Source organism: Nonomuraea endophytica (genome assembly GCF_014203235.1).
GTDB classification, from domain to species: Bacteria; Actinomycetota; Actinomycetes; order Streptosporangiales; family Streptosporangiaceae; genus Nonomuraea; species Nonomuraea endophytica.
Window position 1 is genome coordinate 111,509 of record NZ_JACHIN010000021.1, and the last position, 55,450, is coordinate 166,958.

Annotated in this window: 50 protein-coding genes and 1 tRNA gene (2 of these 51 cut by a window edge); 26 read left to right on the plus strand and 25 right to left on the minus strand. The window is 71.9% G+C overall.

Features of this window, described 5'->3' with window-relative positions; translation table 11 throughout:
• Positions 1–218, minus strand: partial view of a TetR/AcrR family transcriptional regulator gene (locus tag HNR40_RS47855; RefSeq protein ID WP_184973903.1) — the start only. It extends 496 nt beyond the left edge of the window; 218 of the gene's 714 nt are visible here — the first part of the coding sequence; the start codon lies at positions 216–218; its stop codon lies off the left edge, out of view.
• A 125-nt stretch (positions 219–343) separates the two neighbouring features.
• On the opposite strand from HNR40_RS47855, the gene HNR40_RS47860 reads away from it, so the two are divergent.
• Positions 344–889 (plus strand): hypothetical protein, encoded by a 546-nt coding sequence (locus HNR40_RS47860; RefSeq protein WP_184973905.1) that lies wholly within the window; start codon positions 344–346, stop codon positions 887–889.
• A 31-nt stretch (positions 890–920) separates the two neighbouring features.
• Here HNR40_RS47860 and HNR40_RS47865 read toward each other — a convergent pair whose 3' ends face one another.
• Positions 921–2,117 carry a cytochrome P450 gene (locus HNR40_RS47865; protein WP_184973907.1) on the minus strand — a complete coding sequence of 399 codons (1,197 nt, stop codon included), beginning with the start codon at positions 2,115–2,117 and terminating at the stop codon, positions 921–923.
• On the minus strand, positions 2,114–4,018 hold the full coding sequence (locus HNR40_RS47870) for an ABC transporter ATP-binding protein (protein WP_184973909.1): 1,905 nt from the start codon (positions 4,016–4,018) through the stop codon (positions 2,114–2,116). The genes HNR40_RS47865 and HNR40_RS47870 overlap by 4 nt, the downstream gene beginning before the upstream one ends.
• A 308-nt stretch (positions 4,019–4,326) precedes the next feature.
• On the opposite strand from HNR40_RS47870, the gene HNR40_RS47875 reads away from it, so the two are divergent.
• From HNR40_RS47875 to HNR40_RS47905, 7 genes are all read left to right on the plus strand, one after another.
• On the plus strand, positions 4,327–5,841 hold the full coding sequence (locus tag HNR40_RS47875; protein WP_184973911.1) for a cytochrome P450: 1,515 nt from the start codon (positions 4,327–4,329) through the stop codon (positions 5,839–5,841).
• Between the two features lie 11 nt (positions 5,842–5,852).
• Positions 5,853–8,366, plus strand: a complete 2,514-nt coding sequence (gene lanKC / locus HNR40_RS47880; protein WP_184973913.1) for a class III lanthionine synthetase LanKC — start codon at positions 5,853–5,855, stop codon at positions 8,364–8,366.
• A gap of 164 nt (positions 8,367–8,530) precedes the next feature.
• A complete protein-coding gene (locus HNR40_RS55730; RefSeq protein ID WP_184973915.1) occupies positions 8,531–9,670 on the plus strand; it encodes a cytochrome P450 in 1,140 nt (379 codons plus the stop codon).
• Positions 9,667–10,674 (plus strand): radical SAM protein, encoded by a 1,008-nt coding sequence (locus HNR40_RS47890; RefSeq protein WP_184973917.1) that lies wholly within the window; start codon positions 9,667–9,669, stop codon positions 10,672–10,674. Before HNR40_RS55730 ends, HNR40_RS47890 begins: the two co-directional genes overlap by 4 nt.
• Before the next feature lie 67 nt (positions 10,675–10,741).
• Positions 10,742–11,872 (plus strand): sensor histidine kinase, encoded by a 1,131-nt coding sequence (locus HNR40_RS47895; RefSeq protein ID WP_184973919.1) that lies wholly within the window; start codon positions 10,742–10,744, stop codon positions 11,870–11,872.
• A complete protein-coding gene (locus tag HNR40_RS57685) occupies positions 11,847–13,373 on the plus strand; it encodes a BTAD domain-containing putative transcriptional regulator (protein ID WP_312896803.1) in 1,527 nt (508 codons plus the stop codon). Before HNR40_RS47895 ends, HNR40_RS57685 begins: the two co-directional genes overlap by 26 nt.
• The gene (locus HNR40_RS47905; RefSeq protein ID WP_184973921.1) at positions 13,370–15,316 is read left to right on the plus strand and encodes a sensor histidine kinase; all 1,947 of its coding nucleotides are present in this window, start codon (positions 13,370–13,372) and stop codon (positions 15,314–15,316) included. The genes HNR40_RS57685 and HNR40_RS47905 overlap by 4 nt, the downstream gene beginning before the upstream one ends.
• A 50-nt stretch (positions 15,317–15,366) precedes the next feature.
• Here HNR40_RS47905 and HNR40_RS47910 read toward each other — a convergent pair whose 3' ends face one another.
• On the minus strand, positions 15,367–15,870 hold the full coding sequence (locus tag HNR40_RS47910; RefSeq protein WP_184973923.1) for a DinB family protein: 504 nt from the start codon (positions 15,868–15,870) through the stop codon (positions 15,367–15,369).
• On the minus strand, positions 15,867–16,655 hold the full coding sequence (locus HNR40_RS47915; RefSeq protein WP_184973924.1) for a 1-aminocyclopropane-1-carboxylate deaminase/D-cysteine desulfhydrase: 789 nt from the start codon (positions 16,653–16,655) through the stop codon (positions 15,867–15,869). Before HNR40_RS47915 ends, HNR40_RS47910 begins: the two co-directional genes overlap by 4 nt.
• Before the next feature lie 43 nt (positions 16,656–16,698).
• On the opposite strand from HNR40_RS47915, the gene galK reads away from it, so the two are divergent.
• The 4 genes from galK (at position 16,699) to bla (ending at position 21,005) form a co-directional block, all read left to right on the plus strand.
• Positions 16,699–17,811 carry a galactokinase gene (galK, locus tag HNR40_RS47920; protein ID WP_184973926.1) on the plus strand — a complete coding sequence of 371 codons (1,113 nt, stop codon included), beginning with the start codon at positions 16,699–16,701 and terminating at the stop codon, positions 17,809–17,811.
• A 185-nt stretch (positions 17,812–17,996) separates the two neighbouring features.
• On the plus strand, positions 17,997–19,130 hold the full coding sequence (locus HNR40_RS47925; RefSeq protein ID WP_184973928.1) for a nitric oxide synthase oxygenase: 1,134 nt from the start codon (positions 17,997–17,999) through the stop codon (positions 19,128–19,130).
• 45 nt (positions 19,131–19,175) lie between these two features.
• On the plus strand, positions 19,176–19,949 hold the full coding sequence (locus tag HNR40_RS47930; protein WP_184973930.1) for an enoyl-CoA hydratase-related protein: 774 nt from the start codon (positions 19,176–19,178) through the stop codon (positions 19,947–19,949).
• A 165-nt stretch (positions 19,950–20,114) separates the two neighbouring features.
• On the plus strand, positions 20,115–21,005 hold the full coding sequence (gene bla, locus HNR40_RS47935; protein ID WP_184973932.1) for a class A beta-lactamase: 891 nt from the start codon (positions 20,115–20,117) through the stop codon (positions 21,003–21,005).
• A gap of 18 nt (positions 21,006–21,023) precedes the next feature.
• Here bla and HNR40_RS47940 read toward each other — a convergent pair whose 3' ends face one another.
• The 4 genes from HNR40_RS47940 to HNR40_RS47955 form a co-directional block, all read right to left on the minus strand.
• Positions 21,024–21,635 (minus strand): VOC family protein, encoded by a 612-nt coding sequence (locus tag HNR40_RS47940; RefSeq protein WP_184973934.1) that lies wholly within the window; start codon positions 21,633–21,635, stop codon positions 21,024–21,026.
• Positions 21,636–21,823: 188 nt separating this feature from the next.
• A complete protein-coding gene (locus tag HNR40_RS47945; RefSeq protein WP_184973935.1) occupies positions 21,824–22,237 on the minus strand; it encodes a type II toxin-antitoxin system VapC family toxin in 414 nt (137 codons plus the stop codon).
• Complete coding sequence (locus tag HNR40_RS47950) at positions 22,234–22,494, minus strand: CopG family transcriptional regulator (RefSeq protein WP_184973937.1); 261 nt, start codon at positions 22,492–22,494, stop codon at positions 22,234–22,236. Before HNR40_RS47950 ends, HNR40_RS47945 begins: the two co-directional genes overlap by 4 nt.
• Before the next feature lie 339 nt (positions 22,495–22,833).
• Positions 22,834–22,906, minus strand: a tRNA-Asn gene (locus tag HNR40_RS47955).
• Positions 22,907–23,031: 125 nt separating this feature from the next.
• Here HNR40_RS47955 and HNR40_RS47960 point away from each other — a divergent pair.
• Positions 23,032–23,325, plus strand: a complete 294-nt coding sequence (locus HNR40_RS47960; protein WP_184973939.1) for a YtxH domain-containing protein — start codon at positions 23,032–23,034, stop codon at positions 23,323–23,325.
• A gap of 64 nt (positions 23,326–23,389) precedes the next feature.
• On the opposite strand, the gene HNR40_RS47965 is transcribed toward HNR40_RS47960, so the two are convergent.
• From HNR40_RS47965 to HNR40_RS47975, 3 genes are all read right to left on the minus strand, one after another.
• The gene (locus HNR40_RS47965; protein ID WP_184973941.1) at positions 23,390–23,866 is read right to left on the minus strand and encodes a hypothetical protein; all 477 of its coding nucleotides are present in this window, start codon (positions 23,864–23,866) and stop codon (positions 23,390–23,392) included.
• The gene (locus HNR40_RS47970; protein WP_184973943.1) at positions 23,863–25,140 is read right to left on the minus strand and encodes an amylo-alpha-1,6-glucosidase; all 1,278 of its coding nucleotides are present in this window, start codon (positions 25,138–25,140) and stop codon (positions 23,863–23,865) included. Before HNR40_RS47970 ends, HNR40_RS47965 begins: the two co-directional genes overlap by 4 nt.
• A 302-nt stretch (positions 25,141–25,442) precedes the next feature.
• Entirely contained in the window at positions 25,443–25,598 is a 156-nt protein-coding gene (locus HNR40_RS47975) for a hypothetical protein (RefSeq protein ID WP_184973944.1), read from the minus strand.
• Positions 25,599–25,717: 119 nt separating this feature from the next.
• Here HNR40_RS47975 and HNR40_RS47980 point away from each other — a divergent pair, with 119 nt between their 5' ends.
• The 7 genes from HNR40_RS47980 to HNR40_RS48010 are packed head-to-tail and all read left to right on the plus strand — an operon-like array spanning position 25,718 to position 33,987.
• Entirely contained in the window at positions 25,718–26,890 is a 1,173-nt protein-coding gene (locus HNR40_RS47980; protein WP_184973946.1) for a hypothetical protein, read from the plus strand.
• Positions 26,887–29,016: a serine/threonine-protein kinase gene (locus tag HNR40_RS47985; protein WP_184973948.1), complete on the plus strand. Its 2,130-nt coding sequence runs from the start codon at positions 26,887–26,889 to the stop codon at positions 29,014–29,016. The genes HNR40_RS47980 and HNR40_RS47985 overlap by 4 nt, the downstream gene beginning before the upstream one ends.
• Positions 29,013–29,837 carry a PP2C family protein-serine/threonine phosphatase gene (locus HNR40_RS47990; RefSeq protein WP_184973950.1) on the plus strand — a complete coding sequence of 275 codons (825 nt, stop codon included), beginning with the start codon at positions 29,013–29,015 and terminating at the stop codon, positions 29,835–29,837. The genes HNR40_RS47985 and HNR40_RS47990 overlap by 4 nt, the downstream gene beginning before the upstream one ends.
• Entirely contained in the window at positions 29,830–31,104 is a 1,275-nt protein-coding gene (locus HNR40_RS47995; protein ID WP_184973952.1) for a VWA domain-containing protein, read from the plus strand. Before HNR40_RS47990 ends, HNR40_RS47995 begins: the two co-directional genes overlap by 8 nt.
• The gene (locus HNR40_RS48000; protein WP_184973954.1) at positions 31,104–31,778 is read left to right on the plus strand and encodes an FHA domain-containing protein; all 675 of its coding nucleotides are present in this window, start codon (positions 31,104–31,106) and stop codon (positions 31,776–31,778) included. Before HNR40_RS47995 ends, HNR40_RS48000 begins: the two co-directional genes overlap by 1 nt.
• A complete protein-coding gene (locus tag HNR40_RS48005; RefSeq protein WP_184973956.1) occupies positions 31,775–33,178 on the plus strand; it encodes a GlnX family signal transduction membrane protein in 1,404 nt (467 codons plus the stop codon). The genes HNR40_RS48000 and HNR40_RS48005 overlap by 4 nt, the downstream gene beginning before the upstream one ends.
• Positions 33,175–33,987 carry a transporter substrate-binding domain-containing protein gene (locus tag HNR40_RS48010; protein ID WP_184973958.1) on the plus strand — a complete coding sequence of 271 codons (813 nt, stop codon included), beginning with the start codon at positions 33,175–33,177 and terminating at the stop codon, positions 33,985–33,987. Before HNR40_RS48005 ends, HNR40_RS48010 begins: the two co-directional genes overlap by 4 nt.
• 51 nt (positions 33,988–34,038) lie before the next feature.
• Here HNR40_RS48010 and rpoD read toward each other — a convergent pair whose 3' ends face one another.
• Entirely contained in the window at positions 34,039–35,142 is a 1,104-nt protein-coding gene (gene rpoD / locus HNR40_RS48015; protein ID WP_312896804.1) for an RNA polymerase sigma factor RpoD, read from the minus strand.
• 268 nt (positions 35,143–35,410) lie between these two features.
• Positions 35,411–36,277 (minus strand): NmrA family NAD(P)-binding protein, encoded by an 867-nt coding sequence (locus HNR40_RS48020; RefSeq protein WP_184973961.1) that lies wholly within the window; start codon positions 36,275–36,277, stop codon positions 35,411–35,413.
• Positions 36,278–36,333: 56 nt separating this feature from the next.
• Between HNR40_RS48020 and HNR40_RS48025 the strand changes: the two genes are divergently transcribed.
• A complete protein-coding gene (locus HNR40_RS48025; protein WP_184973963.1) occupies positions 36,334–37,524 on the plus strand; it encodes a helix-turn-helix transcriptional regulator in 1,191 nt (396 codons plus the stop codon).
• A 15-nt stretch (positions 37,525–37,539) separates the two neighbouring features.
• Here HNR40_RS48025 and dnaG read toward each other — a convergent pair whose 3' ends face one another.
• The gene (dnaG, locus tag HNR40_RS48030) at positions 37,540–39,381 is read right to left on the minus strand and encodes a DNA primase (protein ID WP_184973965.1); all 1,842 of its coding nucleotides are present in this window, start codon (positions 39,379–39,381) and stop codon (positions 37,540–37,542) included.
• A 613-nt stretch (positions 39,382–39,994) separates the two neighbouring features.
• On the opposite strand from dnaG, the gene HNR40_RS48035 reads away from it, so the two are divergent.
• The gene (locus tag HNR40_RS48035) at positions 39,995–40,852 is read left to right on the plus strand and encodes a M23 family metallopeptidase (RefSeq protein WP_184974015.1); all 858 of its coding nucleotides are present in this window, start codon (positions 39,995–39,997) and stop codon (positions 40,850–40,852) included.
• On the opposite strand, the gene HNR40_RS48040 is transcribed toward HNR40_RS48035, so the two are convergent.
• The 3 genes from HNR40_RS48040 to ppdK form a co-directional block, all read right to left on the minus strand.
• Positions 40,812–41,975, minus strand: a complete 1,164-nt coding sequence (locus HNR40_RS48040; RefSeq protein WP_184973967.1) for an NAD(P)/FAD-dependent oxidoreductase — start codon at positions 41,973–41,975, stop codon at positions 40,812–40,814. The genes HNR40_RS48035 and HNR40_RS48040 overlap by 41 nt on opposite strands.
• 27 nt (positions 41,976–42,002) lie before the next feature.
• Entirely contained in the window at positions 42,003–43,220 is a 1,218-nt protein-coding gene (locus HNR40_RS48045) for a deoxyguanosinetriphosphate triphosphohydrolase (RefSeq protein WP_184973968.1), read from the minus strand.
• A gap of 118 nt (positions 43,221–43,338) precedes the next feature.
• Positions 43,339–45,972 (minus strand): pyruvate, phosphate dikinase, encoded by a 2,634-nt coding sequence (ppdK, locus tag HNR40_RS48050; RefSeq protein ID WP_184973970.1) that lies wholly within the window; start codon positions 45,970–45,972, stop codon positions 43,339–43,341.
• A gap of 231 nt (positions 45,973–46,203) precedes the next feature.
• Here ppdK and HNR40_RS48055 point away from each other — a divergent pair, with 231 nt between their 5' ends.
• Positions 46,204–47,529 carry a cytochrome b gene (locus tag HNR40_RS48055; protein ID WP_184973972.1) on the plus strand — a complete coding sequence of 442 codons (1,326 nt, stop codon included), beginning with the start codon at positions 46,204–46,206 and terminating at the stop codon, positions 47,527–47,529.
• A 13-nt stretch (positions 47,530–47,542) separates the two neighbouring features.
• A complete protein-coding gene (locus tag HNR40_RS48060) occupies positions 47,543–47,977 on the plus strand; it encodes a septum formation family protein (protein ID WP_184973974.1) in 435 nt (144 codons plus the stop codon).
• Here the strand turns inward: HNR40_RS48060 and HNR40_RS48065 are convergent.
• Genes HNR40_RS48065 through HNR40_RS48095 form a run of 7 tightly spaced genes read right to left on the minus strand, consistent with a single transcriptional unit; the run spans position 47,974 to position 53,793 of the window.
• Positions 47,974–49,143: a sensor histidine kinase gene (locus tag HNR40_RS48065; protein WP_184973976.1), complete on the minus strand. Its 1,170-nt coding sequence runs from the start codon at positions 49,141–49,143 to the stop codon at positions 47,974–47,976. The genes HNR40_RS48060 and HNR40_RS48065 overlap by 4 nt on opposite strands.
• Positions 49,140–49,802 carry a response regulator transcription factor gene (locus HNR40_RS48070; RefSeq protein ID WP_184973977.1) on the minus strand — a complete coding sequence of 221 codons (663 nt, stop codon included), beginning with the start codon at positions 49,800–49,802 and terminating at the stop codon, positions 49,140–49,142. The genes HNR40_RS48065 and HNR40_RS48070 overlap by 4 nt, the downstream gene beginning before the upstream one ends.
• A 5-nt stretch (positions 49,803–49,807) precedes the next feature.
• Complete coding sequence (locus HNR40_RS48075) at positions 49,808–50,647, minus strand: S1C family serine protease (protein ID WP_184973979.1); 840 nt, start codon at positions 50,645–50,647, stop codon at positions 49,808–49,810.
• Entirely contained in the window at positions 50,644–51,585 is a 942-nt protein-coding gene (locus HNR40_RS48080; RefSeq protein WP_184973981.1) for a VWA domain-containing protein, read from the minus strand. Before HNR40_RS48080 ends, HNR40_RS48075 begins: the two co-directional genes overlap by 4 nt.
• Positions 51,582–52,526, minus strand: coding sequence for a DUF58 domain-containing protein (locus HNR40_RS48085; protein ID WP_184973983.1), 945 nt, complete (start codon positions 52,524–52,526; stop codon positions 51,582–51,584). The genes HNR40_RS48080 and HNR40_RS48085 overlap by 4 nt, the downstream gene beginning before the upstream one ends.
• Positions 52,523–53,599 carry an AAA family ATPase gene (locus HNR40_RS48090; protein ID WP_312896805.1) on the minus strand — a complete coding sequence of 359 codons (1,077 nt, stop codon included), beginning with the start codon at positions 53,597–53,599 and terminating at the stop codon, positions 52,523–52,525. Before HNR40_RS48090 ends, HNR40_RS48085 begins: the two co-directional genes overlap by 4 nt.
• Positions 53,596–53,793, minus strand: a complete 198-nt coding sequence (locus tag HNR40_RS48095; RefSeq protein WP_184973985.1) for a hypothetical protein — start codon at positions 53,791–53,793, stop codon at positions 53,596–53,598. The genes HNR40_RS48090 and HNR40_RS48095 overlap by 4 nt, the downstream gene beginning before the upstream one ends.
• Before the next feature lie 397 nt (positions 53,794–54,190).
• Between HNR40_RS48095 and HNR40_RS48100 the strand changes: the two genes are divergently transcribed.
• Positions 54,191–55,123 carry a dienelactone hydrolase family protein gene (locus HNR40_RS48100; RefSeq protein ID WP_221341710.1) on the plus strand — a complete coding sequence of 311 codons (933 nt, stop codon included), beginning with the start codon at positions 54,191–54,193 and terminating at the stop codon, positions 55,121–55,123.
• 164 nt (positions 55,124–55,287) lie between these two features.
• A protein-coding gene (locus HNR40_RS48105; protein ID WP_184973987.1) for a methylated-DNA--[protein]-cysteine S-methyltransferase crosses the window boundary here: on the plus strand, positions 55,288–55,450 show its 5' portion. The gene runs 314 nt beyond the window's last position; 163 of the gene's 477 nt are visible here — the first part of the coding sequence; its start codon is at positions 55,288–55,290; its stop codon lies off the right edge, out of view.

A 55,450-nucleotide genomic window follows, 5' to 3' on the forward strand; every position in this document is an offset into this window, starting at 1 on the left:
AGGGTGGCGACGCGCTCGCGACGCAGCAGCGCGGCGAACAACAGCTCGCGCGTCTTCCAGTGCAGGTAGATCGTGCCCTTGGCGACGCCGGCGGCGCGCGCGACGTCCGCGATGGTGGTTTTGTCGTAGCCCCAGCGCAGGATCAGCTCGGCCGCCGCGTCCAGGACCCGGTGGGCGCGCTCACGCCGCCGGTCGGGATCGGCGGGCGGCCTGGCCATGCGCGGACTCCGTTCTTTGACCAAATAAGCGTATTCGGTCAAGAAACCCGGCACAAGGTACGGCCGAGCCCGGACATTCCCGGATCTTCAGCCCCGAGCCCGCCCCGCGCCGTACGGTAGATCCCATGGCCAAGGCCTTCTGGATCGATCAGGACTTCGACAGGGACCGCCACGGGCGCTACGCGGCGCACGTGGAGAAAAACCTGCCGGAGTTCGAATGGGGCGACATCGCTCCGGTGCGCTTCGCCTGTGCCGCCTGGAGGCTGGCCACGCCGCCGTCGCTCGACCCCGGCTACGTCCGCTGGGACCGGCGCGTGCTCGACGCCACCTGCGAGCGCAACACCTGGGACGGCACGCTGATCGCCCGCGTCCGGATCGTCTCGCCGCTGCCCGAGCCGCTGACCCGCTCGCGCGCCTGGTGGCGCGACCGCGGCTGGCAGGGCTGGCAGGAGCTGTTCGGCCAGTACGTCGAGCCGACCCAGCAGGACTTCGCCAGAAGCCCGTTCCTGCGCGCGACGCTCCTGGTGGAGGCGCCGGTGCCGCTGGCCGGGCTGCCACCGGAGCCGGAGGGCCCGCACGAGCGTGTCGAGGAGAGCGCCCAGCGGGCCGTCGCCGTGCTGGTGCGCGAGCTCAACGAACTGGTCTCGCCGATCCTCGACCAGCTCGGCTGACCGGGCTGGTCGAACTGGTCGACCAGCTCGGCTAGCCGGGCGGCGACAGCACCACGCGCAGCGTCCTCGGCTCGCGCAGGTCGCCCGAGCGGTAGTCGAGCTCCTCCTCCACCAGCCGCATCCGCGGGAAGCGGGCCAGCAGCGTCGTCAGCGCCAGCCCGATTTCGGCCCTGGCCAGCGCCGCGCCCAGGCAGAAGTGGTGTCCGTAGCCGAAGGCCAGATGGGCGTTGTCCGGCCGGGCCGGGTCGAAGGCGTCGGGCTCGGCGAAGCGCGCCGGGTCCCGGTTGGCGGCGCCCCACGCGCAGCGCACCACCGCCCGGTCGGGCACCTCGGCCCCGCACACCTCCACGGCGGCCGTGGCGTGCCGGGGCACGCTCAGCGCGATCGGCGTGACGTAGCGCAGCAGTTCCTCGACCGCGTCGCCGACCAGCTCGGGCCGCTCCAGCAACAGCCGCCATAATCCCGGCTCGCGCAGCAGCAGGGCCAGCCCGTTGGCCAGCAGCGCGGTGACCGCCCGGTGCCCGGCCACCAGCGTGAGCCTGACCCCGGCCACCAGATAGGCGTCCGGCAGCCCTTCCCGATCCGCCTGCCGGATCATGCCGCTGACCAGGTCGTCGGCCGGCTCGCGGCGCCGCTCGGCGATCAGCGCGCCGAGGTGGGCGACCATCGCGGCCGTCTCCGGCGAGGTCATGTCGGGCCCAGGCGTCACGGCCTCCGGCCGCTCGGGCAGCGTGGCGATCCGGCCGCTCACGTACGCCTGCACGTACGCCCGGTCGGCGTCCGGCACGCCGATCAGCGCGCAGAGCGTCATGATCGGCAGGGGGCGGGCGAAGGCGGCGATGAAGTCCACGCTCTCGGCGGGCGGGATCGCGTCCAGGAGTTCGCCGGTGATCCGCTCGATCCTGGGGAGCAGCGCGGCCACGCGGCGCGGGGTGAGCTGGCGGGAGATCATCCGGCGGACCCGCTGGTGGTCCTCGCCGGACAGGTCGACCAGGTCCTCCTCGAAGATGACCCGGCCCGCCTTGTCCGCCTCCTCGATCGGGTTGCCCGCCGCGCCGCCGCCCGCGAGGCGCTGGTCGGCGAAGCCGGTGACCGCCGCCTCGTAGCCGGTCAGCAGCCATTCGGCACCGCCCCGGCCCAGGTCGACGTGGTGGACGGGGGCGGCCTCGCGCAGGCGGCGCAGCGTGGGCACGTCGTTGAGCTGGGCGGGGGTCAGGCGGGTGGTCATGCGATCCGCTCCTCCAGGTAGCCGTCGGCCTGCAGGGTGAACAGCTCGGCGTAGCGGCCGTCCAGGGCCATCAGGTGGCCGTGGGTGCCCTCCTCGACGACGCGGCCGTGGTGCAGGACATAGATGCGGTCGGCGTGCCGTACGTTGGCCAGGCGGTGGGTGATCAGCACCGTGATCCGGCGTTCGGCGCCGGCGCGCAGGCTGGCGAACAGCGCGTGCTCCGCCTTCGGGTCGAGCGCGGCCGACGGCTCGTCGCAGATGAGCAGCGGCGCGTCGCGGTAGAAGGCACGGGCGCAGGTCAGCCGCTGCCACTGGCCGCCCGACAGGTCCTGGCCGCCGGCGAAGACCCGCGACAGCAGCGTGTCGTAGCCCTCGGGCAGCTTCTCGATCACCTGGTGCGCGCCGGCCTTGGCGGCTGCGGCGCGCATCCGGGCGCGGTCCTCGTGCTCGGTGCCCAGCGTGATGTTGCGGGCCGCGGTGAACGGCCAGCGCCAGAACTCCTGGCTGACCAGCCCCACGTGCCGCCACAGCTCGTGGCGTTCGACGGCGTCGAGCGGCAGGCCGTCCCAGGTGACCGCGCCCGAGGTGGGCCGGCGCAGCCCGGCCAGGAGCATGGCGAGGCTGGTCTTGCCGGAGCCGTTCTCGCCGACGAGCGCGATCGTCTGGCCGCGCCGGGCGGTCAGGCTGACGCCGTCGAGCGCCATGGGTCCGTCCTCGCCGTAGCTGAGCTCGGCCTGCTTCACCTCGATCGTCTCCGGCGGCGTGATCACGGCGGTGTCGGCGGGCGGCGGCAGGCGGCTCTCGCAGCGCTCGGCGAACTCGGTGAAGTCGCCGTAGTAGAGGCCCTCTTCGTAGATCTTGTTGACGTTCGTGAGGGCCAGCGTGAGCGACTGCCTGGCCGCCTGCAGGGCCAGCACCGCGGTGGCCGCGGCGGCCAGCGGCAACCCGCCGCCGATCAGCAGCATGCCGAGGACCGTGTAGAGCCCGGCGGTGGCGGCGCCGGACAGCAGGCCGCCCAGCACCCGCACGCGGGTCTGCCCAGCGACGACCTCCAGTTCGGCGTCGGTCTCGGCCGAGACCATCCGGTCGTACTCGCGCAGCAGGAAGTCGCGCATGGTGAACACGCGCACCTCGGCCGCGGTCAGCCGCTCGGCCATGAGCTCGCCGAGCATCCACATGCGGCGGCGGCGCGAGGTCCGGTTGCGCTCGCTCACGTACGACAGCCGTGCCACGCGCACCGCCGCCCACGCCCCCGGCAGGCTGGCCAGCACCAGCGCGGCCAGCAGCAGCGGGTGCACGACCAGCAGCGCCACCGCGGTGCCCGCCAGCCCGGCCAGGCCGGCGACCAGGTCGAGGGTGCCGCGCACCAGCGCCTGCAGGGCCATGCCGCCGCGGTTGCGCGCCCGTTTCATCTCGTCGCTGAAGCCCGGATCGTCGAACGCGGCCAGCTCCACCCGGGTGGTCAGCTCGAACAGCTCCCGCTCGACCAGCGTCAGCACCTTGGGCATGAGCCTGGCCTGCGCCCAGCCGGCGCCGATCGACAGCCCTGACCTGGCCGCGACGGCCGCCGCCACCACCACCAGCGAGGGAAGCGCGGCCTGGACCCGTCCGAGCGTCGGCCCGGCGGCGAACAGCGCCACGAGCACGTCGCGTGTGGCGAGCAGGCCGTAGGAGGTCGCGACGCCGCCGAGCATGCTCAGCGCGAGCGCGAACGCGGTGTCGCGGCGGTCGGCCCGCCAGGCGACGGTCACCGCGCGGGCGGTGGTGGCGGGCAGCCGGGCGGCGATCCGCAGGAAGCTCGTGCCGGCGAGCGCGGCCGTGTGGGCGTCCCACCAGGCCGTGGCCAGGGACGGCAGGGCCGCCGCGCTCCCCCGCGCGGTTGCCGCGCCTCGCCTTCGCATCCGCATGTTCCCTCCGGGTGTGGGCCGACGCCGCTGGCCAGCGTAGGGAGGCGGACTTGGAAGTGGCTTGACGACGGCGTCGCGGCCCGGCATCGGGCGGTTGACCTGCGGATTCACCTCGTCCGGACAGCGCCGGGCGGGGCCGCGCGTTCCGCCCGCCGGGACGCCGCGGGTCGCCGGCGGACTGCGGCATATGCGCTGACCTGGGCGAACACGGGTGCGGCCGGGCTTTGCAGCCGTCTCCCAGGGCGATCCAAGTCAGGCCGTCCATCCTCGGTCTGTCAGCTCGAAGACATGAGGGAGCGGTGATGACGGGGACCCTGGTGGTGTTCGGCGCGGGGGCGCCGCCGGTGCGCGAGGGCTGGCGGGTCTGCGTGCCCCCGATGCCGGACGGCGACTGGGCGGCGGCGGTCGAGGGCTTCCTCGCCGCACCCGGCAGCCCCGCCCGCGCGGTCCTCCTAGGCTACGGCGCGGCCGCCCCGGCCGTCGTGGCTTTCGCCGATCTCCACCCGGAGCGCGCGGCGGCGGTCGTGGCCGTGGGCGCGCCCGGCGACCTCGACCCGTCCGGCCTGTGCTGCCCGGCCCTGGTGCTGGCCGATGACGACGCCCGGAGCGTCGCCTCGTTCCTGGCCGCGCTCGACCCGGGCGAGGAGACCGGCTGCCCCGTCCGGCTGCCCGCGCTCACCCCGGTCCTGCTCAACGATCCCGACGTGATCCGGCAACTGCGCGTGCTGGGTCCGGTCCACCGGGTCAACGCCCCCGGGGTGTCGACCTCGTGGATCCTCACCGGCCACGCCGCGAGCACCGCCGCCCTCGCGGACCCGGCGCTGGCCGGTGAACTGGAGATCACCGCCGGCTTCCGCCTCCAGGGCGAGCTGGAGCACCGCGGCGAGCAGGACCTCATCACGATCGGCGGTGACGAGCACGCCCGGCTGCGCAAGCTGGTCGGCCAGCACCTGACGCCGCGCCGGATGGAGACGCTGACCCCGCGCGTGCGGGCCGCGTGCGAGCGGCTGCTGGACGCGCTGCCCGCGCACGAGCCGGTGGACCTGGTGCGCGGCTTCGCCCGCCCGCTGCCGATCATCGTCCTGTGCGAGCTGCTCGGCATCGCCGAGCACGACCGCGACGACATCGCCGACTGGCTGCTGGTGCGGATGAACACCGTGCCGCCGGTGGCCCACGCCGACATCGACGAACGCCTGCGCGCGCTCATCGCGGACCGGCGGGCGGCGCCCCGCGACGACCTGCTGAGCTGGGTGGCCGAGGCCGAAGGCGAGCGCCTGTCCGAGGACGACCTCGTGGCCGCCGCCCGCCTGCTGATGGTGGGCGGGCACCGCGCGCCGACGACCCTGCTGGCCAACGGCCTGGCCGCGCTGCTGCGCGAGCGTGAGCAGTGGAAGCGGCTGATCGCCGAGCCGGCGCTGGCCGAGAGCGCGGTCGAGGAGCTGCTGCGCTACGTCACGCCCTTCCCCGTCGGCCTGGCCAGGACCGTGTCCTGCCCGGCCGAGGTGGCCGGCCGCACGATCCCGCCCGGCGACCTCGTGGCCGCCTCCCTCGTGGCGGCCAACCGGGACCCGGCCTTCTTCGACGAGCCCGACGAACTGGACGTCGGCCGCGCCCGCAACCCGCACCTGGCCTTCGGCCACGGACACCACTTCTGCCTCGGCGCCGCCCTGGCCAGGATCCAGGCGCGCGTCGCCCTGGAGACGCTGGCCCGCCGCTTCCCCGGCATCGACCTCACGCACGACGCCCGTGACCTGCACTACCGGCAGAACCGCGTGCGCTACCTGCTGGAACTGCCCGTCGTCCTCAGCCCGCGCTAGGAGCCCGACCCATGGACGCGACCATTCCCCAGCTGCTCGCCTACTGCCAGGCCGACCCGCTGTTCTTCGAGCCGCCGTGGCGCATCGCCGACGGCCCCGGCCGCTTCGCCGCCGCCCGCCGCGACCTGCCGGAAGGCTGGCGGCGCGGCGAGAAGGAGCTGTGGGTCGTGCTGCGCCCGCCCGGCCCCGAACTGCCCGAGCAGGGGTGGAAGATCCACGTCTCGGCCACCGCCGGGGACGCCGAGCGGGTGTGCGACCTCGTCGTGGAGCACTGCCTGGCGCGCGGGATCGCGGTGAAGTTCCTGCGCGGCGCCGCCGCGGTGCGGCTGCTCAACAGCAAGTACGCCGAGCGCGGCAGCAGCGGCAAACTGCTCACGCTCTACCCGGCGGACGACGACGAGCTGAGCCGCGTACTGCCCGAACTGGAGGAGCTGCTGCGCGGGTTCGCCGGGCCGTATGTGCTGACCGATCTTCGCTACGGCGAGGCCCCCGTCTACGTGCGCTACGGCGCGTTCCGCCCGATGACCTACGTCGACGCGGACGGCGAGACCGTCTACGCGATCCGCGACCCGTCCGGCGCGCTGGTGCCCGACGACCGCAGCCCGGCCTTCACCGTGCCCGAGTGGGTACGCGTGCCCGAGGTGCTGGCCGGATCGCTGGCCCGTCGCGGCCAGGGCGGCGCGCAGGACTTCCCCTACCAGATCGAGCGCCCGCTGCACTTCTCCAACGGCGGCGGCGTGTACCTGGCCCGCGACAAGGAGTCCGGCGGGTACGTGGTGCTCTCCGAGGCGCGCCCGCACGCCGGTCTCGACCGCGACGGCACCGACGCGGTCGCCCGGCTGGCGCGCGAGCGCGAGGTGCTGAAGCGGCTGGACGGCCTCGACTGCGTGCCCCGGGTCCTGGACCACCTGGTGATCTGGGAGCACCACTTCATGGTCGAGGAGTACATCGAGGGCAAGACGCTGATGGAGGAGGTCTTCGACCGCTACCCGCTGGCCGGGCCGGACCCGACGCCGGAGGAGGCTGCTGCTTACACGCGGTGGGCGGTCGACGTGCTAGCCAAGGTCGACCAGGCGCTCATGGCCGTGCATTCCAGGGGCGTGCGCTTCACCGACCTGCACCCGGGCAACGTCATCGTGCGCACGGACGGGCGGGTGGCGCTGATCGACTTCGAGATCGCCTGCGACCTGGCCGACCCGCACCGGCCGGGGCTGGCGGCGCCCGGCTTCGCCGCCCCGGTGGGGCTGAGCGGGCGCGAGGCCGACCAATATGTGCTGAACTGCCTGCGCCAGTGGGTGTTCCTGCCGATCTCACCGCTGCAGGATCGCGACCGGGTCAAGCTCTCCAGCCTGACAAGCGTGATCACCGAGCACTTCCCGGTGCCGCCGGGGTTCGGGCCCCGGATGCTCAGGGGCTTCGGGCTGAGCGCCGGGATGGACGAGCGGGCCGGGATGTTCGACGACCCGTCCTGGCCGGAGATCAGCGACTCGATCACGGCCGGGATCCTGGCCAGTGCCACGCCCGACCGGCGTGACCGGCTCTATCCGGGCGATCCCCGGCAGTTCGTGTCGGGCGGGCACACCGTGGCCCACGGCGCGGCCGGGGTGCTCTGGGCGCTGCGTTCGGTGGGATCGCCGGTGCCGGAGGAGCACGTCGACTGGCTGGTGGCCGCCACCCGCGCGGCACCGGCCCGGCCCGGACTCCTCGACGGCCTGCACGGCGTCGCGGTGGTGCTGGACGAGCTCGGCCGCGGCGAGGAGGCCGCGCGGACGCTGGCCCGCGCCAGGGCCGCCGAGCCCGGCTGCGTGGCGCCGGGGCTGCACGGCGGGCTGGCCGGCGTCGGGCTGAGCCTGCTGCACTTCGGGCAGACCGAGGCGGCGGTCGCGGTGGGCGAGCGGGTCGCCGCGGCCGCCGGAAGCTGCGAACGCGGCGGGCTCCAGCACGGCCTTGCCGGGATCGCCCATTTCTTCCTGCGGCTGCACGAGACCACCGGCGACGAACGCCACCTCGACCAGGCGCTGCACGCCCTGCGCCGGGCCGTCGAGCGCGGCCAGGTCCTGCCGGACGGCGGCTTCCAGCTCCTGGAGGACAACCGCTACCACGCCTACCTCGGCACCGGCGGCAGCGGCCTCGCCCTCGTCCTGTCGCAATATCTGGCCCGGCGGGAGGAGCCCGGCTTCGCCGAGGTGATCGACGGAGCCCGCCGATCGTGCCGCGCGCCGTTCATCCGGCACCCGTTCCTGTTCATGGGACGGGCCGGCACCATCGCCGCCCTCCACCACCTCGGCCGGCCCGACGACCGGCCGGTGATCCACGACCACGTGCGCAGGCTCGCCTGGCACGCCCTGTCCTACCGAGGCCATCTGGCCTTCCCCGGCAACCAGCTGCTGCGCCTGTCCATGGATCTGGCCACGGGCACCGCCGGCGTGCTTGCCGCCCTAGGCGTCGCGTTCGACCTGAACGCGTCGGTCATCCCCGCCGTCGACCTGCGCGCACCCGCGGTCGAAGGCGCCGGAAGGAGGTGAAGGAAATGGCATTCGTCCTTGAGCTCCAGGCGCTCAACGCCCCCAAGGCTCTCACGGCGCACCCGTGCTACAGCCACGTCACGTCGTACGCAGGCACCTGCTGATCGACACCGGTGCCGGGGATCGGGCAGTGATCCCCGGCACCGGCCACGGAAGGGTTCCCCATGGACAGTAGTTTGCCCCTCGTCAGCGTCGAGACGCTTCGCGACATGGACGCGCTGCGCCGGATGCGGGAGGCCGGTCCGGTCCACCACGTCAACATGGGCGGCAGGGAGCCGGGCTGGATCCTGACCTGCCACGAGGCCGCCGCCAAGGCGCTGGTCGACCCCAGGCTGCGCGGCGACGCGCCGCAGGCGCAGGGACCGGAGAAGGAGCTCGCCGACGAGGAGGACCTGTTCTTCCTGCCCGGCGAGCAGCACGCCAGGCTGCGCCGGATGATCTCCCGTCAGCTCACCCCGCGCCGCGTGGCCGGGCTGCTGCCGCGCATCCAGCACGAGGCCGACCTCCTGCTGGACGCCATGCCGGCCGCCGAGCCGGCCGACTTCATCGCCGCCTTCTCCCGCCCGTTCCCCGTCGCGGTGCTGTGCGAGCTGCTGGGCGTGCCGCCCGACGGCCGCCGCCACATCCGCGACTACGTCTTCGGCTGGATCGCCGAGGCCGGCGTGGGCACCGTGGTCACCGAGAGCGCGGGCGTCGCCATGGCCGGCTACCTCAAGGAGCTCATCGCCCGCCGCCGGGCCGACCCGCGCGACGACCTCATCAGCGCGATGTCCGCCGCCGACCCGCGCGACGTCCTCTCCGCGGTACGGCTGCTGCTCGTCGCGGGCCACCGGCCCGTCACCCGCCTGCTGACCGAAGGCGTGGAGATCCTCCTGAGCCGCCGCCCCGGCCTGGTCGAGGACCCCGCGCGGCTCGACCCGACCGTGGAGGAACTGCTCAGGCTCATCACCCCGACCGCCCTTTCCTCCAGGTACGTCAAGGAGAGCCTGGAGATCGGCGGCGTGGAGCTGCCGGAGGGCGGCGGCGTCCACTGCGTGCTCGCCGCGGTCAACCGCGACCCGGACCGCTTCCCCGACCCCGACGCGTTCGCCCCGGACCGCCCGGCCAACCCGCACCTCGCCTTCGGCCTCGGCCACCGCCACTGCCTGGGCGCCGCCCTCGCCAGGGCGGAGGCCAAGGTCGCCGTCGGCACGCTGGCCCGGCGCTTCCCGCGCATGCGGCTCGCCGCCGACCAGGGCCCGGCTCCCACCCGGGCGGGCACCAGGAAGCTGCTCGTCGTCCTCGACCCTGGAGATCCCACGTGACCATCCCCGACCGCCCCCTAGAGATCATCTGGGACATCACCTACGCCTGCCCGTTGCGCTGCGTGCACTGCTACTCGGAGTCCGGCCGGCGGCCCAGCCGCCAGCTGCGCCGCGACGATCTGCTGCGCATGGCCGACGCCATCGTCGCGATGCGCCCCTACGGGATCTCGATCGCCGGCGGCGAGCCGCTGCTGGTGAAGGAGCTGTTCGAGGTCACCGAGCGGATGACGGCCGCGGGCATCCAGGTGGCGCTGTTCACCGGCGGCTGGACGCTGCGGCCCGAGATGGTCGGCGACCTGGCCCGCGCCTTCTTCCGGGTGAGCGTCAGCCTGGACGGGGCCACGGCCGAGGTGCACGACCGCGTCCGCGGCCGGCGCGGCTCCTTCGACCGGGCGCTGCGGGCGCTGGACATGCTGGCCGGGGCCGGGCCCGTCTTCGGCATCGACTGCGTCGTGGTGCGCAGCAACTTCGGGCAGATCGAGCAGGTGTGCACGGAGCTGGTGCCGCGCTTTCCCGGGCTCGGGTTCGTCTCCTTCGGGGCGGTGGTGCCGGAGGGGCTGGCCAGCCGTACCGGCTTCGCCGAGCACGAGCTGCTGACGGAGGAGCAGATGGCGGCGATGGGCGCGCCCGCCTTCCGCGAACGGCTGCGCGCGCTCGTCCCGCCGGGCGTGCACGTCACCGCCACCGACAACCTCGCCCTGCAGATGCACCCCGACCGGATCCGCGAGGGCCAGTTCTTCCCCGCGCTCCAGATCGAGCCCGACGGCGCCGTACGCGCGATGCCGGCCTACGAGGGCACCGTCGGCAACCTGCTGACCGACTCCCCCGCCGAGCTCTGGCGGCGCTCGGTCGAACGGTGGCACGACCCGTTCGTGGTCGCCACGCTCACCCCGGTCCGCACCGTGCGTGAGTGGGCCGAGGCCACCCGGCGGATCGACTACCACTTCGCCTCGGCGGCCGACCGCGAGCGCATCGACCGCCGCCCGGCGTTCGCCCAGCTGTGAGGCGGGTTCCGCGTTGAGCGGACGTTGATCCGACGTTGGCAGAGCGCGATTAACCTCCCCGGAAGAGATGGGGAGAAGCTACCGGGCCCGCAGCGTGGCGATCGGCGTCGCCACGCTCGCCGTCATGCTCGCGGCCGTGGGCGCTGCCTGCGTCGCCGGCCGGTGGGCGGGCCTCGGGGCGGCGCTGCTGGCCGGTGCGCTCTTCCAGCCCGTGCACCGGCTGGCCAGGCGCGCCGCCGACCGGCTGCTGGACGGCAGGACCGCCGACGTGCGCGCGCTGGCCGCTACCGCCAGGCAACGCCTCCAGCAGGGCGATCCGCACTCGGGGCTGCGCGCGATCCTGGCGCTGCTGTGCGCCGCGCTGCCGGTCACCGGGGCCGCCGTCGAACTCGACGACCACGTCGTACAGACCGGCACGCTGCCCGCCACCGCCACCTCGGTGAGCCTGGAACGACACGGCGAGCCGGTCGGCCGGCTGCTCCTCGGGGCCTACACCGGGCGGGGCGCGCCGGGCCGGGTCACCACGCGGGTGCTGGCCGCGCTGCTGCCCGCGCTGGCCGACGCCGCCCACGCCGTACGGCTGGCCGGAACGCTCCAACGCGAGCACGAGCGCGCCTCGGCACTGCGCGCCCAGGAGCGCCGGAGGCTCGGCCGGGACCTGCACGACGGGCTCGGCCAGTCGCTCAGCGGCCTCGCGATGTCCATCCACGCGGCCCGCCTGGCCGCCAGAACCGCCCCGGAACAGGCCGAAGCCCTGTTTATGCGGTTGCTCTCCGCGATGGAGGAGGTGACTATTGAGGTCGGCAGGCTGGTGGACGGCGCGCCCCCGCCCCAGCTGGCCGAGCTCGGCCTCCTCAAGGCGATCGAAGCACTCGTCGGTTCCCCGCTCTCGTCGGGGGGCGGTGACCTGGAAGGGCTGCCGCCCGCGGTGGAGCTTGCGGTCTACCGCATCGTCCAGGAGGCGGTGACGAACGCGCATCGGCACGCGGCGGCGACCTCGGTCACCGTCGCTGTAGAGCGATGCCAGGACCGGCTTCTGGTGCGGGTCCGCGACGACGGTCGCGGGCTGCCCGCCCAGCCGCCGGCCGGCATCGGTCTGCGGTCCATGCGCGAGCGGGCCGCCGAGCTCGGCGGCTGCTGCGTGATCCGGCACGCGGAGGGAGGCGGGACGATTGTCGAAGTCGATCTACCCCTGTGAGGTTCCCACGTCCACCCGGCTGAGCTTCCAGATCCTTGGACCGTTCCAGGCCCATCGCGACGGCGCCGCCCTCGACCTGGGCGGCCTGCGCCAGCTCGCGGTCCTGGCCCGGTTGCTGGTGGCGCGGGGGCGGGCCGTACCCGCGAGCCTGCTCGTGGACGAGATCTGGCCGGGACGCCCGCCCGCGCAGCCGCTGGCCAGCATCCAGGGGTACGTCTCCCGGCTGCGCCGCGCCCTCGAACCCGACCGCCCGCCGCGCCAGGAGGCCACCGTGCTGGTCAACGCGCCGCCCGGCTACGCCCTGCGGGCGGACGCCGAGCAGGTCGACGCCTGGCGCTTCGAGTCCGAGGTACGCCGCGCCTGCGACGAGCCGCGCCAGGTCTGGACGTACATGGAGGCGGCGCTGGCATTGTGGCGCGGCCCGGCGCTGGCCGAGCTGGCCAACCTCCCCTGGGCTGCCACCGAGGCGGCCCGGCTGGAGGAGCTGCGGCTGGTGGCCGTCGAGCGGCACGCCGACGCCGGGATCCGGCTGGGCATGGCCGCCGCGCTCGTACCCGATCTTGAGGCGCACGCGTGCGCCCACCCGCTGCGCGAGGAGGCCTGGCGGCTGCTGGCCTCCTCGCTCTACTCCAGCGGCCGCCTGGGCGACGCGCTCGGCGCGCTGCGCAGGGCCCGCGCCTTCTGGCGGGAGGAGCTGGGTCTCGACCTGTCGGCGGAGCTGCGCGCGCTGGAGGCCGACTTCCTCGCCCAGCGTCCCGCCGGACGGCCGTGGCTGCCCGAGCAGCGGCGCGCGCCCGAGCGTCCGGCGCCGAGGGTGCTGGTCGCCGACGACCAGGCGCTCGTGCGGGCGGGGCTGCGCGTGGTGCTGGACGCCGAGCCCGACGTGCGCTTCGCGGGTGAGGCCGCCGACGGGGAGGAGGCGGTGGCCGCGGTACGCGCGCTCAGGCCGGACGTGGTGCTGCTCGACATCCAGATGCCGCGCCTGGACGGCCTGGCCTCGGCCCGCCGCATCCTGGCCGGGCCACGACCGCCTAAGGTGATCATGCTGACCACGTTCGGCAGCGACGAGAACCTCTACGCGGCGCTGCGGGCCGGGGTGAGCGGGTTCATCCTCAAGACCTCGCCACCGGAGCAGCTCGTCGCGGCGGTGCGCGCGGCGGCGGCAGGCGACGCCCTCATCGACCCGGCCGTCACCACCCGCCTCATAGCCGCCTTCGCCTCCCACCCCACCACCGACTCCGCCTCCTTTGCCTCCTTTGCCGGTGCCCCGCTGGAGCCTGCGGGGCCGGTGGGCGGGCTCGACGGGTTGTCGCCGGGGCAGCTGACCGTGCTGCGCCTTGTCGCGCGGGGGCTGAGCGACCGGCAGATCGGCCAGGTGATGGGCTTCGCCGACGCGGGCGCGCTGGTCGGCGATCTGCTGTCCTGCCTGGGCCTGCTCGACCGCGCGCAGCTGGTCGTGCTCGCCTACGAGTCGGGCCTCGTCACACCGGGGGGCCGATGAGCGCATGGCTGTCCGCCGGGGTGCGCGGTGCCGGAGTGAGCGGGGCCGGGTGGTCGGTGAGCCGGTGGCTGGCTGTTGTTGCGGCGGGGTTGACGGTCGCGGCGCTGGTGATGCGGGCGTTGCTGCCCGGCGCGTGGTCGCCCGACGTGCCGTTGCTGCCCGACTACGCCGCCGGGCTGGCCTTCCCTGCGCTGGGGGCGTTCCTGTTGCGGCGCCGTCCCGGTCACCTGCTGGCCCGGCTGATGTGCGCGGGCGGGCTGGCCTGTGCCGTACGGATCGGCGCGGAGACGGGCATGCTCACCGCGGCCGCCGCCGGTGATCTCGAACTGGCCGCGCTGCTGCGCTATCCGGCCGCGATCGGCCGCGTGGTAGGCGGCATGCTGCTGGCCGGGCTGCTGCCCGCGTACTCGCCGGACGGCCGGCTGCCCTCGCCGCGCTGGCGGCCGGTGGTGGCCTTCGCGGTGCTGGTGACCGCCCTGGAGTGCGTACGTGCGGTGGTCCGGCCGACACCGCCGCCGCAGACGCTCCACTGGCCGGCGGTCATCCCGAACCCGCTCGCGATCGAGGCCCTGGCCCCGGTCGACGGCCTGCTGCGCGACGTCACCGAGGTCGGCACGCTGGCGGTGGTCGTGGCCGGGCTGTTCTCGCTGGCCCTGCGGGCGCGGGGGGCCGGCGCCGCGCTGCGCCGCCAGCTCGCCTGGCCGCTCGGGGCCTTCGCCCTGTATGTCATCTGCCTGCTGGCCGGACCGGCGTTCTGGGCGGCGTGCCTGGTCGCTACCGCGCTCGTGCCGATCGCGATCGTCGCCTCGGTGCTGCGCCACCAGCTGTTCGGCATCGAGGTGCTGCTCGGCAAGGCACTGGTCGGCGCGGGGGTGGCGGGCGTGGTCAGCGTCGCCTACCTGGCCGCCTCCGGTGCGGCCAGCCTCGTGGTCTCCGGCCGCGGCCAGCTCGCCGGGCTGGCCGCCGCACTCCTGGCCGGCGCCGCCTTCCAGCCTTTGCGCGTACGGCTGCGCCGCCTCGTCGACCACGCCATGTACGGCCCCCACGGCGACCCGCACCGCCTGGCCAGACGCCTGGCCGCCGAGGTGAGCCGCGCCGACCCCGACCAGGCACTCCGCGCGGCACTGCGGGTGACGGCCGACGGTCTCGCGGTCCGCGGCCTGGCCGTCCGCATCCGCCGCGGCGCCACGATCGCCATCGGCGACCCCATCCAGGTCGGCGACGCCGACCCCATCAGCCGCCACCCGGACAGCCAGACCACAACCGGCCAGACCACAGACAGCCGAACCACAGACAGCCGAACCACAGACAGCCGGACCACAGACAGCCGGACCACAGGCAGGCGGGCCAGGGCCGGAAAGAGCCGGGACGGACAGGTCTCAGACGAGCAGGCCAGGCAGGGGAAGGCCAGAGGCAGACGGGTCACAGGCAGTCAGGCCACCGGCGGGCAGGTGGCAGGCGGGCAGGTCACGGGTGGGCAGCTCGGGAGTGGGCAGGTCGCGGGTGGGGTGCGGGCGGCGGGTAGGGAGTTGCCGCTGGTCTGGTACGGCGAGCCCGTCGGCACCCTGGTCATCGGCCCACCGGGCACCAGGCAGTTCACCGCCGACTACGCGGAGGAACTGCTGTGGGCGGCGGCGCCGTACATCGCCGACTGCGCCCACGCCGTGCGGATGCGCGACGACCTGCGGCGCTCGCGCGAACGGCTGGCGGCGGCCAGGGAGGAGGAGCGGCGGCTGCGCGACGGCCTGCGCGCCGAGCTCGACCGGGCGCTCGAAGGCGTTCACCGGTCGTTGCGGGAGGCGGGCACGAGCCTGCGCAGTTCGCCGTCGGCGGCCGACCGGCTGCTGGGCGACGTGGGCACGGATGTGCACGACGCGGCCATGCGGGTGCGCGCGCTGCTCCACGGCCTGAGCGGCGAGGCGGACGCGGCGAACCGCCGCTAGGCACCTTCGTGCCGTCTGAGCGCTGGTCGCCTTTCGTGCCGGCTGAAGCGCTAGTCGCCCTTGGTGCCGTCGATCAGTTCGCGGATGATGTCGAGGTGGCCGTTGTGGCGGGCGGTCTCCTCGGTCATGTGGCCGATCACCCAGCGCAGCGTCACGTGCCGGTCGCCGCTGATCGTGCCGTGGGACATGGTGTCCAGGCCGATCCCGGCGATCTTCCGGCGGACAACCTCGCACTGCTCCTCGTACTCGGCCAGCAGCTGGGCCAGCGGCACCCGCAGGGCGACGGTGAACTCGGCGTCCGGGTCGTCCTGGGTGTAGGGGCCGAGGTCGGTGCCGCCGAGGAACATCACCTCGAACCAGTAGTGCTCGTTCCAGCGCAGGTGGTTGACGATTCCGGCGGGTGTCATCAGCGGCGAGGCCGGCAGTGGGGCCTTCACGGCGGCTTCGTCGTCGAGGCCGGCGCACTTGTGCACGACGGTGGCGCGGGCATAGTCGTGGAAGGTGTCGAGCGTGGTCCGCTCGTCCCACGTGCCGGGGGTGTCGCTTCGGGTCATCGCTCCAGGATGCCGGACGTGACAAGGGCGACGATCCGGGTGCCGGGGGCGAAGGCGCCTTGCCGTACCAGATCGAGGACGCCGTAGAGCATTTTGGCGACGTAGATCTTCTCCACGCCGTGGTGGGCGGCGAAGGCGTCGAGTTCGGGGGTGGTTTTGGCGTAGCCGCCAAAGTGGTAGCCGGTCTCCAGGCGCCAGTTCGGCCGGACCCGACCGTAGGCCTCGTGTTGCAGGCGTTCGACCTCGGCGGCCAGGAAGTCGCCGCCTTTCAGGACGGGGAAGCCGATCGCCCGCCGCCCCTCGGGCAGCCCGGCGGAGATGCCGGCCAGCGTGCCGCCGGTGCCGACCGCGCAGCAGATCACGTCGTACGGCTCGCCGATCTCGCCCGGCAACTCCGCGCAGCCGCGTACCGCCGCCGCGTTGCTGCCGCCCTCGGGCAGGATGGCCACCTCGCCCCACCGCTCCCGCAGCATCTCCTGTACGGCCGGCGTGTGCTTGAGCCGGTAGGTGGCCCGGTCGAGGTAGCCGAGGCGCATGCCGCACGCGACCGCGTGGGCGAGGCAGGGGTTGAGCGGCAGGTGCTCCTCGCCGCGGATGATCCCGATCGTCTCGATGCCGCGCTCGCGTCCGGCGGCGGCCACGGCGCGGATGTGGTTGGAGTAGGCGCCGCCGAAGGTGAGGATGCGCGGGTGGCCGAGGTTGTACTTCAGCTTGCGCGGTTTGTTGTCGTCGACCTTCAGCATGACCCGTACCGAGCCGAGCGACGGATCTGCCAGCGTGCGCATGGCGCTAGTCTACGGACGGGCCGTTGTTGAGGAGTGTTCGATTATGCGGGTTACTGAAGCTTTCCGTGCGGCGTTCGGCGCCGACCCCCGGACCGTCTGGCACGCGCCCGGCCGGGTCAACCTGATCGGCGAGCACACCGACTACAACGACGGTTTCGTCCTGCCCTTCGCGGTGCCGTGGGGGGTGACGGCCGCGGTCAGCCCGCGCGCGGACGGCGTCGTGCGCCTCCTGTCGCTGCAGGCCGAGGGCGGCCCGGTCACCCGCGAGCGACTGGACGGCACCCGGGGCTGGGAGAGGTACGCCGCCGGGGTGCTGGCCATCCTCGGCGACCGGGTGCGCGGCGCCGACATCGCGGTGGACGGCGACGTGCCGCAGGGCGCCGGGCTCAGCTCCAGCGCGGCGCTGGAGGTCTCGGTCGGCTCCGCGGTCAACGAGGTGTACGACCTGGGCCTGACCCCGATGGAGATCGCCCTGATCGGCCAGAAGGCGGAGAACGACTTCGTCGGCATGCCCTGCGGGATCATGGACCAGGCGGCGTCGGCGCTGTCGAAGGAGGGCCACGCGCTCTTCCTCGACTGCCGCTCGCTGGCCTCCCGCAACGTCCCGCTCGACCTGGCCGCCGACGGCCTGGAGATCCTCATCATCGACACCCGCGCCCACCACGAGCTGGCCGACGGCGAGTACGCCAAGCGCCGGGCGGAGTGCGAGTCGGCGGCGCGCACGCTGGGCGTGGCAGCGCTGCGCGACGTCACCGACCTGGCCGACGCGCTGGGCAGGCTCTCGGGCGACGAGCGCAAGCGGACCATGCACGTCGTGACCGAGAACCACCGGGTCGAGGCGCTCATCGGGCTCCTGCGGGCGGGCAAGGCGGCCGAGATCGGCGCGCTGCTCAACGCCTCCCACCTGTCGTTGCGCGACCAGTTCGAGGTGACCGTGCCCGAGCTGGACGTGGCGGCCGAGGCCGCGGTGCGGGGCGGCGCCCGGGGGGCCCGCATGACCGGCGGCGGCTTCGGCGGCTCGGTGATCGCGCTGACCGCCACCGACCGGGTCGAAGCGGTCCAGCGCTCGGTCACCGCCGCGTACGCGGAAAAGGGCTGGCGGGAGCCCCGCTACCTGCGCGCCACCCCCGCCCAGGGCGCCCGCAAGCTCGCCTAGACATCACTCTATGTAGCCATAAGATCACCGAGTTTTCGATTTTGTGGGACAAATCCACGCCTGTCGGTAAAGGATGTGAACTGCTGCGGAAACGGGGCGGCGTGGAGAGGGCGCCGCCACGAGGACGTCAGGCCGGCCCGGAACCGGCCAGGCGATCCGTGTTGCGGAATGCGTTGGTTCACTGCGTGCGTACCTGGATCAGGTCCCTGCGTCCCTTCGATGCCGTCTCCATCCACACGATCATCGAGCGAACGGTCGACCGCCGCGAGGCGGAGCGCTTCATCAGGCTTTTCCACGCCGAGAACCCCGGCGCCGGCGACCTGCTGTCCCGCCTGCGCCAGGTGGCCGCCGACGTGGCCCGCCACGGCACCTATACCCACACCCCCGAGGAGCTCCAGTTCGGCGCCAGGGTCGCCTGGCGCAACAACGACCGCTGCATCGGCCGCCTCTACTGGCGCTCGCTCAGGGTCCGCGACCGGCGCACGATCTCCAGCGCCGAGGGCCTGGCGCTGGAGTGCGTCGAGCACCTGCGCGAGGCGACCGGCGACGGCCGGATCCGGCCCACGATCACGGTGTTCGCCCCCGACGCGCCCGCCCGCCCCGGTCCGCGCATCGTCAACGAGCAGCTCATCCGGTACGCCGGCCACCGTGCCCGCGACGGCTCGGTCATCGGCGACCCGCGTGCCGCCGAGCTGACCGCGCTGGCCAGGGAACTGGGCTGGCGGGGCGGCCGGGGGCGCTTCGACGTGCTGCCGCTGGTCATCCAGCCGGGGTTCGGGGAGCCGCTGTTATGCCATCTGCCCGGGGACGCGGTGCTGGAGGTGCCGATCGAGCATCCGGAGTACCGATGGTTCGGGGAACTGGGGCTGCGGTGGCATGCCGTACCGGCGATCTCGAACATGTGTTTGGAGATCGGCGGGATCTGCTACCCGTGCGCGCCCTTCAACGGCTGGTACATGGGCGCGGAGATCGGCGCGCGCAACCTCGCCGACGCCGCCCGCTACGACCAGCTTCCCGTGGTGGCCGAGCGGCTCGGGCTCGACACCTCGACCGAGCGCTCGCTGTGGCGTGACCACGCGCTGGTGGAGCTGAACGTGGCCGTGCTGCACTCCTTCGACCGGGCGGGGGTGACGATGACCGACCACCACACCGAGTCGCGCCGCTTCCTCACCCATCTGGAGCGCGAGGAGAAGGCGGGGCGGGTCTGCCCGGCGGACTGGTCGTGGATCGTGCCGCCGATCTCGGGGGCGGCCACGCCGGTCTTCCACCGCTACTACGACCAGTCCACGCTGACCCCCGCCTACGTCCCCCGCCACTGAGCGGGGTCCTTGCGCGCCCGCCCTAGAACATGATTCGGTTGCGGTATGCCGGAACTCGTTCTCTCCTCGCTCGACCAGGGCGTGCTGACGCTGACGTTCAACCGTCCAGAACGTCTCAACGCCTGGACCGACGCGCTCGGCCGCCGCTACTTCGACCTGCTCGAACAGGCCGAGAAGGACACCGCGGTACGCGCCGTCGTCGTGACCGGAGCGGGCAAGGGCTTCTGCTCCGGCGCCGACTTCCAGACCCTCACCGCCCTGCAGACCGGCGACTACGACGAGACCCCCGACCCACGCCCCAACACCTTCCCCACCACGATCCGCAAGCCGGTCGTCGCCGCGGTGAACGGCGCCTGCGCCGGGCTCGGCATGGTCCACGCGCTCGTCTGCGACCTGGTCTTCACCTCGGCCGAGGCCAAGTGGACCACCGCCTTTCCCCGGCGCGGCCTGGTCGCCGAGTACGGGCTGTCGTGGATCCTGCCCCGGCTGATGGGGCAGCAGCGGGCCATGGACGTGCTGCTGTCGGGCCGCGTCTTCACCGGGGCCGAGGCGTACGAGATGGGCCTGGTCAACCGCGTCCTGCCCGCGGCCGATCTGCTGACCGGGGCGCAGGAGTACGCGCGCGAGCTCGCCGTCCACAGCTCGCCCGCCTCGATGGCCGTCATCAAACGCCAGGTGTGGAACGACTGGGACGTCACGCTGGAGGCCTCCGCCAAGACCGCCGTGCAGGAGATGCTCGCCTCCTTCGGCCGCCCCGACTTCGCCGAGGGCGTGGCCAGCTTCCTCGAACGCCGCGACCCCGACTTCCCGCCCCTCTAGCCGCGCTTCCGGAGGGCCGGCATCGCGTGGAGGGCCAGGCCGCTGACCGGGGACGACGCCGGATCCGGCAACGACCGTCGAACGCTGGCATATCCGTTTCGCTATCGACTCATGATCCATATCGCTATTGGACATCCGGCGGCGATCTCTGCTCTGCTCTCCGCTATGAGATTTCCCCTCCGGAGCGCCACGGCGGTGGTGACCGCGGCCACCCTGCTCGCCTCCGCCGCCCCGGCACACGCGTCCACCGCCCTGGAGCGCAAGCTGCGGGAGCTCGAGAAGTCCTACAACGGGCGCATCGGCGCGGCCGCCATCGACCTCGCCACCGGCAAGACGATCGGATATCGGGCGAACGAGCGATTCCCGTTCAACTCCATGTTCAAGGCGTACGCGTGCGCCGCCGTCCTGCGAAAGGCCCGCGACACCGACCCCGGCCTCCTCGACCGCGTACAGCGTTGGAAGCCTGACGAGGTGCTGGAGAACTCCCCCGAGACCCGCGAATACACCGACACCGGCATGACTCCGGCCCAGTTCTGCCGCGCGGCCGTCACCAAGAGCGACGGCTTCGCCGGGAACATGCTGCTGAAGCAGATCGGCGGTCCGGCCGGGCTGACCACGTACTTCCGCTCCCTCGGAGACCGGGCCAGCCGCCTCGACCGCGCCGAGCCGTACCTCACCGAATGGAAGCCCGGCGAGGTACGCGACACCAGCACCCCCGCGGCCGCCGCCACCAGCCTGTCCAAGATCACCGCGGGCAACGCCCTCCACCCCGAGGACAGAAAGCGGCTGATCGGCTGGCTGCGCGCCTCCGTCACCGGAGCCGAGCGCATCCGCGCCGGACTCCCCAAGGACTGGACGATCGGCGACAAGACGGGGACCGGCGGCGCGAGCAACTACGGCACGGCCAACGACATCGCGATCGCCTGGCCGCCCCAGTCGAAGGCGCCGATCATCATCTCCATCTTCACCAACCGCAACACCAACGGCGTGGCCCCCGACCAGAAGGTAATAGCCACCACCGCCACCGAACTGGCCAAGGCCCTGGGCCACCTCTAACGGTCGTCGGCCCCCGGTTCAGGCTGAAGGCACCCACACGAAGCCGTCCGGATCGGTGAAGGGCTCGGCGTCACTGCCGATGACCAGCCGATGCGACCCGCTCCCCTCGGGCGAAACCCCGGAGACCTTGGCCAGAGCCTTGCGCGCGTAGAGCGACAGCGAGATGGGGCTGGACGGCGGCGAGAACTCGACGTACTTCCGCCCGTAGCTCTTCGTCACCTCGAATCCGTGCTCGACGTAGAACCGCTTGCTCGCGGCCACGTCCTGCGCGCCCAGTTGCAGCACCACATTGTCGATCTTCCGTGTCGCCGGGCCGGTGTCCTTCTTCGACGAGCTCGCGATCGTCCAGATCGCGCCGTCCGGCGCCTGCAGGACGCCGCCGTAGCCCCACAGAGACTTCGCGACCGCCTTCAGGGGCTTGGCACCGGCCTCGACAGCGGTGCCGAAGAGGCTGTCGACGGTGGAAGGCTGGGCGACGACGAGCGACATGGAGAATCCGCGGAAACCCGACGTGGGCGCGTCCGAGGATTGCACACGCAGCCGCTCGTCAAGGCCGAAGGCGGCGGCGTAGAAGCGCTCGGCGTCCGCGGGGTTGGGCACCTCTAGGGTGACGAATTCCAGGTAGGCCATGGTGCCCACGCTAGGTGCGCCGTAATGGGCCCGCTTCTCGAATCCTGCTCGATACGCCCAACCCTTCATCACGAACGCCTTTCCGCAGCCCCGAACCACCGCTGAATCTTGTCGACACGCACCAGGTACACCTGGCAAGTGGCGATGTTCAACGCTGCGAACAAGGTCGTCACGCCGCCCCGCACGACTCAGACCTTGATGACGGTGACGCGTACACCGCACAACGCGGCGATGTCCTCAGGATCGGAGGTGAGGACCGTGACGGGTCCCGGGGCAGCGAGGGCGGTGGCGCTGAGCATGGCATCGATGGCGAACTTGTGCCCGTGCAGGCCGGCGTCGGACAAGAGCGCGGCGGCGTGGCGGGCGATGGTTTCGGTGATCGGCTCGATGACCAGGCGGGACAGCGTCCACTCGAGAGCCGGCCGGTTGACACGAGGATGGACCACCTCGACCAGGGTGGCGGCAGAGGTGATGACGCGGAGGTCGTCGGCTCGGGCAAGAGCGAGCCATGAAGTGACCGTTCGGTCACGCAGAACCGCCTTGGCCAGTCCCTCGCTGTCCAGGACAAGGGTGCCGCTGGGAACCGCAGGGGAACGGGTCACGCGGCCGTCCCACCGGTGTCCGGTCCTCGCCGGGCCTGGTGAAGCTGATCGCGCAACGCTTGGACCTCCTCATCGGTGATGGGGCCATGCTCGGCCTCCGCGACCTGGATGAGTTCGTTGAGGTTGTCTCGCTCGATCTGGCGGGCCACGGCAGCAGCGACGTAGGCGGACAGACCGGAAGGGCCACTCCGGGCTCGGGCGGCCTCGGCGATGTCACGCGGCATCGTGATCGAGTACTTGCCAGTAGGCTCGCTCATGCTCTCTATCCTACCGCTCATCCTCCCGCCGCGTTCCGCCCCTTCCCAACGGCGGTGCGTGGGCGCCTCGGGCATCCACGCCGCCCCACTTCGAGATGTCCGCAACCCGCCGGGCTCCTGAACTCGACCACGCCTGAAGCGAGGGCCTACTCCCTCACTGGACCATCCTGGGACACGCCTCTGGGCGTCAGCCCTTGGAAAGAACGCCCGAGCGGAAGGACCTTGACCAGGGCGGGCTCCAGCTGTTCGGCCACTGGAGGCGCGCGGGGGCGTGGCGACCATCATGCCTGTGAGCAGCAGAAAGCCCCCTCCCAAGATTGGAAGGGGGCTTCTGGGTCGCTCCCGCGATAGGACTCGAACCTATAACCTGCCGGTTAACAGCCGGCTGCTCTGCCGGTTGAGCTACACGGGATCGAACTTCGCGCTGGTCGGTGGGGGCTGTTGGGCCCTCCGTTCGGCGCATGAATAGATTAGCGCACTCCGGGAGTGCGTGTCGCATCGATAGCGGGGTAGGCCGGGAGACAGCGGAGGTGCAAGATGCGTTATCGGATGACATTCGCGATTGGCCTGGCCGTCGGCTATGTGCTGGGCAGTCGTGCCGGTCGTGAGCGTTACGAGCAGATCAAGCGGGCCGCCCAGCGAGTGGCCGACAGTCCCACGGTTCAAGAGGCCGCGGGGCTGGTCGGGGCCCAGGTTTCCAAGGTGGCCTCGGTCACCAAGGCCAAGGTGAGCGATCGGGTTCCGTTCCTGTCGCGGTACAACCACCACGACACCGGCACCGGCTGGCCCGATGAGGAACGCAAGCCGGAAGAGACCGGGATCCCGTACTGAGTGACGCTCCGGTGGTCTGGCGCGGGCTGACATCGCCTGGGCCACCGTTGACGCGCGCCGCCTGTTAGACGCCCATGCTGCGCCGTACACCCTCAAGGGCTTGTTCGGCCTGGGCGCGCACGCCCGGGTCGTTGGGGTCGATGCCCTCGTCGAACACGAGCGTCCATTCCTTGACCTCGCCGCCCGGCGGGCGGCGGGCGACCAGGCGGACTCCGCCGCGGCCCGGCAGTTGCACGTGCTTGTTGACCACGATGGTGGAGTTCACCCGCTCGCGGACCGTCTCGGGCAGGCGGCGGGGCTCACGCACCGGCGCCTGGTGACGCTCGCCGCCGGTGGTGGCGACGTTCAGCACGCCGTCCTCGCTCCACGCCGCCCGGTCGATCGTCTCGTACGGCACGCGCACCCCGTCAGGCAGGAACAACGCCCGATCGGTGGCCACCACGTACCCGTCGCCCGAGGGGGCGAAGGCGAGCACGCGCTCCCCCGGCTCGGTGGCCAGGGATTTGCGGACGTCGGCGGGCAGACGACTCAGGATGCTCATTCCTCCACGCTATCGGCCAGCAGGTCGAGGGTGAGCGCCGCACTCCAGGAGAAGTCCCTGCACCCGCGCCCGCTGCCGTCGAACGGGTCGAAGCACTCGCGGAACCCGGCCTGCCTGACCAGCCGGAGGGTGCCGGTGGTGAGCTGGCGGGAGAGCTGGCCGAGGGAGTGGACGGCGGCGGCGCGGCGCAGCAGCCAGTTGGTGTTGACCCAGGACGGGCCGCGCCAGTAGCGGGTGCGGTCGAACTGTGCGGCCCTGATCTCGCAGCTCGGCACGGGGTAGCCGGTGGCGCCCATGAACCTGGCCGACTCCAGCACGTCGATCAGCGCGCGCACGTGCCCGTCGGGCAGGCCGGGGTCGAGCAGGGGGCCGAACGCGCCGATGGTGCTGACCCGGATGAGGCGGTCGGTGCGCAGGTCGCGGGCGTAGAAGCAGCCGTCCCAGAGGCGGTCGAGCAGCGCCTGCCTGATGCGTTCGGCCTGTTCGCGGTGGGGGGCGGGGTCGGCTCCGGCGACCCGGGCGAGTTCGGCGAGAGCGTGGCAGGAGGCCAGCCAGATGCCGTTGAAGAACGGGTCCTCGACGGCGAAGGGGTGTTCGTCGCGCAGGTACTCGGGGCGGTATCCGGCGTTGCGGTAACGCAGGGCGAGCCAGACGTAGCGGTCGTGGTCGCTGTCGGGGTGGCGTTCGTCGAGTTCGACGTTGCGGTAGCCGTACCGGATCTCGGGGAGGGCGGCGAGCGGCTCGTCCCAGGACGGGCTGTCGTCCATGCCGGACTCCCACGGATGGATGATCGCGGCGAGTCCGGAGCCGCCGAGGTCGCGGGCGGAGGCGAGGTAGGCGTGCTGGGCGGCGAGCTTGGGATACAGGTGGCGCGCGAAGGCGGCGTCGCCGCCGTGCCGCCAGATCCACCAGGTGGCGAGCGCGTGCAGGGGCGGCGCGGTGAGGCCGGAGGTGAGCACGCCGCCGGGCGCGGCGGCGTGGTCCTGGGAGCGCCAGACGGATGGGCCGGGGAAGTACGCCTCGGGGGTGTGGAAGACGATGTGCGGCACCATGCCGGTGGACCACTGCCCGGCGAGTAGTCCGGCGAGCTCGGCGTGGGCGCGCTGGGGTCGGTGGCGGGCGAGTCCGATGGCGACGAAGGCGGAGTCCCAGCTCCACTGGTGCGGGTAGAGGCCGGGCGCGGGCACGGTCGCGGTCCCCGTCCAGTTCGCCTCGAGCACGGACATGGCCTCGCGCCCGAGCGCGGCATCATCGACCGCGGGCCGCGCTTCCATCAACCCACTATGCGCGCCCCACGTCAAAACCCAAACCCCCAAAAACCTGATGATCTCCTACGGCTTTCGCCAACCCCCCGCCCCGCCGCCCCCGGCGGGCCTCCGTCGAGCGCCGCGAGTGAGGGCTCACGGGGCCGCGCGCCGTAACGACTACGCTCTTGACCGAACAACGCCTGCCCCCAGAACTGCCCGGCCGAGCCGCCCGCCGTAGAGCGCGCCCTCCCCCTTGGCCCGCCCGAGTGAGATAAGGCGCAACTCCCGTGGCCAAACGGTGGAGAGTGACGTACGCCACCAAACCGGCCTCAGTCGGTGAGCACCTTCTTCACCAGCAGGACGCCGAGTCCGACGGCGCCGATGATCAGGGCCCACTTGATCAGCGTGAACACGAGGCCCACGAGCGGGCCGAGCAGAATGAAGGCCGCGACGAGGGCGGCGATGATCAGAAGAATTCGTCCCATGTCATCGAAGGTATGCGCGGATTCAAGCCAAATGCAGGCGTCACAGGGTTGAATCAGGGTCAAGTCAGGGATCCCCCTACCTGGCCTGAACGGGGAGTGTGATGAGCCTGGGTCTGCCCATGAGCCGAGAAGGCGCCGACTATGAGCTCCGAGCACGCGCGGAGGAACGCGACCGCATCTCGGGCGACCTTCTCGACCTGGATGCCCACAACACCTACCAGCTGCTCAAGGGCGCCACCCTGCGGGGCGCCACGGCGAGCAGGTGGGCCGCCGCGCAGGCGTCGGTGGCCGCGATGTGGGCGTTGTACGACCTCTACCGCGCCGTGCTCAGGCAGGCGGAAGAGGTACGGGCCCGCCGCGGCAAACCGGGCACCGCGGAACTGGCCGAGATCACCGCGCTGCTGACCGGCCCCTCCGTCGTGCTCAAGGCCGCGGCCAAGCCCGTGGAGCAGCGCACGCTGGGCGAGGCGGAGCCAGACGAGCTGCTCACCCTCGACCAGACGGTGGCCAGGATGGACGCGGCGTTCGGCGAGATCGCCAAGACGCTGCAGGACGTCGACGCGGTCTGGAACCCCGCCCTGCCGCGCATCGAGCGGGCCGAGGCGAGCGCGCAGGCGCTCGCGACGCTGACCGCCGAGGTGGGCGAACGCCTGGACCTCAGCGCGGTCGAGTCCGACCTCGCGCGCGTGCGCGCGCAGGTCGTCGAGGACCCCATCGGCTGCGCCCCGCCCGGCCCCGAGCTGGACCGCCTGACCAAGCTCCTCGACGCGAGCCGCGCCGACCTGGAGCGCGCCGTGCGCGCCAAGCGCGACTACACAGCTCGCCGCGACCGGCTGCTGGCCGCCATCGACACGGTACGGCAGGCCGAGGCGGAGGCCAGGATGGCCCACGGCCAGGTCGTCGTCAAGATCGTCCTCCCGCCGTCCGCGGTGCCCAGGAACCGCCTGCAGGACCTCCTCGCCCACCTCGCCGGCCTCGACGCCGCGACCGAGGGCTGGCTCACCAGAGCGGCCCGCCTCGACGCGCTGGAGAAGGCCGCCGCCGAGGCCGCCGACAAGGCGCGGGCCGGCACGCGGGCGCTGTTCGGCCTCATCGGCCGCCGCGACGAGCTGCGCGGCAGGCTCACCGCCACCCAGGCCAAGGCCGCCAGGGTCGGCCTGGCCGAGAACACCGAGTTCACCCGTCTGTACGAGCGGGCGCGCCAGATCCTCTGGAGCGCCCCCTGCGACCTGAGGCAGGCGTCCACCGCCGTCGACCTCTACCAGAACGCCATCCATGGAGGCAGCCGATGATCAAGTGTGCCCAGCCGGGCTGCCCGGGCACCATCGAAGAGGGCTACTGCGACACCTGCGGCCACGCGGCCGCCACCCCACCCGCCGCGCAGAGCGCCTCCCCGGCCACCGGTCCACTGAGCACGCCCATGAGCACGCCGGTCAGCGGCCCGGTGAGCCGCTCGACCGGCGGCCGGCTGGCCGACGCGCTGGAGGACCTGCCGCCGGTGCCCGTCGTCAACCCCGACGACGTGGTGCTCAAGGACCCGCAGGTGGCCGAGGAGAAGCGATTCTGCACCTCGTGCGCCCAGCCGGTGGGCCGGGGCAGGGACGGGCAGCCCGGCCGCGCCGACGGGTTCTGCCCGAACTGCCGCACCCGCTTCTCCTTCAGCCCCAAGCTGGTCGAGGGCGACCTGGTCGGCGGCCAGTACCAGGTGCGCGGCGCGATGGCGCACGGCGGCCTCGGCTGGATCTACCTGGCCACCGACGAGAACCTCGACGGCAAGCCGGTCGTGCTCAAGGGCCTGCTCAACACCAACGACCCCGAGGCCCTCGCGGCGGCCGAGGCCGAACGGCGCTTCCTCACCTCCGTCGACCACCCGAACATCGTCGACATCATCAACTTCCAGCACCACGACGGCCTCAGCTACATCGTCATGGAGTTCGTCGGCGGCCAGTCGCTGCACCAGCTGCGCCGCCAGGGCCTGCTCCCGATGCGCGACGCGCTCAAGTACGGCAGGGAGATCCTGCGCGCCTTCGGCTACCTGCACGAGCAGGGCCTGGTCTACTGCGACCTCAAGCCGGCCAACGCCATCCGCGTCGGCAAGCGGCTCAAGCTCATCGACCTGGGCGCGGTCCAGCGGCTCGGCTCGCCGCCCGGCACGTCGTGGGTGACGGTCGGCTACCACGCGCCCGAGCTGGACACCCAGCCCGCCTCCGTGGTCTCCGACCTCTACACCGTGGCCAGGACGCTGGCGGTGCTGGCCGTGCCGAACTTCAGCCCCGCGCGCGGGCGCAAGGAGAACCCGCTGCCGGCCGACTGCGGGCACGAGTCGTTCACCCGGCTGCTGCGCCGGGCGACCGCTCCCGAGCCGCTCGCCCGCTTCCAGAGCGCGGCGGAGATGGAGGAGCAGCTCACCGGCGTGCTGCGGGAGATCAGCGCGGCCGCGGAGGGCGTGCCGTTCCCGCAGGTGTCCGGGCTTTTCGGCCCGGAACGGCTGGCGGCGGGCGCGGCCCTGTCCCCCGATCCGGCCCGCGTCTTCGCCGAGCTGGATCCGCTGGAGGCCGCGGCGGCGATGCCGGTGCCGCTGGCCGACCCGGCCGACCCCGCGGCCGGCGCGCTGGCGGGACTCGCCGGCCGCTTCCCGCAGCAGCTGCTCGCCCAGGTGGAGGCGATGCCGCAGACGCCCGAGACCATGCTGACCCGGATCAGGCTGCTGGCCGAGACCGGCGGGCCCGAGGCCGGGCAGGCACTCGCCGACGCCGCCGGCACGCTGGGCGGCGACTGGCGGCTGACCTGGTATCGGGGCGTCCACGCGCTGGCCACCGGCCACGCCGACGCGGCCGCCGGGCTCTTCGACGAGACCTTCACCATGCTGCCCGGCGAGCTCGCGCCCAAGCTGGCCTACGCCCTGGCCCTGGAGGCCGCGGGCAAGGACGCCGGACGCTGGTACGAGACCGTCTGGCGTACCGACCGCTCCTACGTCAGCGCCGCCTTCGGCCTGGCCAGACGGTATCTGGCCGCGGGTGACACCGCCTCGGCGGTACGCGTGCTCGACCAGGTCCCGGCCAGCTCCAGCCACCGGGTGGCCGCCCAGCTCGCCTGCGTGGCCGTCAGCGCCCGCACCCAGGTGGGCGACCCGCGCGAGATCGCCGGCGCCGCCGACCGCCTCGACGCGCTGACCGACCTCGACCAGAGCCGCCGCGACGGCATCCTGGCGGAGGTCCTGACCTCGGCGCTCGGCTGGCTCGCGAGCTCGGGCCCGCCGTCCGGCCTGACGATCGCCGGCGGGGCGTTCACCGACGAGAGCGTGCGCGGCCAGCTGGAGGGCATCTACCGCCGCCTGGCCCACGCCGCGACCTCCCGCCGCGACCGCCACGCCCTGGTCGACCGGGCCAACGCCGTCCGGGTGAGGACGTGGGTATGACCTGTCCCCTCTGCGCGGCGTCGGTGCTGCCGTCGGACTCCTTCTGCGAGGCCTGCGGCCACCCGCTCAACGCCCCCACGTGTACGGCGTGCGGCACCCCCACCGTGGACCCCGAGGGCTACTGCGAACGCTGCGGCCTGCGCCAGCCCTCCGCCCGCGACCACGAGGAGGCGGCTCTGGAGACGGGCGCCGCCGGGGTGACCGACAAGGGGCTGCGCCGTATCCGCAACGAGGACGCGATGGCGCTGCTGGAGGCGGGTGGCACGACCGTGGCGGTGGTGTGCGACGGCGTCGCCTCCTCGCCCAGGGCCGACGAGGCTTCGGCTGCGGCCGTCCAGACCGCCTCGGCCGCGCTCGCGGGTGGCGCCTCCTCGGAGGAGGCGTTCAAGCTGGCCTTCCGCGCCGTCGCCGATCTGGCCGACGACCCGGTCAACCCGCCGGCCTGCACCTATGTCTCGGCCGTGGTGGGCGGCGGGCGGATCACGCTGGCCTGGGCCGGCGACAGCCGTGCGTACTGGCTGCCGGGCTGGACCCAGCTGACCGTGGACGACGCCGCGCCCACCGGCGAGATCACCGCCTGGCTCGGCGCCGACGCCGGGCCGGTCGAACCGCATGTGCGGACCTTCGCGCCCAGCGAGCCGGGCCTTCTGTGCGTGTGCACGGACGGCCTGTCCGGTTACCTCGGCGACGGTGTGCCCGACGCGGGCGAGCCCCAGGCGCTCGCGCGCGACCTGCTCAAGCACGCGCTCGACGCGGGCGGGCGGGACAACGTGACCGTCGTTCTGATCCCCGTGAATCCCCTAGGAGGCACTGATGGCTGACTTCAGGCTGAATATCGACCAGAACAAGTTCCTGCCGACCGACGGCCGCGAGGTGCACGCCGTCCTGACCATTGAGTCCTCCGGGACCGTCACCAAGGACACGGGGCCCGCGGAGGCCGCGGAGATCATCATCATCGACGTGTCCGGCTCCATGAGCGGGAGCAAGATCAGGGATGCCAGGGAGGCCGCTTCCGCGGCGGTGCAGGCGCTGCGCGACGGCGTGCACTTCGCGGTGATCGCCGGCAACCACGAGGCCGCGGTGATCTATCCGCAGAGCGGCAGGCTGGTCCCGGCGCACGGCGCGTCGCGCAAGGAGGCGCTGGGCGCGATCAGGCGGCTGGGCGCCGGTGGCGGCACCGAGATCGGCCGGTGGCTCCAGCTGGCCGAGAACCTGTTCCGCTACCACCCGAACGCCATCAAGCACGCGATCCTGATGACCGACGGGCAGAACAACCAGAGCGCCGACGTCTTCGCCAGGGCGCTGCAGTCCTGCGAGGGCAGGTTCGTCTGCGACAGCCTCGGCATCGGCGAGGACTGGGTCCCGGCCGAGCTGCGCAAGGTGGCCGAGGCGCTGCTGGGCACCTCCGCCTTCGTCAGGAACCAGGGCGACCTGGCCGCGTTCTTCCGCGACCTGACCCAGCAGTCGATGGGCAAGACCGTGGCCGAGCTGGCACTGCGTCTGTGGGCGCCGCAGAACTCGCGGATCAAGTTCGTCAAGCAGGTCAACCCCACCCTGGTGGAGCTCACCGGCAAGCGCACCGACGTGAACCCGCTGACCGGCGACTACCCGACCGGCTCCTGGGGCGCCGAGGAGCGCGTCTACCACCTGTGCGTCGAGCTCGACCAGCCCGGCCAGATCGGCAACGAGATCAGGGCCGGCTGGGTGAAGCTCGTCCTGCCGGACACGCAGGAGGTCTTCGCCAGCGGCAACGTGCTGGCCCAGTGGACCGACGACCTCGCCCTGTCCACCCAGCTCAACCCGAAGGTCGCCCACTACAGCGGCCAGGCCGAGATGGCCGCGCTGATCCAGGAGGGACTCAGCGCCCGCGACGCCGGTGACCTGGACACCGCCACCGCCCGCCTGGCCAGGGCCAGGAAGATCGCGGTCGAGTCCGGCCACGGCGACACCGCGAAGCTGCTGGACAAGGTGGTCGAGTTCGACTCCTCCGGCACCGCCAGGCTGCGCCGCCAGGTCGACAAGGCCGACATGATCGAGCTCGACACGGGCTCGGTGCGCACCAGCAAGCTGAGGAAGGAGGAGGGCTGATGGCCACCTGCCCGAACGGGCACCCGTCGGGCGCCGACGACTACTGCGACGTCTGCGGCACCCAGATGTCCGTCGGGAGGGTCGCGGCCTCCCTCCCCACCCAGGTCGCCGCGGCCCAGCCCGCGGGCGGCGAGCTGTGCCCGGTGTGCCAGGCGCCGCGGGCCGGGCAGTTCTGCGAGGTCTGCGGCCACGACTTCAACGGCCCCGCCGGCGCGCAGGGCCAACCCGTCCTGACCTCTCCCGGCCCCGGCGCGCCCGCGTCCCCGCCGACGCGCTGGGAGGCGATCGCCGGCGCCGACCGGGCCTACTTCAACGAGATCATCGCCGAAGGCGGTCCCGACGCGGCCGCCATGGCGTTCCCGCCGTACTGCCCGGAACGCTCGTTCGCGATGGCCGGCCAGCACGTGCGGATCGGCCGGCACCGGTCCTCGGGCGGCAACGACCCTGAGATCGACCTCAGCGGCCCCCCACAGGACCCGGGCGTCTCCCACCTGCACGCCGTCCTCCTGCTCAGGGACGACGGCGGCTGGGACCTCGTCGACCCCGGCTCCGCCAACGGCACCCGCGTCAACGGCAAGCTGCTCAAGCTCAACGTGCCGGTGCCGGTGAAGCCGGGCGACCGCATCCACGTGGGCGCGTGGACCGTCATCACCATCCGCGAGAACACGCCATGACGATCGTCCAGCCCACCACCTCGCCGCCGCCCGCGCAGTCCCAGACCGCGGTCCCGGCGCCGGTGGTCACGCAGCACGCCGTCTCACGCCACAGCGTGCCCGGCCGCGTCCGCACCCTCACCGGCGCGGTGCTGATCGCGCTCGCGATGCTGTCGGCGCTGCTCGCCTTCGGCAGCGGCAGCGCCCGCGAGGGCCTGCGGGTGATCGGCCACGACTCCGGCCCGCAGGTCGTCGCCACCGCCGGCCTCTACCTCGGGCTGAGCGACATGGACGCGCAGGTCGCCGACGTGCTGCTCATGGGCAGCGAGTACGGCGAGCGCCGCACCACCGCCATGACCCAGTACGAGAAGCGCCGCACCGAGGCCAACCAGGCGCTGCTGGACGCGTTCGAGCTGGCCGACGGCGACCCGGCGGAGCGGCTCACCATCCAGTCCGTCCTGGACGGCCTGGGCCGCTACGAGCGGCTGGCCGGCGAGGCCCTGCTGCTGAACACCCAGTCGGACCACCGCGCGGGCGAGACCCCGGAGGCGGTGCTGCGCGTCTACCGGCAGGCCACCGACCTGATGCGGCTGGAGCTGCTGCCGAAGGCGTACAACCTGACGCTGGAGAGCGGCACGATCGTGCGCCGCACCCACGACGAGGAGACCGCGGCCGTCCGGCTGCTCATGCTCGGGCTGATCGCCGCGCTGGTCGCGGCCGGCGGCCTCTTCGTGGCCCTGCAGCTCTATCTGGCCCGAGCCTTCCGCAGGCGGCTGGCGCCCGCGCTGCTCGTCGCGACCGGGCTGACCGTCATCGCCGGGCTGGTCGGGGTGGCCGTGCTGGGACAGGTGCTGCAGTCGATCGCATCTGCCAAGCGCGACGGCTTCGACTCGGTGCTGACCACCGCCCGCGCCCGCGCCATCGGCAACAGCCTCCACGCCGACCAGGCACGCTACCTGCTCGACCCGGCCAGGGCCGACACCTACGAACACGCCTTCCTCGACAAGTCCCAGTCGCTCGTCTACGCCGACGGCGGCAACGTCGAGGCCTATCACGCCACCCTGGCCAAGAACGGGCGGATCAGCCTGGGCCTGCTGGCCCCGGTCCGGGCCAACATCGCCGGCAACTTCGCCGCCTACCGGCGCTTCCAGGAGGCCGACGGGCGGATGCGCGCGCTGGCGACCTCGGGGGCCAAGCCGCAGGCCGTCTCGGCCAAGCTCGACGAGCTGGCCAAGAGCTTCACCGCGTTCGACAGGGAACTGGTGACGGTGGGCGAACGCTACGAGGCGACGTTCACCAAGACCGTCGCCGCCGGTGACGGGGCGCTGGACGGCCTGTGGCGGCTGGCGCCGTGGGCGCTCGGCGCGGCCGCTGTCCTGATCGCCGCCGGCGTGTGGCCCCGGCTGAGGGAGTACCGATGAGGCGGCTGCGGATCGCGGCGCTGGCCGTACTGGCGCTCGTGACCGCGTCGTCCTGCGGGACCGGCGGGGTCGAGAGCGTGATGGGCAAGGACACGATCAGGATCGGCGTCCGTACCGACCTGCCGGGGATCGGCGTGCGCACGGCGGACGGCGGGTTCGCGGGCTTCGACGTGGACGTGGCCCGCTACCTCGCCAACAAGCTCGGGGCGCGGCCGGAGTTCGTGCCGGTGCTGGCCGCCGACCGGGAGAAGGTGCTCGCCGACGACCGGGCCGATCTGGTGCTGGCCACGTTCTCCATCACCCAGGAACGCAAGTCCCGGGTGTTGTTCGCCGGTCCTTACCACCTGTCGTACCAGGACATCCTGGTACGGCCCGACGAGAATGACATCAAGAACGTCCGGGACCTGGCGGGCCGGCGGATCTGCGAGGTGCAGGGCGCCAACGCCGGTCAGCGGGTGGTCGAGGAGCGCAAGGTGGCCGCCCAGCTCGTCCCGGTGCCCGACTACGGCACCTGCCTGGAGCACCTGAAGTCCGAGCAGGTGGACGCCATCACCACCAACGACATCATCCTCGCTGGCCTGGCCGCGAAGGACGGCTCCGGCCTGCGGCTGCTCAACGCGCGCTTCAACGAGCAGCGGACCGGCGTGGGCCTGCGGGTGGGCGACGTGGAGGGCTGCGAGGCGGTCAACCGCGCGATCACCGACATGTACCAGGACGGCACGGCCAAGTCGCTGCTCAAGAAGTGGTTCGGCACGACCGGGCTGGACTTCTCGACGGTCGCGGTGCCGCAGTTCGAGGGCTGCTCTTAGGACACGGACGCGCGGGCCCGGCGGCGTCCGGGCCCGCGTGCGTCGGTGAACTCAGTCCAGGTAGTCCCGCAGCATCTGCGCACGAGTGGGGTGGCGCAGCTTGGCCAGGGTCTTGGACTCGATCTGCCGGATGCGCTCGCGGGTGACGCCGAACTCGCGTCCGACCTCCTCCAGCGTGCGCGGATGACCGTCGGCGAGGCCGAAGCGCAGCTGGATGATGCGCTGCTCGCGGTCCGACAAGGTCGCCAGGATGTCGTCGAGCTGGTCCTGGAGCATGATGAAGGCGGCGGCTTCCATGGGGACCACCGCGTCGGCGTCCTCGATGAAGTCGCCCAGGTCGGAATCTTCCTCACCGATCGGCGACTGCAGCGAGACCGGCTCCTGGGCGATGCGCTGGATCTCCACCACGCGATCGACCGGCAGGTCCATTTCCTTGGCGATCTCTTCGGGGATGGGCTCACGCCCGAGGTCCTGGTGGAGCTGACGCTGCACCCGGACGAGTTTGTTGATCGTCTCCACCATGTGCACCGGAATGCGAATGGTGCGCGCCTGGTCGGCAATCGCCCGAGTGATCGCCTGCCGGATCCACCAGGTGGCGTACGTGGAGAACTTGTAGCCCTTGGTGTAGTCGAACTTCTCGACCGCGCGGATGAGGCCGAGATTGCCTTCCTGGATCAGGTCCAGGAAGAGCATTCCGCGGCCCACATAGCGTTTGGCTATCGACACCACGAGTCGCAGGTTGGCCTCGATGAGGCGTTGTTTGGCCCGGGTTCCCTGCCAGACGAGCTCGCGCAGTTCGGGGAAGGCCAGGCGGGAGACCCCGTTGCCCAGCTTGTCCTCGGCGAACAGGCCGGCCTCTATCGACTTGGCGAGTTCCACCTCCTCCTCAGCGGTCAGCAGCGGCACGCGGCCGATCTCGCGCAGGTAGATGCGGACAAGATCGCTGGTCGGCGCGCGTTTGCCTACGTCTTCCTCGTCGGCGCGAGTGGTCTCTTCGTCGCCCTGAGGCTCGAGGACCTCCACGCCGTTCTCGGCGAGCATGCGCACGACGCGTTCCAGCGCGTCGGACGGCAGCTCGGATCGGTCGAGCGCGGCGGCGACGTCATCGACGGTTACGCTGCCGCGCTCCCTTCCCTTCGCGACGAGGTCCGCCACCTGATCGACCGATGGCGCTCCTGCTGGCAGTACCGATGCACCCACGGGACACAGTCTGCAGTATTGGTTCCATAAAATGGCAGACCCATTTTTGTCACAGAAGGTAAGGCCGGGGGTCTTACCAAATTGAGATCGGTTTAAGGTTTAGCCCGACTTTGATCAGGAAAGTAAAGTCAATTGCGCGATCTGGTTGGGCGCGCCCGGCAACTGCGCGGAGCCGGGCGCACGGCTTTCCCTGCCTGAGGCGTCGGGAATCAATCCACTGAATTCACCGGAAATCCCCGATGTGGTCGCGGGCCCAATCGGCGTACGTGCGTCCGGGACGGCCCAGCACCTGCTCCAGATCGGGCCACGGACGCTCCAGCGCCGACCAGTCCTGATCGGAGTAGCCGTCCTCGCCGGAGGCCGCGCCGCCGTCGTAGTCGGCGAAGCCGAGCATGAGATCGGCCGACGCGGCGGCGAACCCGCCCTGCGCCTTGAGCAGCTCCCTGGCCCGCTCGCGCGAGACCTCCTCATACCGAACCGGCTCGCCCAGCGCCTCCCCGATGGCGGCGACCTGCTCGCGCACCGTCCACGAGGCCGGCCCGGTGATCGTGTACGCCCGGCCGTGGTGCCCGTCCTCCAGCAGCGCCCGGACGGCGACGGCGGCGATGTCGGCCTCGTGGACGAGGTTCATCGGCTCGTCGGCGAACGGATAGCGCACCACCCGCTCGGCCCGCACCGACGGCGCCCAGAGCTGCAGCATGTTCGCCATGAACCCGCCGGGCCGCACGTGCGTCCACTCCAGGCCGGACTTCTCCACGACCGTCTCGACCGGGTTGTGATGCAGCCCCACGCTCACCGAGGCGGCCGACAGGTCGACGATCCGCCGCACGCCCGCCTCCTTGGCCAGCGCCACCACCTCCTCGGCTGTCTCCTCGACCGGGAACAGATACAGCGCCCCGACCCCCTCCAGCGCCGTCTCCAGCGTCCCGGGCCGCTCCAGGTCGGCCCCGGCCACCTCGACCCCGTCCGGCAGCCCGTGCGCCGCCTCGGGCCTGCGCGTCGTCGCCCTTACCCGCACGCCCGCTTCCACGAGCTGCTTCACCACGTTGCGGCCCACGAATCCCGTGGCGCCTGTCACCAGAACCGTCATGTCACCCACGCTAGTGCCCATTCCGGTCACTTTCCGTCCGCAATATCCTGCCGGTTATGGCGAACACGAGCGGCCGGATGCTGCGCCTGCTGTCCCTCCTGCAGACACACCGCCACTGGCCCGGCACCGACCTCGCCGCCCGCCTCGGCGTCAGCGAGCGCACCCTGCGCCGCGACATCGACCGCCTGCGCGAGCTCGGCTACCCCGTCGACGCCGCCCGCGGCGTCGACGGCGGCTACCAACTCCGATCCGGTACGGCCATGCCGCCCCTCCTCCTGGACGACGACGAGGCGGTGGCCATCGCGGTCGGCCTCCAGGCGGCGGCGGACGGGGCGGTGGCGGGCGCGGAGGAGACGTCCGTCCAGGCCCTCGCCAAGATCGTCCAGGTCATGCCGCCCAGGCTGCGGCACCGGGTCGACGCGCTGGCCCGCTATACGGTCCGCCCGTTCACGTCGACGGGCCCCCGGACCGACCCCGCCACCCTCACCACCCTCGCCCAGTCCTGCCGCGACACCGAACGCCTCCACCTCACCTACCGCCCTGGTCCGGCATCCCGTCCAGGAGGCCCGATGTCCTCTTCGGGAGGCCCGGTATCCCCTTCGGCAGGCCCGGCATCCCCTTCGGGAAGTCCCGCGTCCCTTTCGGGAAGTCCCGCGTCCCCTTCGGGAAGTCCCGCGTCCCCTTCGGGAAGTCCGGCATCCCCCTCGGCAAGTCCCGCGTCCTCTTCGGGAAGTCCGGCGTCCTCTTCGGGGAGTCCGGCGTCTTGTTCGGGGCCCGCTGGTGGGGACAGGCGGCATGTGGAGCCGCATCGGCTCGTGTCCGTGCGGCGTAAGTGGTATTTGCTGGCCTGGGACCTCGACCGGCACGACTGGCGGACCTTCCGGGTGGACCGGATGGAGGCCCCGGCAACCACCGGCGTCCCGTTCCGGCCGCGAGAGGTGCCGGGTGGCGATCCGGCCGCGTTCGTGCGCGACCGCTTCACCTCGCAGCCCGCCGCCTGGGAGATCGTGGTGATCGTCCACACCTCCCTGGAACACGCCCAGCGCGTGGTCGCGGCCACGGGCGGCATCGTGGAACCCGTCGACGACGCGACCTGCCGCCTCGTGATGCACGTGGACGAGTTCGACTGGCCGGTGCTCATCCTGACCGCGCTGGCCGCCGACTTCGAGGTGGTGAAGCCACCCGAGTTCCGCGCGTACCTCGGCGAGACCGCGGCCCGCCTGGCACGCGGCGTCAAGCGATCTTGATGGTCACCCGCGGGGTCAGCTTCCGGCGGCGCGGTCGCGCAGGACGCGGCGTTGTTGTTCGAGGGCGACCAGTTCGCCGAACATCCGGTTGTATTCCTGCTGCTCCTCCACCGGGTTGAGCCGCTGGATCCGCGCCTTGACCTGAGCGATGGCCCGGTCGACCGCGACCGCTTCGATGGCGGCCAGCATCGCCGCGCCGTACCTCTCCTCGACGTGCGCTTCGGCCTGGATGACCTCGACGGCGAAGCGCGTCACCAGCCCGCGCGCGGCCTCGTCGGGCGCGTGCTCCAGCAGGCGGTCGACCCACTCGCGCCCGCCGAACCCGGCGGCGGCCATGCCGCCGGCCGCGACGATCACGCCGTGGATCAGCACGTGGTCGGCCCCGGTGAACGCCGCCGCGTCGAGGGCGTCGAAGCGCGGGCCGAGCAGCGCGGGACGCTGGACGGCCAGCTTGAGCAGCTCGCCCTCGACCCGCACGTTGGGGTCGATCGGCGCCGCCCGGCGGGCCCGCTGCGGACGGCCCTGTTGCGCGCCGCCGACCTCGGCGATGCGCTGCATGACGAAGCGCTCGTCCATGAACCCGAGCCACCGGTCGAGGTCGATCGCGTAGCGCTTGCGCAGGCCGACGTCCTTGATCCCGGCCACGATCGGCGCCGCCGCGTCCAGCGCCGCGATCTTGCCCTCGTTGCTGCGCAGGTCGTAGCGGGCGATGGTGGAGCGGATCGCGAACTGGAAGAGTGGCTCCCGGCTGGCGATCAGGTCGCGTACCGCCGCGTCGCCCTGTTTGATCCGCAGGTCGCAGGGGTCGAGCCCGTCGGGCTGAATGGCCACATAGGTCTGGGTGACGAACTTCTGCTCGTCCGCGAACGCCCGCAGCGCCGCCTTCTGCCCCGCCGCGTCACCGTCGAAGGTGAAGATCACCTCACCGGTGGCGGCCGACTGGTCGAGCAGGAAGCGCCGCAGCACCTTGATGTGCTCTTCGCCGAACGCGGTCCCGCAGGTGGCCACGGCCGTGGGCACACCGGCGAGGTGGCAGGCCATCACGTCGGTGTAGCCCTCGACGATGACGGCCTGCGAACGCTTGGAGATCTCCTTCTTGGACAGGTCGATGCCATAGAGCACCTGGGACTTCTTGTAGAGCGGGGAATCAGGGGTGTTGAGGTATTTGGGGCCGTCGTCGGCCTCGATCAGCTTGCGCGCCCCGAACCCGATGACATCGCCCGTGGCATCCCGGATGGGCCAGATCAGCCGCCCGCGGAACCGGTCGATGGGCCCCCTCCGGCCGTCCTTGGCCAGCCCGCCCTTGACGATCTCCTCGGCCGTGAAGCCCCGCCCCATCAGGTGCCGGGTCAGCGCCTCCCACTCGTTGGGCGCGTAACCCACTCCGAAGAGCTCGGCGTCGGCCCGCTCGAACCCCCGCTCCGACAGGAACTTCCGGCCCGGCGCCGCGTCCGGCGACAGCAGCTTGTCGCGGTAGAACTCCGCCGCCGCCTTGTGCGCCTCGATCAGCCGGGCCCGCTCCCCGTGATCGCGCTTGGGGACATAGCCGCCCTGCTCGTACTGGAGCGTGATCCCGGCCCGCGCGGCCAGCCGCTCGACCGCCTCGCTGAACGGCAGATGCTCGGTCTTCTCCACGAAGGTGATGACATCGCCACCCTCTGAGCAGCCGAAGCAGTAATACATCCCGCGCTCGGGGGTGACGTTGAAGGACGGGCTCTTCTCGTCATGGAAGGGGCACAGGCCCTTGAGGTTGCCGCCTCCGGCGTTGCGCAACTGGATGTGCTCGCCGATCACCTCGGCGATGGGGGAACGCTCACGAACGAGTGCGATGTCGACATCACGGATCCGGCCAGCCACGCGGCAGAGTCTATTGCCGCCCACCGACACAATCGCCGTCGCATGCCGAACCCCTCAAGATCCTTCCACCTGGCCCGGGTTGATCAGGGCATCGATCCCCGGCGGCGCAAGCACCACGGGCGATACACAACCGGCCAACCACCCAACGGGCGTGCCGGAAAAGGGGACGAGTCCAGCGGGTGGGCAGGGCCGAGCGGGCAGGGCGGAGCGGGCGGGGCGAGCCGTGCGGGCGGCCGGGCCGAGGCCGGCGAGGCGGAAGGTGGGCAAGCGGAGCGGGAGGGCCGGAGCGGGAGGGCGAGTGGGGCGCAGCGGGGGCGAGCCGAGCAGGCGGAGCGGGTGGAGCGAGCTGTGCGGGCGAGGTGGGCCGCCTGGCGGCCGGAGCGGGTGTGGTGAGTGGGCGGGGTGGAAGGGCGGGGTGGGAGAGTGGGACTGCGGGGTGGGGGCGCCCGTAAGGTGGGGGTCTGGGTGCGTTCTGGGGGTCACAGGTCGCGCGAAGTGTGGCGCAAGCGATAGGCGCAGCCCCAGCCCTTTCGGGCAAACAGGTGATGCAGGAGCTCCCGGTCGGCTACAAAGGGAACGGTTGTCGTTGGATACGGTGACACGGGTGGAGATCATGCGATCGGGGCTTTTGGGGCGTTGTGCCGCCGTGGCGGGGGCATTGCTGGTCAGCGCGGGTTGTGCGCAGGGCGCCGGTGTCGCCGGGGTCAGCGCCAGCGCGCCCGCCACCGTCAGCCCTTCCGCCACCCCACAGGTCACCGGCACCATCCCGCCCAAGGAGCCGCAGGCGCGGCCCCAGGGCGATGACCCGGTCAGGGTGCCGCCGCCCAAGATGTCCAAGTACGAGTACGTCTTTCCGGTGAAAGGCTGCCGGACCACGTACCAGCGGCAGCTCCTCGTGCTCCCCAAGACCACGATCTGGGCCGCCCAGGGGTGCTCGTTCGTCGCCCCCATCGGCGGGACGATCGACGAGGTCAACACCAAGAACCGGTGGCGCCCCTCGACCGACAAGGGCGCCGACCGCGAGGGCAGGTTCGTCACGCTGATCGGCGACGACGGCGTCCGCTACCTGGGCGGCCATCTCGACAGCGTCACCGAGGGCCTCGCCCCCGGCGCCAAGGTCAAGGCGGGCCAGGTCCTCGGCCAGGTCGGCAAGTCGGGCAACGCCCGCGACACCGGCGCGAACCTGTACTTCGCCATCTCCTGGAAGACCGGCCCCGCCTACTGGTGGGTACGCCGCGGCATGGTCGAACCCTGGGCGTACCTGGACGCGTGGGCCGAGGGCAACAAGACCTACTCCCCCCGCGACGCCGCCTTCGGCCTGCGCAAGAAGCTGGGCGAGACGCCGCCCTGCCAGGTGCAGTGCAAGTCGAAGAAGGCGCCGCAGTCGACCACCGACACGAAGCCGAAGGAGGACGAGGAGCCGCCGGTCGTCATCGGTGACCCGACGACAACTCCTGCGAGTCGACCTTGACGCCGGACCTGATGAGGTCCTGGATGTCGCCGACGACGTCCCACACGTTGACGTTCATCCCGGCGACGACCCGGCCGTCACGCAGCCAGTAGGCGATGAACTCCAGCGCGTCGACGTCGCCGCGGAAGACGACCTCGTCGTAGCCCTGGACGTCGCCGGAGAACTCCATCCCGATCTCGAACTGGTCGCTGAAGAAGTACGGCACCCGGTCGTAGACCACGTCCTGCCCGAGCATGGAGCGCGCCGCGGCCGGGCCGCCGTTCAGCGCGTTGGCCCAGTGCTCGACGCGCAGCCTGCGGCCGTACAGCGGGTTGAAGGACTCGGCCACGTCACCGGCGGCGTAGACGTCGGGGTCGGAGGTGCGCAGCGCGGCGTCGGTCAGGATGCCGTCGGACACGTCGAGCCCGGCGTCCACGGCCAGGCCGGTGTCGGGCGTGGCTCCGATGCCGACGAGGACGAGGTCGGCTTCGAGTCGTTCGCCGCTGCTGAGCCGTACCCCGGTCTGCGTGATCTCCGCGACGGGCGTGCCGAGGCGCAGGTCGACGCCGTTGCGGCGGTGCACGTTCGCGAAGACCTCGCCGAGTTCGGGCCCGAGCACGCGGTGCAGCGGCGTGGGCTCGGGCTCGACGATCGTCACCTCGCAGCCGGCGCCGCGGGCCGCGGCCGTGGTCTCCAGGCCGATCCAGCCGGCGCCGACGACCAGCACCCGTCCGCCGCGGGCGAAGCGCTCCTTGAGCGCCTCGCTGTCCTGCACGGTGCGCAGGTAGCGCGCGGGTCCCGGCAGCCGTCTGGGGCTGGATCCGGTCGCGATGAGCAGTTTCTGGTACGGCTGCCGCGACCCGTCGGACAGCCTGACGGTGTGGCTTCCGAGGTCCAGCCGGGTGGCCCGGAGGCCGAGGCGCAGGTCGATATCGTGGTCCGCGTACCAGCCGGTGGCGTGGACGAAGATCTTTTCTCTTTCGCTTTTGCCCTGCAGATAGCCCTTGGACAGGGGCGGGCGTTCGTAGGGCCGTTCCGTTTCCGCGCCGATGAGGACGATCTCGCCGTCGAAGCCCTCTTCGCGCAGCGTCTGCGCCGCCTTGGCTCCAGCAAGCCCAGCACCGACGATCACAAATGTGGCCATGGGGGCAGTATCCGCCCCCGCAGGTCGTCAGGAAAGTCGCCGGTGCCAGGCGACGGCTGAAGTGTCGGTGAGAGAGGCGATCTGGTCGATGACGACACGGACGCGCCCGGCGTCGTCCTCGGCCTTGAGGTAGGCGGGGCGGAAGGCGGGTTCGAGCGTGCGGGGCGCGCCGAGCGTGATGAGGGAGGCCAGTTCGGTGATGAGCTCGCGCTGTCTGGCCTGGTTGGCGTGGTGGTCGTCGCGGGTCATCACGTAGTGGGCGGTGACGCCTTTGAGCAGCGCGCATTCGAGCCTGGTGTCGTCGGGCACGACGAGGTCGGCGCGGTGGCGCGGGCCGTACGCGCCGATGGTGGCGCTCTGCGCGGAGCGGCAGAAGCGTCCGATGAGGCCGCTGGTGAGGGCTTTGAGGCCGGCCAGGTCGGCCAGGGTGGCGGCGAACGTGCGCGGCCAGAGCGGGTCGGCGATGAACTTGGCGAAGACCTCTTCGAGCCGGCCGGGGTCGACGTCGCGGGCGTACCAGAGGCGGGTGACCTCGCAGACCTGGCGGCGCTCGTCGGCCGACTGGAGGGCTTCCGGGGTGACGTATCCGGCGTGCAGCGCGTCTTCGAGGTCGTGGACGGAATAGGCGACGTCGTCGGCCCAGTCCATGATCTGCGCCTCGAAGCTGACGCGGCCCTCGGGGGCGCCGTCGCGGATCCACTCGAAGACCGGCAGGTCGTCCTGGTAGACGCCGAACTTGGGGGACTTGTCGCAGGTCCAGGGGTACTTGATGGAGGCGTCGAGTGCGGCTCTGGTCAGGTTGAGCCCGGCGCTCTCGCCCGACTCGGTGAGGACCTTGGCCTCCAGGCGGGTGAGCAGGCGCAGGCTCTGCGCGTTGCCCTCGAAGCCGCCACACGAGGGCGCGAGCGCGTTGAGCGCGACCTCGCCGTTGTGCCCGAACGGCGGATGCCCGAGGTCGTGCGCCAGGCAGGCGGTCTCCACGAGGTCGGGGTCGACGCCCAGGGTGGCGCCCATCTCCCTGCCGACCTGGGCGCACTCCAGCGAATGCGTCAGCCGGGTACGCGGGATGTGCTGGCCGACGCCCAGCGTCTCACCGGGGCCGACGACCTGGGTCTTGGCCGCGAGGCGGCGCAGGGCGGCGCTGTGGAGCACGCGGGCCCGGTCCCGCCCGAACGGGCTGCGCTCGGGGTTGCCGGGTGGTTCCGGCACCCAGCGCTCCTGGTCATGCTGGTCATAGCGGGACATAAGAACGGTGAGTCTACTCCTGTCCACCCAACCCCTCCTGTGCTGGGAGTATTGCCCCGGTGACCACCTCCCTACGCGTGGATGAAGCGCCAGGCCGCCCGGCCTGGCGCCGATGCCGTCAGCGGGTGTCGGAGTCGTTCTGCGTCAGTACGGCCCGGCCGGCCTCCAGGCGGGCGACCGGGATGCGGAAGGGCGAGCAGGAGACGTAGTCGAGCCCGGCCTCGTGGCAGAAGTGGACCGAGTCGGGGTCGCCGCCGTGTTCGCCGCAGATGCCGAGCTTGAGGTCGGGCCGGGTGGCCCTGCCCTCCTCGACGGCCAGGCGGACCAGCCGGCCGACGCCGTCGCGGTCGAGGGTCTCGAACGGGGAGACGCCGAAGATGCCGATCTCCAGGTAGCGGGAGAAGAAGGCGGCTTCGACGTCGTCGCGGGAGAAGCCCCAGGTCATCTGGGTGAGGTCGTTGGTTCCGAAGGAGAAGAACTCGGCGGCCTCGGCGACCTGCCCGGCGGTGAGCGCGGCGCGCGGGGTCTCGATCATGGTGCCGACCAGGGCGTCCACGCCGGTCGCCTGGAGGATCTTGACGGCTTCCTCGCGTACCGCCTCCAGCTCCTGGACGGCGGCGACGAGCGGGATCATGATCTCGGGGCGGGCGCCGGGCACCTCGCGGGCGGCTTCGGCGATGGCCCGCACCTGCATGGCGAACAGGCCGGGGATGACCAGGCCGAGCCGTACCCCTCGAAGGCCCAGCATCGGGTTCTGCTCGTGCAGTCTCTTGACGGCGACCAGCAGCGCGCGGTCCTTGTCCGTGGCCTCGCCCGTGGCGGCCTTGACCGAGAGGGCGACGAGGTCGGGCAGGAACTCGTGCAGGGGCGGGTCGATGAGGCGAATGGTGACAGGAAGACCCTCCATTGCCTGAAAAATCCCGATGAAGTCGGATTTCTGGTGCGGCTCCAACGCGTCCAGCGCCGCCTGCCGTTCCTGCTTGGAGGTGGCCAGCACGAGGTCCTCGACGAGCTGACGGCGCTCGCCCAGAAACATGTGCTCGGTACGGCACAGCCCGATCCCCTGGGCGCCGAAGCGCCGCGCCCTGGCCGAGTCCTCGGGGTTGTCGGCGTTGGCACGCACCCCGAGCCGGCGTACCGAGTCGGCGTGCGCCATGATCCGGTCCACCGCCTTGACCAGTTCGTCATCGGGTTGGGCACCCTCGAAGTACTCCACCACGACCGAGTCCATGACCGGCACCTCGCCGAGGAACACCTCACCGGTGCTGCCGTCGATCGAGATGACCTCGCCCTCGCGCACCTCGATCCCGCCGGGGGCGGTGAAGCGCTTCTGCGAGGAGGAGACCTCCAGTTCCTCCGCGCCGCAGACGCAGGTCTTGCCCATGCCGCGGGCGACCACAGCGGCGTGGGAGGTCTTGCCGCCGCGCGAGGTGAGCACGCCGCGGGCGGCGATCATCCCGGACAGGTCGTCGGGGTTGGTCTCGCGGCGGACCAGGATCACGTCCTCGCCCTTGTCGGCCAGCTCGACCGCGCGCTCGGAGGTGAAGACGACCTTGCCGACCGCGGCGCCGGGCGAGGCGTTCATGCCCTTGGTGATCTTCTTGCGGTCGCCCTCCTGGGAGAAGCGGGGGAACATCAGCTGCGCGAGCTGGTCGCCGGTCACCCGGGTGACGGCCTCGTCGAGTGTGATGAGGCCCTGGTCGACGAGCTGGACGGCGATGCGGAAGGCCGCGGCGGCCGTGCGCTTGCCGACCCGGGTCTGCAGCATCCACAGCTTGCCGCGCTCGATCGTGAACTCGATGTCGCACAGGTCGCGGTAGTGGGTCTCCAGCGTCTCCATGATCGACAGGAGCTCGTCGTAGGAGTGCTTGTCGATGCGCTCCAGGTCCTGCAAGGGGACGGTGTTGCGGATGCCCGCGACGACGTCCTCGCCCTGGGCGTTCTGGAGGTAGTCGCCGTAGATGCCCTGGCGGCCGGAGCCGGGGTCGCGGGTGAAGGCCACGCCGGTGCCGGAGTCGTCGCCGAGGTTGCCGAAGACCATGGCGACGATGTTGACGGCGGTGCCGAGGTCGGCGGGGATACGTTCCTGGCGGCGGTAGAGGATGGCGCGGGGCGCGTTCCACGAGTCGAAGACGGCCTTCACGGCCAGGCGCATCTGCTCGCGGGGGTCGGCGGGGAAGTCCTTGCCGGTCTGCTCGCGCACGATGCCCTTGTAGGTCTCGACGAGGCCCTGGAGCTCCTGCGCGGTGAGGTCGGTGTCCTGGCGGCCGTTCTTGAGCTCCTCCAGCGCGTGCTCGAACAGTTCGCCGTCGATGTCCTGGACGGTCTTGCCGAACATCTGGATGAGCCTGCGGTAGGAGTCCCAGGCGAAGCGGTCGTTGCCGCCCGCCTGCTTGGCCAGGCCGTGGACGGACTCGTCGTTGAGCCCGATGTTGAGAACGGTCTCCATCATGCCGGGCATGGAGAACTTGGCGCCGGAGCGCACGCTGACGAGCAGCGGGTCGTCGGCCTGGCCGAGCTTCTTGCCCATGGCGCTCTCGAGCGCGCTCAGGTGGTCGGCGATCTCCCGCTCCAGTCCCTCGGGGACGGAGCCTTCCGCCAGGTAGTGGCGGCACGCCTCGCTGGTGATCGTGAACCCGGGGGGAACCGGCAGCCCGAGGTTGGTCATCTCGGCGAGGTTGGCTCCCTTGCCGCCGAGCAGGTCCTTGAGATCCCTGTTGCCCTCGGTGAAATCGTAAACGAACTTGGCCACCACAGCTCCAATCAACGCCTCTGCCCTGGACTGTACCGGCGAAAAAGATGATGAAACTGCACACGTCGGTTAAGTCACTGTTTCCCCAGGTCAACGGCCTTCATGAGGTCTAATCCAATTAAAACTCCAGTCTTCCCGAAATTGGTTTATACCAATTGGTTTACACCAATTCTTGAGAAAGCTGTGGGGTAGGAGGAGAATGAGGGACGACCCCCTGACCGGGAGGCGCCGATGGCCACCCCCACCACCAAGCCGACGCGCCGCGCGCGCCTGACCGCCGGATCGGCGCGGGCCGCGGCCGGCAGCGCCCGCTACCTCGACGACCGGCTCGGCACCGGCCGCTGGCTGGCGCCCAACCTGCGCAAACTCTTCCCCACCCACTGGTCGTTCCTGCTGGGCGAGTTCGCGCTCTACTCCTTCGTCCTGCTCGTGCTGACCGGCACGTTCCTCACGCTCTTCTACAAGCCGGAGGCGGGCGCCGCGTTCGAGTCAGTGCGCGAGCTCAGCGTGGACGTGCGCGGCGGGCTGCTCATCCGGCAGATGCACCACTGGTCGGCGACGATCTTCGTACTGGCGATCGTGGCCCACATGTTCCGCGTCTTCTTCACCGGGGCGTTCAGGAAGCCGCGTGAGCTGACGTGGGTGCTGGGGGCGCTGCTGTTCGGGCTGGCGCTGTTCGAGGCGTTCCTCGGGGTGACGCTTCCGGCCAACCAGCTCGGCATGTCCGGGCTGCGCGAGACCCAGGGGCTGCTGCTGTCGATCCCGCTGGTCGGCACGTATCTGTCGTCCTTCGTCTTCGACGGCCCCTTCCCCGGCCAGGTGATCCCGCGGGCGTTCGTCGCCCACGTGCTGCTGGTGCCCGGCCTCCTGCTGGCGCTGGTGCCGCTCCACGCGCTGGTGCTGACCTGGCGGCAGAAGCACACCGAGCACCACGGGAGCGGCGGCCGGGTCAGCGGGGTGCCGTTCTTCCCCGCCTTCTCCCTCAAGCAGGGCATCACCTCGCTGGGCACGTTCACGGTCATCGCCGCGCTGGCCACGTTCGTCATCGTCAACCCCGTCTGGACCGCCGCGCAGGCCTACCGTCCCGGCGCCGCGCCGCCGTCGGCGCAGCCGTTCTGGTATTACGGCGTGCTCGAAGGCATGCTCCGCCTGCTGCCGCCATGGGAGTTCACGATCGCGGGCTTCACCTTCTCCGCCGGGCTCTGGATCCCGATGCTCGTCCTCGGCGGGTTCTTCACGATCCTGCTGTTCTGGCCGTTCATCGAGCGCCGCTTCACCGGCGACCGCGCCTACCACCAGGTCGTGCAGCGCCCCGCCGCCGCGCCCGTGCGGACCGCGCTGGGTGTCGCGGTCGTCGTCTTCTTCACCGTCATCTGGTCGGCGACCTGGTTCACCACCGACCTCACCGCCGACGCGCCCCTGCTCACCGTCCCCGCCGAGCTCTACCCGACCCTCCTGTACGGCTTACGCGCCGCCGTCATCGTCCTCCCCGGCGTGGCATACGCGATCACGTTATGGCTGTGCAAAAGGCGATATCGCGATGTGATCTCCGAATGACACGCTGCCCTGCGTGCGATCCCTGTTAGCCGCCGCGGCGCTGCTGGCGGCCACCGCCTGCTCCGCCTCCACCGATTCCGCACCCTCGCCCGCGCCTTCGGCGACCGTGCAGCGCTACCACGCCACCGAGCTGCGCCCCGGCGATTGCTTCGACGAGCTGCCTCCCGACGGCATCACGACGCTGGTGCCCTGCGAAAAGCCGCATGTCTACGAGTTCGCCGGGATCTGGGTGCTGCCCGACGAGCCGTGGCCGGGCGACGACAAGGTGATCGAGGGGTCCACGAAGGGCTGCGAGGGGAAGGTCAAGATCAAGAAGGAGTTCCGGGACACGGTGACCTGGACCGCCTGGGCGCCCGGCCAGGACACCTGGCCCAAGCACCGCACCGCCTATTGCATGGCGTTGTCCGTGGAGGAAAACACGCCACTCACCGGGCACGTGCTCGGCTAGGACAACGGGTTCCCGGCGGGGGCCGGGGTACCCGCGCCGCCCAGCGGCGGGAACCACAGCACGAACGTCGCGCCTGCGCCGAGCTGGGAGAAGACCGCGACCCGGCCCCCGTGCGACTCCACGATCTGCCTGACGATGGCCAGGCCCAGGCCGGTGTGCCGGTCACGGCGGCTGCTCTCGCCCCGCCAGAACCGGTCGAAGACCCTCGGCTGGTCCTCTTCCGCCAGGCCGGGGCCGTCGTCGGCGACCGCGGTCCACAGCCAGCCGTCCTCCCGGCCAGCCGCCACCCGGACGCGGCCGTCCGGGGGCGAGAGCCGTACCGCGTTGGACAGGAGGTTGGCGACGGCGCGCCGCAGCGCGTCGTGGTCGCCGCTCATCGCGAGGTCCTGCTCCAGCCGGCGGGTCAGGGTGAGGCCGCGGCCGGCGGCCAGCGCGGCGTATTCCTCGCTGGCCTCCTGCACCACGCGGCCCAGGTCGAGGTCGGCGTCGGCGAAGGCGGCGCCCTGACGTCTGGCGCTGGCCAGCAGGTCCTCGACCAGGCGGGTCATGCGGGTCGTGGCGCGGTCGACCACGGCGACGGCGCGGGTGCGTTCCTCGTCGCTGGCATCCGGGGTGGCGAGGACGGCGTCCACGTTGGCCCGGATGATCGTGAGCGGGCTGCGTAGTTCGTGCGAGGCGTCGTCGATGAGCCGGCGCTGCGCGCTGAAGGCGGACTCCAGGCGGTCCAGCATGGTGTCCACGGTGTCGGCCAGGTCGCGCAGCTCGTCGCGCGGGCCGTTCAGCCGGATGCGCCGGGTCAGGTCGGTGGCCTGGATCTCCTCGGTCGTGCGGGTGATGGCGCGCACCGGGCGCAGCACGCGGCCGGACAGCACCCAGCCGATGCCGAGGCTGGCCAGGAAGAGCGCGCCCAGCGTGACCAGCGAGTAGTCGCGCAGCGTGGCCAGGGTCTTGACGTTGATCGCGTTCTCGACCTCCTCCACGAACACGACCTCTTCCTTGCCCACGTACTCGCCGCCCCGGTAGGCCTTGGCGTACTCGGTGGTGTAGGGGCGCTGGTCGGTGGTCTTGGAGATGCCCCAATAGATGCCGCCCAGCACCAGCGCGGCCAGCACGAACAGCAGCCCCGAGTAAAGCACCGTGAGCCGGAACCGGATCGTGTGGATCATGCCGGCTCCTTCAGCCGGTAGCCCCTGCTGATGACGGTCTCGATGAGGCCGTCCTCCTGGAGCTTGCGCCGCAGGTTGCCGACCGTGACCCGGACCGTGTTGGTGAACGGGTCGGCGTGCTCGTCCCAGACGTGCTCCAGCAGTTCCTCGGAGGAGACGACGTGCCCCGGTCTGGTCATGAGGTAGTGGAGCACGCCGTATTCCTTCGGGGTGAGCGCGAGCGCCCGGCCGCCCAGCGACACCTCCATCCTGGCGGTGTCGATCCGCAGCTGTCCGACTTCCAGGACGGAGGTGCCGCCGGTGTCCCTGCGCAGGAGCGCGCGCACCCGTGCCAGCAGTTCGGGGAAGGCGAAGGGTTTGACGAGGTAGTCGTCGGCGCCTTCGTCGAGCCCGCGGACCCGGTCGTCGAGCCGGTCGCGGGCGGTCACCATGATGACCCGCACGCCCTTGCCCGCCGCCCGGATCTCCCTGCACACCTGGAAGCCGTCGCCGCCGGGCAGGTTCAGGTCGAGCAGCACCAGGTCATACGTGTTGACCTGGAGCTTCTCCTGTGCGACGGGCGCGTCCAGGGCCACGTCCACGGCATATCCGGCGCGGGCCAGGCCGACGCGGAGCGCGTCGACCAGGTCCTCTTCGTCTTCGACGACCAACAGGCGCATGTTTCCTAGTCTCTGATGATTTGTTCGGCGATGGGAGCAGCGCGATCGATGGGGATCGCGAAGCCTATGCCGATGTTGCCGCCGCCCCGGCTCGACGCTATCGCCGTGTTCACCCCCACGACCTCGCCGCGGGCGTTGACCAGCGGGCCGCCGGAGTTGCCGGGATTGATGGAGGCGTCGGTCTGCACCGCGCTGCGGGAGGTGCCGCCCAGCCGTACCTGGCGGTCGAGGGCGCTGACGATCCCCGAGGTCACCGTGCCCGACAAGCCGAGCGGCGAACCGATCGCCAGCACCTGGTCACCGACCGCCAGGTCGGCCGAACGGCCCAAGGTGGCGGGCGCGAGCCCAGTAACGCCCGCCACCTCCAGCACCGCCAGATCCTCATCCTGATCAGCACCCAGGACTCTGGCGGAGAATCTGCGACCGTCGTTCAGCACCACGCTCACCGTGCTCGCCTCGCCGACGACGTGCGCGTTGGTGATGATGTGGCCGGCCCCGTCCACGATGAAGCCGGAACCACCGCCCCGGCCGACGTCGATCGAGACCACGCTCGGCAGCAGCCGCGCGGCCGTACCGGACAGTCCGGTCGTGTTGGGCGCGGCGGGCGCCGCGCGGGGCAGCGTGACCGGCGCCGGACCCGTCGCCAGCCCCGCGCCGGCGAACCCGGCCACCGCCCCGGTCAGCCCGGCGACGAGCACCGCGCTGAGCAGAAGCGCTCCTCTGCGAGGAGCCCGCCCAGCCGGTACGGCTCCCGCCCCCTCGGCCTGGGGTGCCATGTGACCCAGCAGCGGCGAGACGAAGTCGGGCCCACGCGGCGTCCCGAGCCCCCTGTGCGCCCCGGTCATGGCAGCCTCGAGAACCAGAACATGGACCCGACGGCCGCGAGCAACGCCGCCACCAGGCCCGCCGCCACGAACCACATCCAGATCTCCTGCCGTTCCGTCCGGTAGCCGACCGAGGTGCCGATGTCCTCGTACACGGCCTGCAGTTCGTCGCCACTGGCCGCCTCGTAGAAGCCGCCGCCCGCCGCTCCTGCCAGCTCGCGCAGCGCCGGGCCGTCCACGGGCACCGGCACCTGGTTGCCCTGCAGCTCGACGGTGCCGCCGGGCGTGCCGTACGCGATGGTCGTGACTGGGACGCCGCGTGAGGAGGCCCGCTCGGCGGCCTCGCGGATCCCTCGGCCGGTGGTGTTGGAGCCGTCCGACAGCAGGACGATGTGCGCGGGCGGTGGTTCCGCCTCGCTGTCCACGCCGGCGATGGCCTCCAGCGAGGAATAGACGGCGTCGCCGATCGCGGTGCCCGACGAGGTGGTCAGGCGGTCAAGCGCGTTGAAGACGGCCTGCCGGTCCGTGGTCGGCGGCACCGCCACCGACGCCTCCGACGAGAACGTCACCAGCCCGAGGTTGAAGCGCTCCGGCAGCCCGCGCACGAACTCCCTCGCCGCCGCCCGCGCCGCCGTGAACCGGTCGGGGGCGACGTCCGTCGCGCCCATCGAGGCCGACACGTCGAACGCCACCATGATCGTCGCCCGCTCCCTGGGCACCCGCACCTCCGCCGTGGGCCGGGCGAACCCGACCACGAGCAGCGCGAACATCGCCAGCAACGCGCCGGCCGGAACGTGCCGCCGCCACTGCGGGCGCTTCGGGGCCACCTTGTCCAGCAGGTCGAGGTTGGTGAAGCGGACCGCGTAGGCGCTGCGCCGTACCGACATCAGGACGTAGCCGAGCGCCAGCAGCGCGACCGGCACGAGCAACCACAGCCAGATCGGAGAGAGCAGCGTCATGCGGCGTCGCCCCCTCCCTGCCACGACCCTCGCGCGCCCAGCCGCGCCAGCCGGCGCTGGCGCAGCACGTGCTCCACCAGGTCGCGCACCCAGTCGCCGTCGGTGCGCAGCCGCAGGTGCGCGGCGCGGGCGCGGCGCAGCGCCGTCTCGATCCCGGCCCGCTGCGCGGCGGCGGCCTCGGCGTAGCGGCGGCGCAGCCGGGCGCTGGCGGTCGCGTACTCGCGGCGCCGGCCCGTCTCCGGGTCCATCAGCGTGAGCAGCCCCACGTCGGGCAGCGCGAGCTCGCGCGGGTCCAGCACCTCGACCGCGAGCACCTGATGGCGTACGGCCAGCCGCCGCAGCTCCGGCTCCCACGTCTCCGGCGGGTCCAGGAAGTCGGAGACCACCACGACCAGCCCGCGGCGCACCACGGTCCGGCCCATCCGCTGCGCCGCCGTGCCCAGGGCGGCGACCTTCGTCCCCGGCCTGGCCCGCGGCATCGTGAAGATCTCCTGCAGCAGCGCCATCAGGTGCGGACGGCCGGTCCTGGCCGGCAGCGTCCTGAGGCCGGAGCCGTGCAGGAGGTGCGCGCCGATCCGGTTGCCGGTCCGCTGGGTCAGGAACCCGATCGCGGCCGTCGCGGCCAGAGCCAGGTCCCGCTTCTCCATGGCGGCGGTGCCGAAGTCCATGCTGGCGCTGGCGTCCAGCAGCACCCACAGCTCCAGCTCGCGGTCGGCGACCACGTCGCGCACGTGCGGCTCGGCGGTGCGCGCGGTGACGTTCCAGTCGATCCGCCGCACGTCATCACCCGCCTGGTACGGCCGCGCCTCCGCGAGCTCACTTCCCGGGCCGGGCAGCAGGCCGAGATGGTCGCCCTGCAGCAGGCCGTCGAGCCGCCGGGTGATCGTCAGTTCCAGGCGGCGCAGCGCGGGCTCGGCCCGCTCGTATCCGTGGAGGTTCATGCCGCCGACTCCCCCCGCCGGGACTGGGCCAGATTCTGGGCGGTTCCCAGATCCTGGGTCGTTCCCAGGTGCGGCGCGCCGCCCGTCTGGGGGGCGATCACCGGCGTCGGGACGGCACCCAGGACGCGGTCCACCAGCTGACGGGGCGTGACCCCCTCGGCCAGCGCGTCGAACGACAGCACCAGCCGGTGCGCCATCACGTCGTGCGCCACGTCCCGTACGTCCTCCGGCAGGACGTACTCCCTGCCGCGCAGCAGGGCCAGCGCGCGACCGGCCGCCAGCAGGCCGAGCGTGGCGCGCGGGCTGGCGCCGAAGGCCAGCATCCGCTCCACGTCGGGTACGGCGTAGCGGGCCGGAGCCCGGGTGGCGTAGACGAGGCGGACCGCGTACTCGGCGACCGCGTGGTGCACGAACACCCGGTCGGCGCGCCGCTGCAGCGCGATCACCCGGTGCGGGTCCAGGATCGGCTGCGCCCGCGGCGGGTCCACGCTCATGCGGTAGACGATCGCCAGCTCCTCCGATTCGCTGGGATAGCCCACGTCGATCTTCATGAGGAACCTGTCCCGCTGCGCCTCGGGCAGGTGGTAGACGCCTTCCGACTCGATGGGGTTCTGGGTGGCCAGGACCAGGAACGGCGCCGGCACCGGGTGCGTGACGCCGCCGATGCTCACCTGCCGCTCGGCCATGATCTCCAGCAGGGCCGACTGCACCTTGGCCGGGGCGCGGTTGATCTCGTCGGCCAGCAGCAGGTTCGCCATGACCGGTCCGAGTTCGACCTCGAAGGTCTCGGTGGAGGGGCGGTAGATCCTGGTGCCGACGATGTCCGACGGGACCAGGTCGGGCGTGAACTGGATCCTGGCGAACGTACCGCCCACCACCTTGGCCATCGTCTCGGCCGCGAGCGTCTTGGCGATGCCGGGGACGCCTTCGAGCAGGCAGTGTCCACGCGCCAGCACCGCCACCAGCAGGCGCTCGACCATGTGGTCCTGGCCGACGATCACCCGCTTGACGGCGAACAGCGCGCTCTCCAGCAGGGCGGTGTCCTCGCGGACTTCGTCCGGCGCCTGGGTCACGGCTGGACCTTGTCGTCGGGGCAGTCGTTCAGCACCAGCCTGAGCTCTACCGGCTCAGGCGCGGGGGCGGCGGCGTGGGCGGCGCCGGTGGTGGCCAGGACCGCCCCACCGGCCAGCGCCAGCGCCGCCAGGCGTGGCAGGCGGGCCCGCCGGTCCCCGGAAGCATCGGCCGGACGCGATATGCGAAACAACATGCTGGTCCTTTCGCGGGATGAGCATCAGGACGACTCCCGATGTATCGCCTATGTCACCAAGCACCCGCGAAAGCCGCCGTAACGCACACCTTTATACGATTTTTCGCCCGACAGGCCCTTTATCACCCCTACGGCGGCCCCGCCCCGCTCCACCCGCACCCGAGCCGACCCCAACCCGCTTCATGCGCCCCCTGATCAGAGAGGCAGCGTCTATCACCAGCGCAGCGACCATGCCCGAACGTTGAGGCTTGCCCCAAACCCGTGAGGTTGCCCCAACCCGAGGCTGGTCCCCCAGCGTCGAGGCTTGTCCCGAGGCTCTGAGGCTTGTCCCGAGCTTTGAAGGTTGCCCGGCGCGGCCTTTATCTGAGCTTTCGGTGCCCCGGCGTACGGTCCGGACATGATGTCACCCTTCAAGCGGTATCTCGCGGAAGAGGTGGCCCTCGACCACGCCGAGGGACTCATCCCGCGCCGCGAGGCCCTGAGGCGGCTGGGCCTGCTCGGGCTCACCCTGCCCGCCGCCGGCGCGCTGCTGACAGCCTGCGGCGCCGACCCGCCCACCGCCACCCCTGCCGCACCGGCCACCGGCATGACACCGGCCCCGACCAGCGCGCGGCCGAGCCCCTCGGGTACACCCGTCGGCCCCTCTCCCCTGCCGACCGAGGCCATCACGTTCCCCGGCCCGCAGGGCGCGGCACTCCAGGGCGCCTGGGCCGCGGCCGCCGGCCCCAAGGGCGCGGTCCTGGTCATCCACGAGAACCGCGGACTCAACGACCACACCCGATCCGTCGCCGGACGCCTGGCCGCGAGCGGCTACTCGGCGCTCGCCCTCGACCTGCTCTCCCGCGACGGCGGCACCGCCGCCTTCACCGACACCGCGCGGGCCACCGCCAAGCTGGGCGAGATCACGCCCGAGCAGTTCGTCGCCGACATGAAGGCCGCGCTCGGCGAGCTCCAGAACCGGGCGGAGGGCGCCAAGCTGGGCATGGTCGGCTTCTGCTTCGGCGGCGGCATGACCTGGTTGCTGCTGTCGTCGAACGAGCCCCGCCTGGCCGCCGCGGTCCCGTTCTACGGCCCCCTGCCCGCGGGCGCCGACATGACCGGCACGAAGGCCGCCGTCCTCGGCGTCTACGCAGAGCAGGACGACCGGGTCAACGCCACCCGAGACGCCGCTCGGGCGGCCCTGGAGAAGGCCGGCCTCCCGCACGAGATCGCCACGTTCAAGGGTGCCGGGCACGCGTTCTTCAACGACACCGGCCAGCGCTTCAACCCCACGGCCGCGGCACAGGCGTGGGACCGGCTGCTCGACTGGTTCGGCACCCACCTCAGCTGAGAGGACGTCACCCGGCCCGGTCGAGTAGCCGCCGCCTCCCGCGGCCGGGTGACCAGTTCCGCACCACCTCCCACGGCCGCATGACCAGCACGCCACAGCGGAGTGACCAGCACGAAGTCCGAAAACCGCGCCTCATTTCCACCCTCGCCGGTGTTCTACACAACATGAGCGTCTACACGACCATCGACAGCCCGATCGGCGAGATCGTCCTCACCGGCACCGGCGGGGCGCTGACCTCCGTCAAGATAGGCGTCCCCGCGCCGAACGGGGCCACCAGGGACGACGCGCCCTTCGCCGAGACCGTGCGGCAGTTCGCCGAGTACTTCG

What these genes read in the sequence shown, in the direction of transcription:
- HNR40_RS47960 (WP_184973939.1), top strand. Translation starts at nt 23,032, where the DNA reads ATGCGTTATCGGATGACATTCGCGATTGGCCTGGCCGTCGGCTATGTG.
- bla (WP_184973932.1), top strand. Translation starts at nt 20,115, where the DNA reads ATGAGATTTCCCCTCCGGAGCGCCACGGCGGTGGTGACCGCGGCCACC.
- HNR40_RS47980 (WP_184973946.1), top strand. Translation starts at nt 25,718, where the DNA reads ATGAGCCGAGAAGGCGCCGACTATGAGCTCCGAGCACGCGCGGAGGAA.
- HNR40_RS47865 (WP_184973907.1), bottom strand. Translation starts at nt 2,117, where the DNA reads ATGACCACCCGCCTGACCCCCGCCCAGCTCAACGACGTGCCCACGCTG.
- HNR40_RS55730 (WP_184973915.1), top strand. Translation starts at nt 8,531, where the DNA reads ATGGACAGTAGTTTGCCCCTCGTCAGCGTCGAGACGCTTCGCGACATG.
- HNR40_RS48005 (WP_184973956.1), top strand. Translation starts at nt 31,775, where the DNA reads ATGACGATCGTCCAGCCCACCACCTCGCCGCCGCCCGCGCAGTCCCAG.
- HNR40_RS47895 (WP_184973919.1), top strand. Translation starts at nt 10,742, where the DNA reads ATGGGGAGAAGCTACCGGGCCCGCAGCGTGGCGATCGGCGTCGCCACG.
- HNR40_RS47910 (WP_184973923.1), bottom strand. Translation starts at nt 15,870, where the DNA reads ATGACCCGAAGCGACACCCCCGGCACGTGGGACGAGCGGACCACGCTC.
- HNR40_RS47860 (WP_184973905.1), top strand. Translation starts at nt 344, where the DNA reads ATGGCCAAGGCCTTCTGGATCGATCAGGACTTCGACAGGGACCGCCAC.
- HNR40_RS47905 (WP_184973921.1), top strand. Translation starts at nt 13,370, where the DNA reads ATGAGCGCATGGCTGTCCGCCGGGGTGCGCGGTGCCGGAGTGAGCGGG.
- HNR40_RS48035 (WP_184974015.1), top strand. Translation starts at nt 39,995, where the DNA reads ATGCGATCGGGGCTTTTGGGGCGTTGTGCCGCCGTGGCGGGGGCATTG.
- HNR40_RS48025 (WP_184973963.1), top strand. Translation starts at nt 36,334, where the DNA reads ATGGCGAACACGAGCGGCCGGATGCTGCGCCTGCTGTCCCTCCTGCAG.
- HNR40_RS47930 (WP_184973930.1), top strand. Translation starts at nt 19,176, where the DNA reads ATGCCGGAACTCGTTCTCTCCTCGCTCGACCAGGGCGTGCTGACGCTG.
- HNR40_RS47915 (WP_184973924.1), bottom strand. Translation starts at nt 16,655, where the DNA reads ATGCGCACGCTGGCAGATCCGTCGCTCGGCTCGGTACGGGTCATGCTG.
- HNR40_RS48010 (WP_184973958.1), top strand. Translation starts at nt 33,175, where the DNA reads ATGAGGCGGCTGCGGATCGCGGCGCTGGCCGTACTGGCGCTCGTGACC.
- HNR40_RS48085 (WP_184973983.1), bottom strand. Translation starts at nt 52,526, where the DNA reads ATGAACCTCCACGGATACGAGCGGGCCGAGCCCGCGCTGCGCCGCCTG.
- HNR40_RS47940 (WP_184973934.1), bottom strand. Translation starts at nt 21,635, where the DNA reads ATGGCCTACCTGGAATTCGTCACCCTAGAGGTGCCCAACCCCGCGGAC.
- HNR40_RS48080 (WP_184973981.1), bottom strand. Translation starts at nt 51,585, where the DNA reads ATGACGCTGCTCTCTCCGATCTGGCTGTGGTTGCTCGTGCCGGTCGCG.
- HNR40_RS48070 (WP_184973977.1), bottom strand. Translation starts at nt 49,802, where the DNA reads ATGCGCCTGTTGGTCGTCGAAGACGAAGAGGACCTGGTCGACGCGCTC.
- HNR40_RS47985 (WP_184973948.1), top strand. Translation starts at nt 26,887, where the DNA reads ATGATCAAGTGTGCCCAGCCGGGCTGCCCGGGCACCATCGAAGAGGGC.
- HNR40_RS47995 (WP_184973952.1), top strand. Translation starts at nt 29,830, where the DNA reads ATGGCTGACTTCAGGCTGAATATCGACCAGAACAAGTTCCTGCCGACC.
- HNR40_RS47950 (WP_184973937.1), bottom strand. Translation starts at nt 22,494, where the DNA reads ATGAGCGAGCCTACTGGCAAGTACTCGATCACGATGCCGCGTGACATC.
- HNR40_RS48065 (WP_184973976.1), bottom strand. Translation starts at nt 49,143, where the DNA reads ATGATCCACACGATCCGGTTCCGGCTCACGGTGCTTTACTCGGGGCTG.
- HNR40_RS48075 (WP_184973979.1), bottom strand. Translation starts at nt 50,647, where the DNA reads ATGACCGGGGCGCACAGGGGGCTCGGGACGCCGCGTGGGCCCGACTTC.
- HNR40_RS48040 (WP_184973967.1), bottom strand. Translation starts at nt 41,975, where the DNA reads ATGGCCACATTTGTGATCGTCGGTGCTGGGCTTGCTGGAGCCAAGGCG.
- HNR40_RS47870 (WP_184973909.1), bottom strand. Translation starts at nt 4,018, where the DNA reads ATGCGAAGGCGAGGCGCGGCAACCGCGCGGGGGAGCGCGGCGGCCCTG.
- HNR40_RS47990 (WP_184973950.1), top strand. Translation starts at nt 29,013, where the DNA reads ATGACCTGTCCCCTCTGCGCGGCGTCGGTGCTGCCGTCGGACTCCTTC.
- lanKC (WP_184973913.1), top strand. Translation starts at nt 5,853, where the DNA reads ATGGACGCGACCATTCCCCAGCTGCTCGCCTACTGCCAGGCCGACCCG.
- HNR40_RS47970 (WP_184973943.1), bottom strand. Translation starts at nt 25,140, where the DNA reads ATGGAAGCGCGGCCCGCGGTCGATGATGCCGCGCTCGGGCGCGAGGCC.
- galK (WP_184973926.1), top strand. Translation starts at nt 16,699, where the DNA reads ATGCGGGTTACTGAAGCTTTCCGTGCGGCGTTCGGCGCCGACCCCCGG.
- HNR40_RS47965 (WP_184973941.1), bottom strand. Translation starts at nt 23,866, where the DNA reads ATGAGCATCCTGAGTCGTCTGCCCGCCGACGTCCGCAAATCCCTGGCC.
- HNR40_RS47875 (WP_184973911.1), top strand. Translation starts at nt 4,327, where the DNA reads ATGACGGGGACCCTGGTGGTGTTCGGCGCGGGGGCGCCGCCGGTGCGC.
- HNR40_RS48045 (WP_184973968.1), bottom strand. Translation starts at nt 43,220, where the DNA reads ATGTCCCGCTATGACCAGCATGACCAGGAGCGCTGGGTGCCGGAACCA.
- HNR40_RS48020 (WP_184973961.1), bottom strand. Translation starts at nt 36,277, where the DNA reads ATGACGGTTCTGGTGACAGGCGCCACGGGATTCGTGGGCCGCAACGTG.
- HNR40_RS48000 (WP_184973954.1), top strand. Translation starts at nt 31,104, where the DNA reads ATGGCCACCTGCCCGAACGGGCACCCGTCGGGCGCCGACGACTACTGC.
- HNR40_RS48095 (WP_184973985.1), bottom strand. Translation starts at nt 53,793, where the DNA reads ATGTTGTTTCGCATATCGCGTCCGGCCGATGCTTCCGGGGACCGGCGG.
- HNR40_RS48055 (WP_184973972.1), top strand. Translation starts at nt 46,204, where the DNA reads ATGGCCACCCCCACCACCAAGCCGACGCGCCGCGCGCGCCTGACCGCC.
- HNR40_RS47975 (WP_184973944.1), bottom strand. Translation starts at nt 25,598, where the DNA reads ATGGGACGAATTCTTCTGATCATCGCCGCCCTCGTCGCGGCCTTCATT.
- HNR40_RS48100 (WP_221341710.1), top strand. Translation starts at nt 54,191, where the DNA reads ATGATGTCACCCTTCAAGCGGTATCTCGCGGAAGAGGTGGCCCTCGAC.